The organism is Arthrobacter sp. P1_H7 (genome assembly GCF_056405215.1).
In genome coordinates this window covers 1-57,671 of sequence record NZ_JBFUCO010000016.1, presented here as the reverse complement: position 1 = coordinate 57,671, position 57,671 = coordinate 1, and the positions used below count along the sequence as shown (strand labels likewise).

Below are 57,671 nucleotides of genomic sequence, written 5' to 3'. Positions count from 1 at the left end.
AAAGAGTCCCATGGTGGCTGCGCCGAAGGCCCCTTCCGGCCAGGGCAGGGCGGCGCCCGGGAGGGCCGCGAAGAACCGGGCGACGGCCGCCACTGCGCCTGTGAAGACAGCAGCTGCGGCCATGAGGAGGCCCGCTGCGGCGGGGACAGCGGGCAGGAGCGCCGCGCCGGCCGTGCCGAGGAGTGTAACTGGCGCGACGAGCGCTGCAGCGGCCACATTCGCCGGCAGGGTGTAGGCGCCGAACTGCGGCTGCAACAGGACGATCGCCGGGGCGCAGAAGAGCTGGGCGGACAGGGGGACGGCGACGCCGGCCGCCGCCCAGCGCGGCACCGCGGGTGGCAGCCAGTCCATGATGCGGCGTCCGGTGACCACGATTCCCAGCGTGGCCAGGACCGAGAGCAGGAACCCGAAGCTGGTCGCCAGGACCGGCTGCGCCAGCAGCAGGCCGATGACGGCCAAGCAGAGCAGGCTGAGTCCGCGCCCCGCCCGGCCAAAGGCTACGGACGCGAGGCCGATGCTGCCCATGAGCGAGGCCCTCAGCACGCTGGGATCCGGTCCCACCATGAGGACGAACAGCGCGAGCCCCGCGAGACTGGCCGCAGCGGCTGCCGTGCGCGGAAGCCGGAACGTGCGGGCGGTGAGCAGCAGCGTCCCCAGGATCAGGCTGCAGTTTGCCCCGCTGACGGCTGTCAGGTGCGTCATCCCGACGGTCTTCATGGCGGCTTCCAACTCGGCGTCCAGGGCGCGGGTGTCACCAGTGACCATGCCGGGCAGCAGCCCGCCGGCGTCGCCCCCGAACCGTGCCGCCGCGGCGGTGAAGGCGCGGCGCAGCTCCCCGGGACCCTGCTGCCAGGGCCCGGGTCCCCGCAACAGCGTTGGCACGGACGTCGCTGCCAGGAGTCCCGCCTCCGGCTCCCCTGGCGCGGACGGCCGGAGCTTGCCTGTGGCGCGCAGGTGCTGGCCCGGAACGGCGTCTCCCCACGCGGCCCCGCCCATGACGACGAGCCGCGCGTCCCCTGCGACCCTGCGGCCGCCGAAGGTCATCGCGGTCAGCATCACGGGAACTGCCCAGCGGTCGGCCAGGCCACCGGCCCCGGGAATCCTGAGCCGCCGCGGGGCGCCTGCAATTTCCAGTTCCGCGACGACGGCCGCCCGGGCGGCCACGGCTTCGGCGATTGCGCCGTCATGCCGCCGCGAGGCCTCAACGGCGGCGTGCGCGCCCGCCGCGAGGGACAGCAACAGCGCCACGGCCACCGTGGCACGAATGCTGCGCGGGGCCGCCCGCCCGGCATTGGGACCACGCCCGGCGCCGCCGCGCCCAATCCTGGCGCGCCGCCCCCTCTCCGGACGGATCCCCGAACGGCCGAGGTTGACACGGCCTGGCAAGCAGAGCATGATTCCGGCCGCCGCCGCCAGGGCAGTGCAGAGGCTGGCCAGTCCTGCAGGGGGCAACCAGTTCCCGGCAACGGCGGTACCCCAGACGAGGAGTGCCGGGAACACCAGCCGCAGGTCCGTCCGCCGTCTCAGTGCGATCTGGCGCTGACCAGAGGCGGTGTCGCGCGCGGGTTTGAGGGCTCCGCGGATCCGTCCGGCGGCCACCGGATCATCGTGCTCCGTGCGCGCCGGGGAACCGACAGCCGCCTCGACGTAACGCTGCCAGCGGTTCGGCGGGACCCTCACAGAACCCGGCGGGCTGGTCCGATCCACGCCGGGCTGTGCAGTGTCACGCGGTGCGATGTCAGGCTGTGCAGTGCCGGGCTGTGCCACGTCAGATACCCACCAACGGGAGCAAGGCCTCGAGCAACTTCGGACCGATACCGTCAACGGCGTCGAGCTCCTGCACGGTCTTGAACCGCCCGTGCTGCTGGCGCCAGTCCACGATCCGCTGCGCCAGCACCGGCCCGACGCGCGGGAGGGTCCCGAGTTCCTCGAAGCTGGCGGTGTTGAGGTTGACCTTCCCGCCACCGCTGACTGGCCCCGTGCCGCCCGTACCGGAACCGGACCCAGGTGAGCCGCCCGTGGGCGCTTCGGCCTGATCGGGTTCGCCGCGGATCGGCACCAGGACCTTCTGCCCATCCTCCAGGACGGCTGCCAGGTTGAGCCGGTCCGGGTCCCCGAGGCCCGTGGGTCCGCCGGCGGCCGCAATCGCCTCGTGCAGACGGCTTCCCGCCGGCAGTTGAACCACCCCCGGCCTGGCCACGGCACCGGCGACATGGACCTCGATGCTTTCCGGCTCCCCGGAGCCACCGTCTCCCGGAGGCGCCGTTGTCTCGCCAGTTGCCGGACCGGGTGCTTCCTCGGCGGCGGGGGCGGAGTCGCTGAGAGCCACCACTTGAGCGCCGCCGGTGCCGGCCTTCCACCAGAAGCAGCCGCCCAGCAGCACGGCGAGGACGCCCAGCAGAGCCGCCGCCTGCACCCCAGTCCTGGCCCGCAATCGCAAAGTCAGCGGCTGCCTCCCTGCACGGCGGTACCCGCGGGTTGCATCCGCATCGCGTGAAGGGTCGCCCCCGACGCGCCGTCCAGCAGCGCGGACGGCATCAGCCGCCCGGGCCGGGACGGGGCTGTCTGGTGCCGGCACCTGCACCTCCAGCAGCCCCATGGAGTTGCCCGATGCCCGGCCGGGATCCGGGAATTTGCCCGGATACGCGGCGTCCCCCGCATCCCGGGCAGCCCCGTGCGTCGCCGCCAGGCGTTCACGGGCAGCCCTAACTCCCGTGTCGGATCCAGCTCCCGGGTTGCGGCGTGACATGGAAACGACTCTAGGGAGCCCTCACCCCCGCTGATACCGGGGACCGGGCGTATGTGGAAATACCTGAGTAACACACGTAGATCCGCGGCACCAGGCAAGTATTCCCTACGCTGGTGCCCGCCCGGACCCGGTGGTAACGTCTGCATCCAATCGAGAAGACTTTGCCGGCTGGGGGCAACCCTGATCGCCTGGATGTGAACATCAGGCGTCGAAAGCTGGTGTGCAATGAAGTGGTTGTTTGGGCCCGCGGCGGTGCTGGCGCTTGGCGGCACCATGCTGCCGGCCCCGCCCGTTGTGGCAGATACAACGCAAGCCACCTCAACCCAGGTCGTGAAGTTTTCTCTGGAAAGCAGCTTCTGCCCCCAGCACGGTCTTTACGGCATAGCGCATGTTTCGGTCGACGGCACGGCGGGAATGACTGCCGACCAGAATTTCATCTGGACCACCCAAACAGCCGCCACATCCATCCATGCGGTTCCGCCGCAGGGCGCCGTCGCCAATGTCACGATTGTCTACCACTGCAACGTCCAGGTGCTCTGGTGGCTGGAGCCCGGCAGTGCCCACAGGGCGAAAGCGGCCCTTTGGGTCAACGGCTCAGGCGAGCAGCCGAGCTATACTATCGGGCCGAATCAGCCAGACCCCGGGCCAACGCCCCCAACAACGCCCCCGCCAACGACTCCGCCTCCGACGACCGCGCCGGCAACCCTGCCGGCAACCGCCCCGCCAACGTCAGCGTCAACACCCGCGCCCACGACCGCGGCGACGACCCCGGCTCCCCTGGCGCCGACACCCGCGCCGCAGACGACGCCGCCAACGTCTGAGCCAGTCACAGTGCCGACGACCCCGGCAACGCCCGCCCCGCCAACGTCCGGGCCAACCATCCCGCCACCGTCAGAGACAACGTCGGAGCCAACCATCCCGCCAACGTCCGAGCCAACCATCCCGCCGACGCCCGAGCCGACGGCCCCGCCAACGTCCGAGCCGACGACCCCGCCAACGTCGGAGCCAACGACCGTGCCAGCGACACCGCCAACGGCATCGTCCACACCTGCGTCGACGGAATCGTCAACGCCCGGAGGGACAACCCCCGCGCCTACCCCTGAAACGCAACTACAGCCCGGGGTTCACTTCTGATAGGTGATATAGGCCTCGTACTGCACCCGCCACTTGTCCGCGGCCTTGGGATCCGGCACCGTCGTGGTGAGGAATTGAACGCTGGTCACTTGGCCCTTGAGGTATTTCAGCCATTTGGTCACCTCTTCGGCAACGTCGCGGTCGAATTGGGCTACGTGGTGCACCTGCATTGCCATGGCGGCCTCCGGATTCGCTGGTTCGCTGGGTTCGGTGGAGTGACTTTACCGCCGCCGCCTGTTCACGGCCAGAGGCCAGCGTCCGCGCAGATGGAGCAGCCGCGCTAGTCGCCGGCTTCCGTCGCTTCGGCCGCCGCCCCGCCAGGGCGCGCTTCCCCGCCAGCCGGGGCAGCGGCGTCCCCGGTGAAGGTATCGGGTTTCGCTGCGGTTGGGGTGCTGCCCTCCCCCACGATCACCGCCAGCACACCGAGCCCCGCATGGGCCGCCAGGACGGCCGGGAGTGCGCTGATCTGGGCCGGCGGGCATTCGGGCAATGCCACGGCCAGGCGCCGGGCAAGGTCTTCGGCCTCGGCCTGGTTGCCGAAGTGGTGCACCGCCAGCCGTGCCTGCCCGGCAGGGCGGGTGGAGGCGTCGGCGGCCACGATTTCTTCGAGCCGTGCGATGGCCTTCCCCGCTGACCGGACCTTTTCCAACGGGATAATCCGGCCATCGTCAACCGCCAGGATGGGTTTGATCGAGAACATGGTCCCCCAGAGCGAGGCCGCCGCCCCGATCCGGCCGCCCCGGCGTAACTGTTCCAGGCTCGGCACATAGAAGTACACTTTGGTGCGGTCCAGCCTGTCCTGCGCGAAGGCCAGCACCTCGGCCGCGCTCCTGCCGTCGGCAGCCGCGACCACCGCGCCCTGCACGCCCATCCCCTGCGCCATTCCAACCGTCCGGGAGTCGAGGACCTCTACCGGGATGCCGACCCGTTGGGCTGCCAGGCGGGCGGCGTCGGCAGTCCCGGAAAGCCCTGCGGAGATGTGAATGGAGACCACGGACTGGAAGCCACGCTCGCTGGCCTCCCGGTAGGCGTGTTCAAACTGTCCCGGTGACGGACGCGAGGTCTTGACGGGCTTGCCGCTGGCCAGGGCCACGGCGATGGTCTCCGCAATGTCGTCCTCACCTTCGCCGTAGATTTCGGCGCCGACCATGACGGGCATGGGGACTACGGTGAGCCGACCGTCAGCAGCGAGAGCCCGGATCCAGTCGGCGGGCAGCGCGGCAGCAGAGTCCGTGACCACCGCAACCTGCGCGACGGCGGCGGGAGCCGCTTCGGGGATGCTTCCCCGGGAACCCTGCCGCAGGCGAACAAGCCGCTCGCGCAACCATGGCCAGCCTGACGGCTCGCGGTCTGGCACGAAGGACCTCCTGCTGTGGGGACGCATGGACTATTTTCTCCGGCGAGGGCAATCGTGCCCGTCCCCTTGCCTGCACTGGTTGCCTGCTCTGGTTGCCTGCACTGGCCGCCGGGATCAACCGGCGGCCAGTGCAGGGTAATACGTCTGGCTATGCCGGGACGATGTTGACCAGTTTAGGCGCCCGCACGATCACCGTGCGAAGGGCACGGCCGTCGAGGGCGCGCTGGACATTTTCCGATGCCAGCGCCAGTTCGCGCAGGTCTTCCTCGGAGATGTCCGGGGAAACCTCCAGCCGGTCCCGCACCTTGCCCTGCACCTGGACGACGGCGGTGACCGTGTCCTCCACGAGCAGCGCTTCGTCGTGGGTGGGCCAGCCGGCGTTGGCGACCGATGCCGGGTGCCCCAGGACGTTCCACAGGTCCTCGGCGGTATAGGGCGCAAACAGGCTCAGGATGACGGCTACGGCTTCCACGGCTTCGCGGACTGCGGGGTCCGCGCCGCCTGCACCGCCAACTGCGTCAATAGTCTTGCGGGTGGCGTTGACCAGTTCCATCAGCTTTGCCACAACCACGTTGAACTTGTTGTGCTCCAACAGGGCCTGCGCATCAGCGATCGTGCGGTGGGTGACGGTGCGCAGGGCACGGTCACCGGTGGCGACGTCGACGCCGGGTGCGCTTGTTACGTCCTGGCCGAGGCGCCAGGCCCGTGCCAGGAACTTCGCGGAGCCGGACGGCGATACGTCCGCCCAATCGACGTCGTCCTCCGGCGGGGAGGCGAAGATCATGGTCAGGCGGACAGCGTCCACGCCGAACTTGTCCAGCTGTTCGCCGAGGTCCACGCCGTTGCCCAGGGACTTGCTCATGGCCTTGCCGCCGTTGAGAACCTGCCCTTGGTTCAGCAGCGCGCTGAACGGCTCGTCCGCCTCGATCATGCCGAGGTCGTGGATGACCTTGGTGAAGAACCGCGCATAGAGCAGGTGCAGGATGGCGTGCTCCACGCCTCCCACGTACTGGCCCACGGGCATCCAGTCGTTGATCTTCTCCGGATCGAACGGGCCGCCGGTGTACTGCGGGGAGACGAAGCGCAGGAAGTACCAGGAGGAATCCACGAAGGTGTCCATCGTGTCCGTGTCCCGCTTGGCCGGGCCGTGGCAGTTGGGGCACTCGACGTTGACCCAGCTTTCGACCGCGGCGAGCGGCGACGTGCCCTTCGGGGACAGGTCCTCGCCGCGCAGGTCCGCCGGCAGTGTCACGGGCAGCTGATCGTCCGGGACCGGGACCTCGCCGCAGGCCGGGCAGTGGATGATGGGGATCGGGGTGCCCCAGAACCGCTGCCGGCTCAGCAGCCAGTCACGCAGCCGGAAGTTCACGAACTTCTCGCCGGTGCCCAACTCGCGCAGGATTTCGATGGCCGCCGGGATGGCCTCGGCCTTCGGCAGCCCGTCGAGGCCGCCGGAGTTAATCAGGGTCCCCTCGCCGGTGGTGGCGATGCCCGTGGCAGCGGGGTCTTCCTCGCCGGTGTCCAGGACTGCCCTGACGGGCAGGTCAAAGGTCTTGGCGAAGTCGAGGTCGCGCTGGTCATGGGCCGGGACGGCCATGATGGCGCCTGTGCCATAGTCGGCCAGGACATAGTCGGCGGCCCAGACGGGCAGCTTTTCGCCGTTGAGCGGGTTGGTCGCGTAGCGCCCGGTGAAGACGCCGGTCTTTTCGCGCTCGGTGGACTGGCGCTCGATCTCGGAGAGCGCCTTGACCTGTTCGCGGTAGGCGTCCAGGGCGGCGGCGTGCTCGTCGGTGACCAGTTCGACGGCGAGCGGCGCGTCGGCGGCGACGACGAAGAACGTGGCGCCGTAGAGAGTGTCCGGACGCGTCGTGAAAACGGTGACATCCTGGGCGGCCTTGCCGCCGTCGGCCTCGATCACGAAGTTGACGTGGGCGCCCTCGGAACGGCCGATCCAGTTTTTCTGCATCGCGAGGACGCGTTCGGGCCAGTGCCCGCGCAGTTCGTCCATGTCATCGAGCAGGCGGTCGGCGTAGTCGGTGATCTTGAAGTACCACTGGTTCAGGGACTTCTTGGTCACAGGAGTGCCACACCGCTCGCAGGACCCGTTGACCACCTGTTCGTTTGCCAGCACGGTCTGGTCCTTGGGGCACCAGTTGACCGGCGAATTCTTGCGGTAGGCCAGTCCGCGCTCGTAGAACCGTGTGAACAGCCACTGGGTCCAGCGGTAGTACTCCGGGTCGGAAGTGTGCAGCCGGCGGGACCAGTCCGCGGAGATTGCGTAGCGCTTGAACGACGCCGCTTGGGTGTCAATGTTGGCGTACGTCCACTCGCTGGGGTGCGCGTTGCGTTTGATCGCTGCATTTTCCGCGGGCAGGCCGAAGGAGTCCCAGCCGATCGGGTGCAGCACGTCGTAGCCCTGCTGGCGCAGGTAGCGCGCCACGACGTCGCCCATCGCGAACGCCTCGGCGTGGCCCATGTGAAGGTCACCGGACGGATACGGGAACATGTCCAGCACGTAGCGGCGTTCCTTAGAGCCGTCATCGAGCGGCGTGAAGACCTTCAGGTCTTCCCAGACCTGCGGCCATTTGGCTTCCATTGCCGCGAAGCTGTAGGCACCTTCCTCGGGCCCCTCCGCCGCGGCTGCTGGCGATCCGGTCTGTGTTTCCGGCTGAACGCTCACTGCTGGCCTCTTCTGTTCTATGCGGCCTGTTATCCCAGGCCTGTCTACCTTCAGGCCTGCCTGCCGCCAGGCCTGTTCACCATCAAGTCTGCACTGTCACGGCCGGCTGCCCGGCCCTGACTCCATACTGTCCGTACGTGGTACTCCTGCTGTTACTTCGTGCGTTGCGGCCCGGAATGTACCCCGGACACACAAAAGCCCCTCGACATGGAGGGGCCGCCGCTCGGCAATCCGGGGACTCTTCGGAATCGAGGTCTCGTCGGGATGCCGGGCGGCTAGCTAAGCAGGAGCACGGCGCGCATAGGACCACTTTAGCCCCTCGGGCTGGTTTGCGCTGAACCGACGGGCCCCGTTGCGGCCCGGTAGTCGCAGTCGACTCGCGCTCCGGCGCCCGGCGCGGGCCGCTATGTCCACAATTGTTACAAATGACATACCTATGGAATAGCGGTACTTACTGCAAATTGCTGGACGCATTGGGCAAGTAGTCACGACGAAAATTCGAGTAGCTCGGCGTATAAAAACAGGTAGAAAAACAGCGAATACTCGGGTGGAAGTCCGCGGGTGGCCGGTCCGTTCCACGCAATTCGATCCGAATGCGGATTATGACCCTCCAAGCTGGGAGAAAATTGTGCAAATCCGAGGACGGAGCCTTAAATTTTGACCTTGCCAAACGATTCAAATGGGAACACTATTCGATAAAGATCAGCAAATGGGATCTCTTGGGGGGATTCGCAAATGGTCTCGGGTTGAGGAGCCTGTCATGTATCAATTGCGCAATTCTTCCGTGCAACTGCCGAATATCCCCGCCGGCCGCACTCGCGACGCCGGCTCCCTGGAACAGGGCTAGCCATGTTCGGCTGGATCACCCGTTTCAGTATGCAGTTCCGCATCCTGGTTCTTGCGATCGCCGGCGGACTCATTGCCTTCGGGGTAGTGAACGTCCCAAACGTCGCCATCGACAGCATGCCGGAGTTCGCCCCGGCCCACGTCGAGATCCAGACCGAGGCCCTGGGCCTCTCAGCTGCCGAAGTTGAACAGCTCATCACCGCTCCGATGGAAGCCGACCTCCTTAACGGGGTGGCGTGGCTCGATGAAATCCGGTCCAAATCAGTTCCCGGCCTATCCTCGATCGAGCTCGTGTTTGAGCCGGGCACCGACCTTCTGCGCGCCCGCCAGCTCGTGGCCGAACGCATGACCCAGGCCCACGCGCTGCCGAACGTCTCGGCACCGCCGCTGATCATGCAGCCGCTGTCGTCAACCAGCCGCGTCCTCATGGTCCGGATGAGCTCCAAGGAGCTCTCCGGGATCGAAATGTCGGTCCTGGCCCGGTGGAAGATCAAGCCGCGGCTGATCGGCATTCCCGGTGTCGCCAACGTTTCCATTTGGGGCCAGCGAGAGCAGCAGCTCCAGGTCGAGGTGACCCCCACGCAGCTGCGTGAGAAGGGCATCACGCTCGAACAGGTCATCAAGACCACGGGCAACGCAGTCTGGGTGTCGCCGCTGAGCTTCCTTGAGGCGTCAACCCCCGGCACGGGCGGGTTCGTGGAGTCGCCGAGCCAGCGCCTGGGCATCCAGCACGTCCTGCCCATCCGAACGCCGGCCGACCTGGCCAAGGTCAGTGTCGAAGAGGCCGGATCTCCCATGCTCCTGGGTGACATTGCCCAGGTAAAGGAGGACCACCAGCCGCTGATCGGCGATGCCGTCGTCGGCCAGGATGCGGGCCTCCTGCTGGTCGTGGAGAAGTTCCCCGGAGCCAGCACGCTGCAGGTCACCAAGGACCTCGAAGCTGCGCTGAACGACATGCAGCCCGGGCTTTCCGGAATCCAGATGGACACGTCCGTCTTCCGGCCCGCCTCCTTCCTGCAGGATGCCGTGGACGGACTCGGCCTGGCGCTGCTCGTGAGCCTCCTGATCGCCGTCCTGCTCTTCTGGGCCCTGTTCCGTTCCTGGCGTGTCGCAGTGATCGCCCTCGTGGCGATCAGCACCACGGTCATGGCGGCGGGAGTGGTGCTCTACTTGCTCGATTCCACACTGAATATCTCGATCCTCGCCGGCATCTTGCTGGGTGTGTCCGTGATTGTGGGAGACATCGTGGAGGATGTGCAGGCGCAGCGGCGCCGGCCGTTGCGGACCACTGAGACCGAGACCGATGCCACCATCAGGTTCCGCATGGTCCAGCTTGTCCGCAGCGTCCGCACACCGCTGTTCCACGGATCCCTCATCATGGCCCTCTCCCTCGTTCCCACGCTGTTCGTTGCGGGAGTCGGGGGCGCGTTCTTCCAGCCCCTCTTCTGGTCCCTGGCGTTGGCGCTGGCCGTGTCAATGGTGGTGGGTTTGTCCGTGACACCGGTCCTGGCGTACCTCCTGCTTCCCGCTGAAAACTCCCGGCGGGCGGACTCGCGCAGCGTTGTCCGGGCCAGGTCCACTTACGACCGGGCTCTCGAGGGGGCACGTTCCCGCCGCACCCTCAGCCTCGTCGCTGTGGCTGTCGTTGGCCTACTCGGACTCGCCGCCGCATCGCAGCTGGTCGGAAACCGGGCGGTCGTGCCGACGATTCCGGACCGAACGCTCCTGGTGCAGTGGGACTCGATGGCAGGCACGTCCAACGACGAGGTCCGCCGGGTGGCGTCCAAGGCTTCCGACGAACTGCGGACCCTGCCGGGTGTTTCGGGAGTCGGCGGGCACATCGGCCGCGCCATTTCCTCCGACCAGGTTGTCGGGAACAGTTCCGCGGAACTCTGGGTATCCATCACACCGGATGCCAACTTCAGCGAAACGGAGCAGGCGGTCCGTGACGTCGTCCAGGGTTACCCGGGCATCGCCCACAACGTGGTGAACTACTCCCAGCAGCAGATCGGTCAAGAGCGCAGCAGCATGGATCCCGGATTCGCCGTCCGCGTCTACGGAACCGACCTGACCGTCCTGCGCGAGAAGGCCGAAGAGGTCCGCAAGGCCATCGAGAAGGTCGACGGCGTGAAGAACCCGACGATCAACGCCAGCACCATGACGCCCGTCGTCGAGGTCGAGGTCAACCTTGAGGCGGCGCAAAAGGTCGGCATCAAACCCGGCGACGCACGGCGCGCCGCTGCCGCCCTGATGCAAGGCATCGTCGTCGGCAACCTTTTCGAACAGCAGAAGGTCTTTGAAGTGGTGGTGCGCGGCGCGGTGGACGTCAGGGATGACCTGACCAGCATCCGTGAACTCCTGCTCGACACGCCCAGCGGCGACCAGGTCCAGCTGGGCCAGATCGCCGACGTCCGGCTCGTTCCCAGTGAAGTCGTTATCCTGCATGATGACACCTCACGCCGGATCGATGTCGTGGCCGAGGTCAGCGGACGTCCGCTCGCGGATATCCAGCGCGACATCAGCGCGGCGATCGAACAGGTTCAGTTCCCGCTGGAATACCACGCCGAAATCCCCACGAAGTACAGTGAACAGCTCGCCGGGGATTCCATGGTTCTGTGGATCGGCGCGGCTGCCCTCCTGGGCATCCTGCTCCTCCTCCAGACAGCCGTGCGGAGCTGGAAGCTGGCGCTTGCCGTCTTCCTGTCCCTGCCGGCCGCGCTGGCCGGGGCCGCCGTGGCAGCGTGGATCGCGGGAGGCGCCATCACTGTGCTGGCACTCACGGCCTTTGCCGCTGTGCTGGCGGTCGCTGCCCGCAACGCGGCGCTGCTCTCCGCCCGGACTGACGAGCTGTGGCGGGCCGCCCCGCACGAATCCCCTGACAAGGTCATCATGATGGCGGCCCGGGACCGGGTATCGCCCATCCTGAAGGCCGCCCTGATCACGGTGGCGATCCTGATCCCGCCGGGACTCTTCGGCGGCGCCGTTGGCGGGTCCTTCCTGGGCCCGATGGCCCTGATCATCGTCTGCGGACTCATCACCACAACTCTCATCGGGATCTTCGTACTCCCCCTGCTCGCACTCTGGTTCGGGCCCAGTTCCGCCCCGGAAGAGTGGGCCGAAGTGTACGAGGCCGAAGTTCCCGTCCAGCCCGTTACGCAGGAAAAGGTGGAAGCAAAATGACCAGCCAACAGCCCTCGCGGCGCCTGCCCCTGGCGGCCGCTGTATGCGCAGCACTTCTGTTCGCGTTGCCCGCATGTGCCCAGACGACCGCGGCGGCCCCCGCCGCCGTATCGGCCAACGAACCCGCCAAGGTGGAGAAGAATGCCGCAACCGGCATCGCGAAACTGACGTTGACGGAGAAGGGAATAGAACGCCTGGACCTGAAGACCGATACCGTCAAGGCCGGAAAGGGAACGGACGTCGTCGTGCCCTACTCAGCCCTGCTCTACGACGCCAGCGGAAAAACCTGGGTGTACACCAACCCGGCCCCGCGGGTCTACCAGCGGCAGCCGGTCACGGTGGCCAAGGTGGAGGACGGAGTAGTCACGGCCTCAGCCGGCCCCGCGGTCGGCACCGCAATCGTGACGGTCGGCGCGGCTGAACTCTTCGGCGCTGAATTCGATACGGCGCACTGACATGCGCCGGATTGTCGCTGCAAGTCTGAGGTTCCGGTCCATCATCATTGCGATGGCGGCCGCCCTCATGATCGTGGGCGGCGCGCAACTGAGCAGTGCTTCGGTGGATGTTTTCCCGGAGTTCGCACCGCCCCGTGTCGAGGTCCAGACGGCATGTCTGGGTCTCACTGCCTCCGAAGTCGAGGAACTCGTCACGGTTCCGATGGAGCAGGCCTTCAACGGCATAGACGGCCTGGACCAGATGCGGTCGAAGTCTGTGTCGCAGCTGTCCGCCATCGTGATGGAGTTCAAGCCCGGGACCGATCTGCTCACCGCCAGGCAGCTGGTGTCTGAGCGGATGGCAACGGTCATACCAACCCTGCCTACCTGGGCCGCGCCGCCGGTGATGCTCCAGCCGCTGTCTTCCACCAGCCGTGTCATGAAGATCGGGCTGTCCTCCGAGACCCGCTCCCTGATCGAAATGTCCATGGTTTCCTACTGGAACATCCGGGCACACCTGTTGCGGGTGCCGGGCGTGGCGAACGTGGCGATCTGGGGCGAACGCCTTCAGATGCTCCAGGTCCAGGTTGATCCGGCCAAGCTGGCAGCCAACAACGTGACGCTGGAAAACGTCATGAACTCCACGTCCGACGCCTTGGACGCCGGGTTGCTCAAGTACTCACCCGGCGCCTTGATCGGCACCGGCGGGGCGCTGGAAACACCCAGCCAGAGCCTGACCATCAGGCACGTACAACCCATCACGTCTCCGGCGGACCTTGCCGAGGTGCCGCTGGAGGAACGTGAGGGATTGCCTCCCCTGAAGCTCGCCGACGTGGCAACTGTCGTGGAGGACCACCAGCAACTGATCGGTGACGCGGTCATCAATGGCGGCCCCGGACTGATGCTGATCGTCGAAAAGCTGCCGTGGGGCAACACCCTCGAAGTCACCCGCGGGGTCGAGGAAGCGCTGAAGGAACTGCAGCCCGGCCTGACCGGGATCGCAGTCGACACCACCCTGTTCCGGCCCGCCTCGTTCATCGAGGAATCGCTCGGCAACCTGAGCCTCGCGCTGCTGCTGGGCTGTTTCCTGGTGGTCCTGGTGCTGAGTGTCTTCCTGTTCCAATGGCGGACAGCACTGGTGAGCGTGACGGCGATCCCGTTGTCGCTGATGGCAGCGGCGCTGGTGCTGTATTGGACCGGAGGCACAATTAATACGATGGTGCTTGCGGGGCTGGTGATTGCCGTCGGGGTCGTGGTGGACGATGCCATCATCGACGTCGAGAACATCGTCAGACGGCTCCGGCACCACCGGGCCAGCGGCGGGACCGAAAGCACCGCCCGCGTGGTCGTCAATGCCTCCCTGGAAGTCCGCGGCCCCATCGTCTACGCCACTTTGATCATCGTCGCCGCCACGGTGCCGATCTTCTTCCTGGACGGACTGACGGGTGCCTTCTTCCGCCCCCTGGCCACTGCCTACACCCTGGCCGTGATGGCGTCCATGCTGGTGGCCCTCACGGTCACGCCGGCCATGGCGTACATCTTCCTGCGCAACGCCAAGCTGGAAGACCGGGATCCGCCGGTGGTCCGTGTTCTCAAGCGCTGGTACGGCGCCGCCCTGCGGCCCATTGTGAAGCGCCCGCTCCCGGGCTACCTCGCGGTGGCGGCACTCGGCGTCGTCGGAATCATAGCGGCCCCGCTCCTGGGTCAGTCGCTGTTGCCCTCGTTCAAGGAACGTGACTTCCTCATGCACTGGGTCACGCAACCCGGCACCTCCAACGCCGAGGAAGTGCGCGTAAGCCAGCTGGCCTGCCGGGAGCTGATGACCATTCCAGGTGTCAACAACTGCGGGTCCCACATCGGTCAGGCTTTCGCCGCTGATGAGGTGGTGGGCGTCAACTTCGGCGAGAACTGGATCAGCGTTGACCCCTCGGTCGACTACGACAAGACCCTGGCCTCCATCCAGCAGGTCGTGGACGGGTATCCCGGCATCCACCGGGACGTCCAGACTTACCTCAAGGAACGTGTCCGCGAGGTGCTCACCGGAACGGGCTACTCGATCGTGGTCCGCGTGTACGGCGATGACCTCGACACGCTGAAGAAGCAGGCGGACAAGGTCAAGACTGCCCTGGCCGGCATCGAGGGGGCCATCGGAGCCAAAGTCGCCCTCCAGGTCAACGTTCCGCAGGTGGACGTCGAGGTGAACCTGGACGCCGCCAACCGCTATGGCCTGAAGCCCGGTGACGTCCGCCGTGCCGCAGCCACGCTGGTCTCCGGCGAGGAGGTCGGCGACGTCTACCGGGACGGCAAGGCCTACGATGTCCAGGTCTGGAGTCCTCCCGCCATCCGGACCAGTGTGACAAGCATCGAGAACCTCCCGCTGGACACTCCCAGCGGGCAGAAGATCCGGCTGGCAGATGTCGCCAAGATCACGGTAAAGCCCACTCCCAACGTCATTGAGCGTTCTGAAGGGTCCCGCCGTCTCGATGTCAGCGCCAACGTCAAGGAAGGCGATCTCGCTAAAGTCGTCGAGAAACTCGAATCCGATCTCCAGTCGGTGGAGTTCCCCACCGGGTACAGCGCCGAGATCCTGGGCGAATACGCGGAGCGGCAGGCCGCCTCGCAGCGGCTTCTCCTCTTCGCGATGGGCGCCCTGGTTGTGGTGTTCCTCCTGCTCCAGGCGGCATTCCGGAGCTGGCGGCTTGCCGTGCTGGGCATCCTGACGCTGCCGGTGGCACTGGTGGGCGGGGTGATCGCCGCGCACATGAGCGGCGGAATCCTGTCACTCGGTTCGCTGGTCGGGTTCCTGACAGTGATGGGCATCGCCGCCCGCAACGGCATCCTGCTCATCAACCACTGCCAGCACCTGGAGCAGTTCGAAGGCGTGCCGTTCGGCCGGGACCTGGTCCTGCGGGGCGCAGCCGAACGCTTGTCACCAATCCTGATGACCACGCTCGCCACCGCCCTCGCCCTGGTCCCGCTGGTGGTGATGGGCAACCGGCCCGGCCATGAGATTGAGCACCCCATGGCCGTGGTGATTCTGGGCGGGCTGGTGACGTCGACACTGGTCAACCTGTTCATCGTTCCATCGCTCTACCTGCGGTTCGCCAAGAAGGGTCCGGCACGTGACCGCCAGCCCCGCGAGCCGGAGCCTGTACCAGCCGCCTAGCAACAACCACCAAACAAGGAGAGGCCAGTCAGATGACACCACTATCTAAAAGATTTACCGCTTACTGCTCCGCGGTCTTGCTGGTGGTGGCGTCACTGACGGCGGCGACGGCGGCCGCGGCGACGGCCGCCGCCGCGCCGGCGGCGGCCACGAGTACCAAGGAACTGTGCGGCCCCGGCTCGGTGCTGAGGTTCAACCGTTCCGCGTTCCCGGCAAAACCGAATATCGACAACCAGTGGCTCAGGCTCAGGCCCGGGATGCAATACACCACAACCGGCAAAGTAATCTCCCCGGACGGGACGACCACCCGCACGGTTGTCAGCACCGTCACAGGGCTAACCAAGGTCATTGACGGGGTCAAGACGATCGTGGTCTGGGACCGGGACTACTCCGACGGTGAACTCGTGGAGTCCGAACTCGCTTTCTTCGCCCAAACGGAGAAAGGGACCGTCTGGCTCTTCGGCGAATATCCGGAGGAGTACGAGAACGGGGAGCTGGTCGGCGCGCCCAGCACGTTCATCAGCGGCATCGACAGGGCCCGGGCCGGCATCGCCATGCAGGCCAAGCCGCACCGGAACACCCCTGCATACGTCCAGGCCTATGCCCCCACCGTGGACTTCCTGGACTGCGGGGACGTGTTCGCGAAGGACCAACGAGTCTGCGTCCCCACGGGATGCTACAACGACGTGCTGGTGATTGATGAGTTCAACCCGCTCGACCCACCAAGTGCCGGCCACCAGCGCAAGTTCTACTCAGCCGGGACCGGGCTCATCAAGGTGACAGCAGTCGGCGGCGAAGACCAAGAGTTCATGGACCTGGTCAAGATCACCAGGCTCACCAGCGCGGTGCTGGACAGGATCAACACCCGTGCCCTTGAGATCGACCGCCAGAGGGTGATGCGGGCCGCCAAGGTTTCCCTGGCCGGWGCTCTTCTTTGTCCGCCGAAGCCGTACCCGCCGGGGCGGCACCCGGCGGGTCAGTGTGCGCGCCTACTTCACGTCGTCGTCAACCCAGTCCATTGACTTGGTGACGGCCTTCTTCCAGAGACGCATCTGGCGTTCCCGCTCGGCCTGGTCCATTTGCGGCTCCCACCGCTTGTCCTCGGCCCAGTTGGCCGAGCACTCGCCCAGGTCCTTCCAGAATCCGACCGCCAGGCCGGCCGCGTAGGCTGCGCCCAGCGCCGTCGTCTCGACCACCTTCGGACGGATGACCGGCACGCCGAGGATGTCCGCCTGGAACTGCATCAGGGCGTCGTTGGCGACCATGCCGCCGTCGACCTTCAGCTCCGTCAGCGGGACGCCGGAGTCGGCGTTGACGGCGTCGAGCACCTCGCGGGTCTGGAAGGCGGTGGCCTCCAGCGCCGCGCGGGCAATATGGGCCTTGGTAACAAAGCGGGTCAGGCCCACAATGGCGCCACGGGCGTCCGAGCGCCAGTACGGCGCGAAGAGGCCGGAGAACGCCGGAACAATGTACACCCCGCCGTTGTCCTCAACCGAGGCCGCGAGGGTCTCGACCTCCGGGGCGCTGCTGATCATGCCGAGGTTGTCCCGCAGCCACTGGATCAAGGAACCGGTGACGGCAATGGAGCCCTCCAGCGCGTAGTGCGGCGCCGCGTCGCCGAGCTTGTAGCCGACGGTGGTCAGCAGCCCGTTCTTGGAATGGATAATCTCCTCGGCCGTGTTGAAGATCAGGAAGCAGCCCGTGCCGTAGGTGTTCTTGGCTTCCCCGGCATCGAACGCCGCCTGCCCGAACGTGGCCGCCTGCTGGTCGCCCAGGATGCCGGCCACAGGAACCTCGCGCAGCAACTGGGACGTGTGCACCGTGCCGTAGACCTCGGAGGAGGACTTGATGGTCGGCATCATGGAGGCCGGGACACCGAACGCGTCCAGAATCTCCTGGTCCCATGACAGCGTCTCAAGGTCCATGAACATGGTCCGTGAGGCGTTGGTCACGTCCGTGACGTGCACTCCGCCGTCGGTCCCGCCGGTCAGGTTCCAGAGCACCCAGCAGTCGGTGTTGCCGAAGACGAGGTCACCGGCCTCCGCCTTGGCCCGGGCGCCTTCGACGTTATCCAGGATCCACTTGATCTTGGTGCCCGAGAAGTAGGTCGCCAGCGGCAGGCCCACCTTCTGCTTGAAACGTTCTACCCCGCCGTCCTTCGCGAGTTCGTCCACGATCGGCTGGGTGCGGGTGTCCTGCCACACGATGGCGTTGTAGATCGCCTCGCCGGTGGTCTTGTCCCACACCACCGCTGTTTCGCGCTGGTTGGTGATGCCGACGGCGGCGATGTCGTGCCGGGTCAGGTTCGCCTTGGACAGAGCCGAGCCGATCACTTCGCGGGTGTTGTTCCAGATTTCAGCGGGGTTGTGCTCCACCCAGCCGGGCTGGGGGAAGATCTGCTCGTGCTCCATCTGGCCGGAGGAGACGATGCTGCCGCTGTGGTCGAACACGATGGCGCGGGTACTCGTGGTGCCCTGGTCGATGGCAACTACGTACTGGTTCATATTGACGTCCTTGTCTGTTTAGCGTGGCAGTTGATCTGGCAATCAGAGGGGCAGTACAGGGGGGATGATCGGCACAACCGCGGCCACGAGGCCGCCGAGGCCGCCACCGATCAGGGGTCCGACGACGGGGATCCAGGAGTAGCTCCAATCGGAGGATCCCTTGCCCTTGATGGGGAGGAGGGCGTGTGCGATGCGGGGGCCCAGGTCACGGGCCGGGTTGATGGCGTAGCCGGTGGGGCCGCCGAGGGAAACACCGATGCCGACAACCAGCAGGGCGACCGCCAGCGGGCCGAGTCCGGACGGTGTCCCGCCGAAGGTCAGGATGACGAAGACGAGGACAAAGGTGCCGATGATCTCGGTGATCAGGTTCCACGGGTTCGAGCGGATGGCCGGGCCGGTGGAGAAGACGGCCAGCTGACTGGCGGGCTCCTGCTCGACATCGAAGTGCTGCCGGTAGGCCAGCCACATGATGACGGCGCCCAGGAAGGCACCGGTCAGTTCACCGCCGAAGTAGGTCAGGGTTGAGGCGAAGTCGACCGGAACGCCGGGGGCGTACAACTTCTTGCCGTTGACCAACAGGCCGAAAGTCACGGCAGGGTTCAGGTGCGCACCTGAGATGGCGGCAACATAGACACCGGAGAAGACGGCAATGCCCCATCCCCAGGTCACCATCAGGAACCCGCCGTTGTTGCCCTTGGTGCTCTTGAGCGCAACGTTGGCCACCACGCCGCAACCCAGCAGGGTCAGCATGGCGGTACCGAATAATTCGGATAGGAAAACTATTCCAAGAGACATCTTTGACTCCTCTATTTTCTGTTGTCGGCCTCCGCGAGTTTGGAAGCCGTGGGGCCGGCAGCATGTTCGTGCTGCCGGCCAGCCACTGCGCCGGCCGCCGGGGCGGACCGCGCAGTGCTTGCACCCGGGCTTCCCTGCCCGGGCACGCAAGTCATATCAGGCGACCAGGCTGTGGACCCGGACACCGTGGAACCGCTGAAGCACCTCCTGTGCGTGGCTGATCTCCATGGCCCGGCGAGCCGCATCCCAGCCGAGCGGGCCCGAAAGCGTGTCGGCAACTTCGTTCAGCAGCTCCCCCGTCACCAGTCCGCGGAAGGCCAACGAGGTGCGGCGGATGAGAACGTCCACGAGGTGCCCGATCTGCTCGTGGGTGGCCATGAACTCCAGTTCGCGGGTGCTCAGCTCACGCGTCGAATGCAGCAGCCGGTCCGGCCCGCCGGCCGGCCCGTCCAGGAACCGGATGACTTCTTCGGCGCGAGTCCCGTAGCGGGTCAGCAGCCCGGTGACGCGGGCGGCGTCGCGGCCGGCCGACATGTGGGCCTTGATCCAGCGCTGGACGCCGTCCTCGCTGTCCGGGAACCCTGCTCCGCCGCCGATGGCGAGCTTCGCCGTCGAAACCTTCCGTTCCAGGCCGAGTTCGGCCAGGACGTCGTTGCTCAGGTGCTCGGCCAGGGCCCGGAACGTGGTCCACTTGCCGCCGACGAGGCTGAGGACGGCTCCGCCCGCCGCCTGCCGGCGTTCGATCCGGTAGTCCCGGCTGACGAACCCGGGCTGGGTGGCGTCATGCTTCGGCAGCGGGCGCACACCGGAGAACGAGTAGACAATCTGGTCCCGGCCCACCGGGATGTCCGGGAAGACGTGGCCGATCAGGTCAAAGAAGTAGTCGATTTCCGCCTCGGTGCACACGGCGTCCTGGGCCATGTCGGCGTCGACGTCGGTGGTGCCGACCAGGACGCGGTCCCCCATCGGATAGATCAGCACGATCCGGCCGTCGGTGTGCTCGAAGAAGATCTCGCGGCCGTTGCACGCCGCGAGCAGCTCCGGATGGTCCAGCACGATGTGCGAACCTTTGGTGCCGCCCATGAACGACGACGCCGCCCCCATGGCCTCGTTGGTCAGGTCGACCCAGGCGCCGGTGGTGTTCACGACGACGTCGGCAGTGAAGTCGAACATCTCGCCGGTCAGTTCGTCGCGCAACTGGACCGTGGTTCCGGGGGTGCCGGTGGTGCCGCTGGTCCCGGAGCCACCCAGCGAGACAAGCGAGACGTAGTTGCTGGCGCGGGCGTGGCCGTCCGCACCGCCGGCCTTCTCGCCGTCCTGGAGCACGTCGAGGGTGAGGCGCTCGGGGTTGTGGACCGAGGCGTCGAAGTAGGTGGCCGCGTATTTGATCCCGGGGTGCAGCGCGGGCAGCTCGGCCAGGGCGCGCTTGCGTCCGCGGAACTGGTGGCGCGGGACCGTGCCGCCGTCGCGGGAGAAGAAGTCGTACATGCTCAGGCCGAGCTTGATCAGGAACGCCCCGCGTTCGGTGTGCTTGCCCTGCTTGTGGGTCAGGAAGCGCATGGGGGCGGCCAGGACTCCGGAGAAGGTGCTGAAGATCGGGATCGTGGTCTGCAGCGGCTTGACGTAGTGCGGTGCGATCCGCAGAAGCCTGTTGCGCTCGGTCACGGACTCCTGGACGAGGCGGAACTCGCCGTTTTCGAGGTACCGGATGCCGCCGTGGATCATGTGGGAGGAGGCGCCGCTGGCGCCCTGGCAATAATCGCCGCGCTCAACGAGCGCCACGTCCACGCCCTGCAGCGCCAGGTCACGGAACGTGCCGACCCCGTTGATTCCGCCTCCGATGATCAGAACCTGCGCGTGCCGCCGCGTTCGCAGCTTCTGCACCGAGGCGCGATCGTTCGCCGGTGTGCCGACTGAGTCCTTCTGTCCCAAAACTGCTCCCTTGGGTTTGATTCTGTGCGGCACGCCCGTGGCGCGGCGCCGTTCAACACTATTCTTTGGACTAATGGAAAATGGAGTCAAGCACTATGCACAAACGTGCAGATGGGAAATTTCACGATGCAATCACGCCAGTCCGACGCCCTCCGCGCGGCCCAGCTGTATTACCTGCAGGACCTGACCATGGATGCCATCGCCCGCGAGCTCCGGACGTCCCGGTCCACGGTTTCGCGGCTGTTGTCGGCGGCGCGCGATTCGGGTCTGGTGCAGATCCAGATCCGCAGCCCGCTGGACACCGGGCCCGAACTCGAGGGCATGATCCGCGCCGAATACAAGGTGGATGTCCATGTCGTTCCGGTGGTGGACACCCTCAATGAGGCGGAAACACTGGACCGGGTGGCCATGCAGGCCGCCCGGACGATCGGACCGCTGGTGGACTCCAACGCCATCATCGGCGTCGCCTGGGGCTCCACTCTGAGTGCCGTGAGCCGGCACCTGACGCGCAAGATCACCCACGACAGCGTGATCGTCCAGCTCAACGGCGCCGGGAACATGCAGACCACCGGCATCACCTATGCCTCCGACATCATGCGGCGGTTCGGCAGCGCCTACGGAGCACGGGTGGAACAGTTTCCCGTGCCGGCCTTCTTCGACCACGCCGCGACCAAAAAGGCCATGTGGAATGAGCGCAGTGTTCAGCGGATCCTGGAGCTGCAGGCCCGGATGAGCATCGCGATCTTTGGTGTCGGATCGGTCGACGCCGACTACCCCAGCCACGTCTACGCCGGCGGCTACCTCGATGAAGACGACCTGAACGTGCTGGCGAACTCCGATGTGGTGGGCGATGTGGCCACGGTATTCTTCCGCGCCGACGGGTCCTCGGACGGCATCACGCTCAACGCGCGGTCCACCGGCCCGGCCCTGGCCCAGCTCCGCCAGGTCCGGCGCCGCATCTGCGTGGTGTCAGGTGCCTCCAAAATCAACGGGCTCAGGGGCGCGCTGGCGGCAGGACTGGCCACCGACCTGATCCTGGACGAGGCCAGCGCCCGCAGACTGGTCCGCTTCGACGGACTGAGCTGAGTGGCCGCGGGGCACCGCAACCGGCATGGACCGCAGCAACTGCGGTCCGGCACCCGCCAGCGCCAGTGGGTAAAGTCTTTGTCATGAGACTCTCCCCCCGGCTGACCCTGAACAACGGCGTATTGATCGACCGGCTGGGATTCGGGCTGTACAAGGTCCCCCCGGCCGACGCCGCCAGCCTGGTGACCATGGCGGTCGAGACCGGCTACCGGCACTTCGACACCGCCGCCATGTATGGCAACGAGACCGGCGTCGGCAAGGGAATCGGTGCCCTGTCCGGATTTGAAGGCACCGGCGGCGGCCCCGGGGAAACCGCACCCTATGTTTCCCGCCAGGACCTCTTCATCACCACCAAGGTCTGGAACGACGACCACGGCTACGACGCCACCATGCGCGCGTTCGACACCTCGATCTCCAACCTCGGCCTGGAGTACATCGACCTCTACCTGATCCATTGGCCGTGCGCACGCCGTGGCCTGTTCCCGGAAACGTACCGGGCCCTGGAGACGCTGTACCGCGAGGGCAAGGTGCGCGCAATCGGCGTCTCCAACTTCCAGCCGCAACACCTGGACCGGCTCCTGGAAACGGCGGAGGTGGTGCCCGCCGTGAACCAGATCGAGCTTCATCCCTGGCTGCAGCAGGATGAACTGCGGGAAAAGCACGAGGTCCTGGGCATCCGCACGGAGGCGTGGAGTCCTTTGGGCCGCGGCCAGGTCCTGAAGGACCCGGTGATCCTGGCCCTCGCGGCCGAACACGACCGCACGCCGGCGCAAATCATCCTGCGCTGGCACCTGCAGCTGGGCAATATCGCCATCCCCAAGGCCAGCTCGTCCGGGCGGATCCGTGAAAACTTCGAGGTCTTCGACTTTGAGCTCTCCCCGCTGGATATGACGGAGGTCGGCGGCCTCGAACGCGGCTTCCGGACCGGTTCCCACCCCGACAACGTCGCATAGGATTCGAACTAATGGAACAAGTGGATACCGGGCCCTCACGCGCGCCCCTGTTCAGCGGCGGACTCGACGCCCGCACCCGGGCCGCGGCCGTTGAGGTTGACGGCGCCCGGATCGCGTACTGGGTCTACGAACCCGCCGAGGTCACCGCCGAGACGCGCACCATCCTGGTGGTGCACGGGTTCCGCGGCGACCACCACGGCCTGCTCCGGGTAGCCGACCAGCTGACGGACATGCGCCTGATCATGCCGGACCTGCCGGGCTTCGGCAGCTCGGCTGCCTTCGCAGGAACAGGGCACAGCGTTGCCGCCTACTGCCAATTCGTTGAAGGCTTCATGGCCGCGCTGGGACTGGGCGCGGACACAGTCCTGTTGGGGCATTCGTTCGGTTCGATCATTGCCAGCCATTTCGTGGCGGCCAAGCCCGGCGCCGTGGCCGAACTGATCCTGGTCAATCCCATCGCGGCGCCTGCCCTCGAAGGGCCCAAAGGCCTGATGACGAAGCTTGCGGTGCTCTACTATGAGGCCGCCGCGCGCCTTCCCCAGCGGTTCGGGCTGGCCCTGCTGCGCAGCCAGGCGATCGTGCGGGTGATGAGCGTGACCATGGCCAAGACCGGGGACAAAGACATCCGCCGGTTCGTGCACGCCCAGCACAGCGCCTATTTTTCGTCGTTCGCGGACCGGGACAGCCTGCTTCAGGCCTTCAAGGCCTCGGTGGGCAGCAACGTCACCGAGGTGGCCGGCGAACTGTCGCTTCCGGTGCTGCTGATCGCGGGAGAGAAGGACGAGATCGCCATGCTGGCGGACCAGCACAAACTCGCGGCGCGGCTCCCTGACGGGCGGCTGGAAGTCATTCCCGGCGTCGGGCACCTGATCCACTACGAAACCCCCGAACCCGCCGCCCGCTACATCCGACGCTTCCTGAAGGACCACGCCGCGTGAAGATTCTCATTGATGCCCGCTTCACCCGGCTGGACCAGCACGACGGGATCAGCCGCTACGGCGCCAGCCTGATCGCGGCGGCGGCCAAGATCGCCGACGTCTCGATGCTGATCAGCGACCCCCGCCAGCTCGCGCTCCTGCCCGATGTTCCGTACACCATGATCAACAGCCCGCTGTCCCCGGCCGAACTCTTCGTGGCGGCCAAGGTCAACAAGCTGGGCGCGGACGTGGTGGTGTGCCCCATGCAGACCATGGGCAGCTGGGGCCGGAAGTACGCCCTGGTGCTGACCCTGCACGACCTCATCTACTATGAGCACCCCACCCCTCCCGGATTCCTGCCGGCCCCGGTCAGGGTCCTGTGGCGGCTGTACCACAAGGCCTTCTGGCCCCAGCGGCTGCTGCTGAACCGGGCGGACATCGTGGCAACGATCAGCTCCACCACGGCGGCCCTGATGGCGAAGTACCGGCTCACCCGGCGTCCCGTCAGGATTGTCGGCAACGCCCCCCAGCACGGCCACACCCCCCGCGACCCCGGGGCGGGGGCCGACAAGACGCTGCTCTACATGGGTTCCTTCATGCCCTACAAGAACGTGGAGACCATGGTCCGCGGCATGGCGGAGCTGCCGGACATGACCCTCCATCTGCTCAGCCGCATCGCCCCGGAGCGGCGGGCCGAGCTCGAGGCCCTGGCCCCGGAGGGCGCAAACATCGTCTTCCACAACGGCGTGACCGACGCCGAGTACGAGGCCCTGCTGGCACGCACCACCGCCCTGATCAGCCTGTCCCGGGCCGAGGGCTACGGACTGCCGCTCGTCGAGGCCATGTCGCACGGCACGCCGGTCATTGCCAGCGATATCCCGATCTTCCGGGAAGTCGGCGACGACGCCGTCAGCTACGTGCATCCGGACTCTCCGGCGGAGTTTGCCGAGGCGGTGCGCACGCTTGAGGACCCTGCCCTGTGGAAAGCCCGTTCCCGCCGTTCCGTGGAGCGGGCCGCAGACTTCAGCTGGGACGAGTCGGCGCGGCGGCTCGTGGCCGTCGCCGAAGAGGCCGTCGCGCTCCGGAACCGGCCTCGCGGCCGGAAGTAACCGGAACGGCCGTACGTGGCCGGCTCGGAGATCCACTCCGCCGCACCCGCAGCGAGGCCGGGATGACGCCGGGGCCACGGGTCCCCCGATCACCCATTTGTCGCAGAGGGCCGCAATAGGAGCCTCATTCCGGCCATCTGTGGCGAATGGCCGCCAGCAGGCAGGCCCGTTGCACGGCAGGCCCGTTGTACGGGGGGCCGCCGTGCAGGGTGGGGCCAGGTGAACCGGGCGGGGACAGGTGGGCCGCGGGGACGCCATGGAAGGTTCTAGAGGACGTCGACGCCGTCCAGGCGCAGCTGCACCGGGTCATCGCTGCGCTTGGCTGCGGCCGCCGCCTTGACGGCCCGCATGACGGCCGTGGCAGCCGCGGCCTGGGCGTAGGGGATGAACAGGAGGGTCCGGACTTCCTCGCCGGAATCCCGGGGCGCAGAATCCCGCGGCGGCGTGCGGCCGGCCCCCGCGGCTGCGGGCAGGATGACCGGCGCGGGCCCGGCCGTCCGGAGGACGGTTCCCTGCGCCGCCAGCTGGTGCTGAATGGCATCCGTGAAATGGCCGACGGCGGTCCTGCCGCCGGTGACGGAGGCGACCCGCACGGCGGGCGGCAGCTGCAGCTCCTGCCGCAGTGCCAGTTCACGGCTGGCGTACCCGGCGGGATCCCAGCGCAGCAGGGCGCCAACCCCGGCCGCGTCGTCGGCCGTAATGACCACCAGGCCGCCCTCGGAAGCCGGCCGCACCAGGGCCGCGGCGTTGAACCAGCGGCGGACTGCGTCCTCCCCCGCCCTCAGGTTTTCCCGGCGCAGCAGCGAGTCGCCGTCGAGCAGCAGGGCTGCGGCGTAGCCGCCGGCGGCCACCGGTTCGGCACCGACGGTGGCCACCACGAGGGCCGTGGTCTCCGCAACGGTGGCCTTGATCTGGTCCCCGGAGGAGGTGATGACCGGTTTCCCCGGAAAGGCCCGGCCGAGCTCCTCCGCGGTGCGGAGGGCTCCCGTGGCGCCGCGCCGGAGCCTGGCGCCGTTGCACGTGCCGCAACGCCATGCCGGGGCCGGTGCCGAGCACCAGCGGCATTGCGGCACGGCGCTGCTCCCGGCCGGGCCGGCGATCGCCAGGGGCCCGCTGCAGGCGGTGCAACGGGCAGGTTCCCGGCAGGTGTCGCACACCAGCGAGGGGGCGTAGCCGGCGCGGGCCACCTGGACCAGGACCGGACCGCGTTCCAGGCCCTCCTTGGCAGCCCGCCAGGCCGCGCCGGGGAGGCGGGCGATGCGGGCGAGCGGGTCATGCTCGAGTTCGTAGCTGTCGGCCGTGTTCAGGACGCGCGGGACTGTCCGCCGCAGGACAGTCCGGTCCGCTTCCACGGCCTGGGCCCAGCCGGAGCCGACCAGCCGCTCCGTTTCGGTGCTGCGCGAATGGGCCGCGAGCAGGCACGCGGCTCCTTCCTGGCCCGCCCGCAGCAGGAGGACTTCGCGGGTGTGCGCGTACGGTGACCGCTGCTCAATGTGGAGGTCGTCGCCGTCGTCCCAGCAGACCACGAGCCCGAGGTTCGGCACCGGCGCGTAGGCGGCGGACCGGGTACCCACCGCGACTCCGGCGGCGCCGCTGAGCACGCGCAGGAAACTGCGGTAGCGCGGCGTCTGGCCGTCGTCGGCGGTGAGCCGGGCGACGTCGCCGGCGGGAAGCAGTTCCAGCAGGGCAGATTCCACGCGGTCGAGGTCCCGGTAGTCGGGCACCACCACGACGGCGCCGCGGCCCGAGATCCGGACCGCGGCCACGGCTTCGGCGATCATTCGCGGCCAGCTGGCGGGCCCGTACCCCTGCAGGGCGGTCAGCACGGCCCGGGGCGACTCCCCCGCGGCGAGGTGGGCGAGGAACGCCGCACCGTTGCGGTACCGGGTCCAGATGCTGCGGGCGGCCGGCGACGGAAGCGACACGTCGGTCGCCAGACCGAACATCTCAGTGCCGAAGAGCCCGGGGTCGAGCCGGCCGTCCGGGGCGAATTCCTTTTCGAGTTTGGCCATGCGCGGCGGCACGGCAACGCGCAGGACATCGCTGACCGTTCCGGCGTAGCGCGCGGCGATCCGGCCGGCGAGCTCGGCCACGGCGGGGGTCAGGACCGGCACGGCAGAGAGCACCTTGTGCAGCGGCACCAGGGGGTGGCCGGCGTCGGATCCGGCCGTGCGCTCCAGCAGGTATCCGGCCAGTTCCTGTCCGTTGAACTTGACCTTGACCCGGACTCCGGGCAGGGCTTCGGCGTCGAGGGCGGCCGGGACGCTGTAATCGAAAGGCCGGTCCAGGTGTGGGAGCGAGGATTCGATCAGCACCCGCGCCACCGGCAGGTGCGCGGCAAGGGCGGGCCCGGACGCTTCCGCGGCGGAGGCGGGAAAGCCCTGGAGCAGGGAGAGCTGCTGGGGTTCGCCGGGCGCGCCGCCGGCAGGATTGGGACTCACGGCTCACACCTCCCCTCGGGCTATATGGCGGTTTCTCAAATGCACTGTGATCCTGGAAAACTGTGATCCTAGAAAACTGTAGCCAGGCCACCGGGGGGCGGCCTGGCTACAGCACATCACACAGGACTGACAAACTCACCATCAAAACAAACGGCCTGGGCGGCTTTGGACGGTGTGGCCCGGCCTTAGGCGTTGAAGAACGCCTTCAGCTCGTCCACCCGGTCCAGGCGTTCCCACGTGAAGTCCGGGTCTTCGCGGCCGAAGTGACCGTGGGCGGCGGTCTTGGCGTAGATCGGGCGCTTGAGGTCGAGGGCGTCGATGATGGCCCGCGGGCGCAGGTCGAAGATCTCGGCGATCGCGGCGCTGATCCGGGCCGGGTCCACGGTTTCGGTTCCGAATGTCTCAACGTAGGTTCCCACCGGGCGGGCCTGGCCGATCGCGTAGGCGATCTGGATTTCGGCGCGCTTGGCGAGGCCGGCGGCCACCACGTTTTTGGCGACCCAGCGCATGGCGTAGGCGGCCGAGCGGTCCACCTTCGACGGGTCCTTGCCGGAGAACGCGCCGCCGCCGTGGCGGGCCATGCCGCCATAGGTGTCGACGATGATCTTGCGGCCGGTGAGGCCGGCGTCGCCCACCGGGCCGCCAATCACAAAGGCGCCTGCGGGGTTGAGGATGTTGCGGGTCCGTGAGGTGTCCAGGTTGGACAGCGCCATGACCGGTCCCACCACGTGCTCGGCGAGGTCGGCCCGGAGCCGGTCGAGGCTGGTGCCCTCGGCGTGCTGGCTGGAGATGACGACAGTCTCGACCGAGACCGGACGGTCGCCGTCGTAGCCCACGGTGACCTGCGTCTTGCCGTCCGGGCGCAGGTAGGCGAGTTCGCCGTTCTTGCGGACCTCGGTCAGCCGCTCGGAGAGCCGGTGCGCGAGCCAGATGGGCACGGGCATGTAGGACGGGGTCTCGTCGCTGGCGTAGCCGAACATGAGTCCCTGGTCGCCGGCGCCCTGGAGGTCGTAGTCGTCCTCCTGGCGGCCCTCACGGGCTTCGAGGGAGTTGAACACACCGCCGGCGATGTCGTTGGACTGCTGGCCGATGGACACCGAGACGCCGCACCGGGCGCCGTCGAAGCCGTTGGCCGAAGAATCGTACCCGATGCCCAGGATGGTCTCCCGGACTATCTGGGGGATCTCGACGTAGGCGTCGGTGGTGACCTCGCCCGCGACGTGGACCAGCCCGGTGGTGGCCAGCGTCTCCACGGCTACCCGGGACTCGGGGTCTTTGTCGAGCAGGGCGTCGAGGATCGCATCGCTGATCTGGTCACAGATCTTGTCGGGGTGGCCCTCCGTCACCGACTCGGACGTGAAGAGCCGGAGCGCGGCGGGCGTGGACCCGTGGAAGGCGGGGATGTGCAGCGGTAAAGTCACTCAACTACCTTACTGGTTGGATAACGGACGTCCGGCGGCGTGTGTCCCCGTGCTAAGGAGATGTTGGTTACGCCGGGCTACGCCGGCGGTACAGCCCGGCTCAGCTCGGCGCTGATCCGGTCGATCACGGCAGCCGCGACGTCGGATTTGGAACCCGACGCCTCTTGGGGTTCGGAGCCGTCGCGGGAAAGGATGACTACTGAGTTCGTGTCCTCACCAAAGACCAAGTCCCGGCCCACCTGGTTGACGACCAGCAGGTCACAGGCTTTCCGGCGCAGCTTGGCCCGGGCATAGTCCAGGACGTCGCCGCCGGCGTCGCCCGTCTCGGCGGCGAAGCCGACAATCAGCTGATTCCGGGACGCGGCGTCGCGGACCTCGACGAGCTCGCGCAGGATGTCGGGGTTGCGCACCAGGTTGATCACGGGGTCGGCGACGTCGTCGCGCTTCTTGATCTTGGTCCCGGCGACGTCCGCCGGGCGGAAGTCCGCGACGGCGGCAGCCATGATGACGACGTCGGAGTCGGCGGCCGCGTGCAGCGCCGCCTCCCGCAGTTCCAGGGCAGTTTCGACCTGGACGAGTTCGACGCCGGCGGGCGCCGGGACCTCCATGTGGGCGGCCAGGAGGCGGACGCGGGCGCCGGCCGCGCTGGCGGCCGCGGCCAGGGCCACCCCCTGCTTGCCGGAGGAGCGGTTGCCGAGGAACCGCACAGGGTCCAGCGGTTCCCGGGTGCCGCCGGCACTGATGGTCACCGTCAGCCCGGCCAACGGCAGGACCGCCGGCTGCGCCGCTGCCGGCCCGGCGGCCGGGGCGGTGTCCATGTCAGCCTTAACGGCCGGCATGGCCGCGGAAGCGGCGGACGCGGCGGCGCCGGCGAGGGCCATGGCGGCGGTGAAGATCGCCTCGGGCTCGGGCAGGCGGCCGGGACCGGAGTCGGCGCCGGTGAGCCGGCCGCTCGCGGGTTCCAGCACCGTGACACCGCGGCTGCGCAGGGTCTCGACGTTGGCTTCGGTGGCGGGGTGTTGCCACATTTCGGTGTGCATGGCCGGGGCCATGAGCACCGGGCAGTCGCCAGCCATCAGCAGGGTGTTGGTGAGGAGGTCATCGGCCTGGCCGGTGGCCGCACGGGCCAGGAGATCGGCCGTAGCCGGGGCCACGACGATCAGTTCGGCCTCGTGGCCGAGCCGGACATGGTTGACCGTGTGGACGGCGTCGAACACGCTGTTGCTCACCGGGTGCCCGGACAGGGCCTCCCACGTGGCGACGCCGACGAAGCGGGTGGCCGCCTCGGTGGGGATGACCGTGACGTCATGCCCGGCTTCAGTAAAAAGCCGGAGGAGCGATGCCACCTTGTAGGCGGCAATCCCTCCCCCGACTCCGAGGACTATGCGCACGTGATCTCCGTCAGCAGGCAGTCTGTTTACTTGGCTCTTCCCGCGGAGGGAATTACTCTGCGGTTTCGATCGGCGTGGAGACGAGCTTGCCTTCGTTGATCTCGCGCAGCGCGATCGACAGGGACTTCTCGTTCAGCTTGGTGTCGACCAGCGGGCCAACGTACTCGAACAGGCCCTCATGCAGCTGGGCGTAGTACGCGTTGATCTGGCGTGCGCGCTTGGCACCAAAAATCACCAGTCCGTACTTCGAGTCGGCGGCCTTCAGCAGCTCGTCGATCGGCGGGTTGATGATGCCTTCAAGGTTCGTGGACACGAATTCTCCAAATTCTAACGGGCCGGTACGTCCCGGCGCCTAGCGCGGGTTCGGGGTCAGCCCCATGAGTGAAACAAGCTCGTCCGCTGCCCGACGAACGTCATCATTGATGACGGTGTGGTCGAACTCCGGTTCAGCGGCAAGTTCTAGTTTAGCGGTTTCCAGCCTCTGCTGCTGTTCTTCGGCGCTTTCCGTGCCGCGGCCGACCAGCCGGCGGACCATTTCGTCCCAGCTCGGGGGCGCCAGGAACACAAACTGGGCATCCGGGACAGCCTGCTTGACCTGCCGGGCGCCCTGCAGGTCGATCTCCAGCAACACCGAGCGGCCCTCGGCAATGGCGGCATCAACCGTGCTGCGCAGCGTGCCGTAGCGGTTCCGGCCGTGGACGACGGCCCATTCGAGCAATTCGCCGTTTTCGACCAAAGAATCGAATTCCTCGGCCGATTTGAAGAAGTAGTGGATCCCGTCCTGCTCTCCCGGCCGCGGCGGACGCGTGGTGGCAGACACGGAGAGCCAGACGCCGGGATAGTTATCCCGGATGTAGGTGGACACGGTGCCTTTGCCAACAGCCGTCGGGCCGGCGAGGACTGTCAGTCCCGGTTTCTTGCTCACATATTCCTTTGGGCGGTGGTGGGCAACTCGGCGGACCGAGCTACTTGTCGTCAATAAAATCTACCAGCGCCCGGCGCTGGTGGATTCCCAGGCCGCGGACCCGTCGGGACTGTGCGATGCCGAGCTGGTCCATGATGGCCGCCGCCCGGACCCGGCCGATCCCGGGCAGGGCCTCGAGCAGCTCCACGATTCTCATGCGGGCAATGGCGTCGTCGGATTCGGCGGCGCTGATGACTTTGGCGATGGTCAGCTCGCCCGTCTTGAGGCGCTCCTTGGCCTCGGCCCTGGTGGCCCTTGCGGCAGCAGCCTTGCGAAGGGCGTCGGAACGCTCCTGAGGAGTGAGTGGTCTCAAACTCACGGAAGGCCTCCCTGCATGGCGGGACGGGGCACTCATGCCCTTGCCCCGAACCTACCGTCAGGCGGCGGCAGAAATCAATGGAAATCTGCGCGCCGGCCAGTTCGGGAACGGAAAAGCGCAGTCCCCCGACGGGACAGCCCGCGGCCCGGGTCCGTTAGCTCGGTCCCGGGCCGGTGCGGCGGCTGCCGCTAGGCGGCGAGGAGTTCGTCGAGGGTGCGCCGCGCGGCATCCCGGAGGGCCTGCTGCTGCGGTCCGGCGCCGAGGATGTCCCGGCTTGAGGTGCCCAGGACCTGGGGATAGGCCGCACCGAAAGTGCGGCGCAGGTCCGCGGCGGTGGCTCCCTGCGCACCCAGCCCGGGGGCAAGGATGGGCCCGCGGACCGCCGCCAGATCGAGATCCAGTGCGGTGAGGGCGGAGCCCACCGTGGCGCCGACCACCAGGCCCACCGAACCGAGGGAACCGTCATAGCGGCGGTTCTCCACCGCGGCCGCTTCCGTGATCCGCCGCGCCACGGAGTCCATCCCGCCGACGTGCTGGACCGAGGCGCCCTCCGGGTTCGAGGTCAGCGCCAGGACGAACACCCCGCGCCCGGTCTCGGCCGCCAGGTCCAGGGCGGGCCGGAGTGACTCGAAGCCCAGGTACGGGCTCAACGTCACCGAATCCGCGGCCAGGGCCGAGCCGTCCCGCAGCCAGGCGTCCGCGTAAGCGGCCATGGTGGAGCCGATGTCACCGCGTTTGGCGTCCGCGATGGTCAGCACGGACGCTTCAGCCGCCGCGGCCAGGGTGCGTTCGAGCACGGCGATTCCGGCCGAGCCGTGGCGCTCATACAGGGCCACCTGAGGTTTCACCGCGGCGGCGAGGGAACCCACGGCCTCCAGCACGGTCAGCGAGAAGCGTTCCAGCCCGGCGGCGTCGTCACTCAGCCCCCAGCGCTGCAGCAGCGCCGGGTGCGGGTCGATGCCGACGCACAGCGGGCCGCGGGCCGCCATGGCCCGCCCCAGCCGGGAGCCGAAGGACTCCCGGCCGGCCGTTTCGGCGGCGGACGCCTCAGGCATCCTGGAGCGCCTTCAGGTTCGCGGCGTGCTCCTGCAGGCTCGTGACCGACCATTCATAGGTGCGCAGCGCCTCGATGGCCTGGACGGCGGCGTTGAACTCGGCCACGGTGGTGATGCACGGGATCCCGATCGACGTCGCGGCGGCACGGAGTTCGTAGCCGTCGCTGCGGGCCTCGCCACCGGAGGGGGTGTTGAAGACCATGTCGATCTCGCCGGCGATGATGAGGTCGGCGATGGTGCCTTCACCCTCGGCGCTGGAGCCTTCGGCGACCTTCCGGACCGGGGTGGCCTGGATGCCGTTGCGGCGGAGCACGTCGGCCGTGCCGCCGGTGGAGACGATCTCGAAGCCGAGGTCCGAGAGCCGCTTGACGCCCATGATGACCGAGCGCTTGTCCCGGTTGGCCACCGAGACGAAGATCTTGCCCTCGGTCGGCAGCGCGTTGTTGGCGGCCGCCTGGCTCTTGGCGAAGGCCGTGTCGAAGTGCTTGTCGATGCCCATGACCTCGCCCGTGGAGCGCATTTCCGGGCCGAGCAGGGAGTCGACCACCTTGCCCTCGGGGGTGCGGAAGCGGCTGAACGGCAGCACGGCTTCCTTGACCGAAACCGGCGCGTCCAGCGGCAGGGTGGAGCCGTCGCCGCTCTCCGGCAGCATCTTGTAGGCGCTGCGGAGCTGGTTGATGGTGACGCCGGTGCCGATCAGGGCCGCGGCTTTCGCCATCTGGACACCGGTGGCCTTGGAGACGAACGGCACGGTGCGGGAGGCGCGCGGGTTGGCTTCGAGGACGTAGAGCACGTCGGAGGCCAGGGCGAACTGGATGTTGATCAGGCCGCGGACGCCCACGCCCTCGGCGATGGCCAGGGTGGCGGTGCGGACCCGTTCCAGCACGTTGCCGCCCAGGGTGATGGGCGGCAGCACGCAGGCCGAGTCGCCGGAATGGATGCCGGCCTCCTCGATGTGTTCCATGATGCCGCCGAGGTACATCTCCGTGCCGTCGTAGAGGGCATCGACGTCGATCTCGACGGCGTCCTCGAGGAAGCGGTCGATCAGCACCGGGTGGTCCGGGGTGATTTCGGTCGCGTTGGCGATGTAGCGGGAGAGGTTGGGCTCGTCGTAGACGATCTCCATGCCGCGTCCGCCGAGGACGTAGGAGGGGCGGACCAGGACCGGGTAACCGATTTCGTCGGCGATCTTCTTGGCGTCCTCGAAGGACACGGCGGTGCCGTTCTTCGGCGAGACGAGCCCGGCCTTGTCGAGGACGCGGGAGAAGGCGCCGCGGTGCTCGGCGAGGTCGATTGCCTCCGGCGAGGTGCCAAGGATCGGCACGCCGGCGTCGGCGAGCTGCTGGGCGAGCTTGAGCGGGGTCTGGCCGCCGAGCTGGACGAAGACGCCCATGACCCCGCCGGTGCGTTCCTCGGCCGCGATGACCTCGAGGACGTCCTCCAGGGTGAGCGGCTCGAAGTAGAGCCGGGTGGAAACGTCGTAGTCCGTGGAGACGGTTTCCGGGTTGCAGTTGACCATGACGGTCTCGTAGCCGGCCTTGCGCAGTGCCATCGAGGCGTGCACGCAGGAGTAGTCGAACTCGATGCCCTGGCCGATCCGGTTGGGTCCGGACCCGAGGATGATGATGGACGGCTTGGCGTGCAGCGCCACCTCGTCCTCCTCGTCATAGGAGGAGTAGTGGTACGGGGTGTAGGCGGCGAACTCGGCCGCGCAGGTGTCCACGGTCTTGTAGACCGGACGGATGCCCAGGGCCTGCCGGACCCCGCGGACGACGTCCTCGGAGTTGTGGGTCAGCGCACCGATCTGTTCGTCGGAGAAGCCGTGGCGCTTGGCGCGGGTCAGCATCTCCGGGGTCAGCGCCGCGGCCTGGCGGATTTCGAGGGAGATCTCGTTCAGCAGCTGGAGCTGGTCCAGGTACCAGGGGTCGATCTTGGTCGCCTCGAAGAGCTGTTCGACGGTGGCGCCGCCGAGCATGGCGCGCTGCACCTGGTGCAGGCGCTCGGTGGTGGGACGCTTGGCCTTTTCGATCAGCTCCGCGACTTCCCATTCCGGGACGTGGCTGAAGTCCAGCTGGGAGCCCTTCTGCTCCAGGGAGCGCAGCGCCTTCTGCAGCGCCTCGGTGAAGTTCCGGCCCATGGCCATGGCCTCGCCCACCGACTTCATGGTGGTGGTCAGGGTGGGGTCCGCCGCCGGGAACTTCTCGAAGGCGAAGCGCGGGACCTTCACCACCACGTAGTCCAGGGTCGGTTCGAAGGACGCCGGGGTCTTCTGGGTGATGTCGTTGGGGATCTCGTCCAGGGTGTAGCCGAGGGACAGCTTCGTGGCGATCTTGGCGATCGCGAAGCCGGTGGCCTTGGACGCGAGGGCGGAGGAACGGGAGACGCGGGGGTTCATTTCAATCACGACGACGCGGCCGGTGTCCGGCTCGACGGCGAACTGGATGTTGCAGCCGCCGGTGTCGACGCCGACCTCGCGGATGACGGCGATGGAGATGTCGCGCAGCCGCTGGTATTCGCGGTCCGTCAGGGTCAGGGCCGGGGCGACGGTGATCGAGTCGCCGGTGTGCACGCCGACCGGGTCGAAGTTCTCGATGGAGCAGACCACCACGACGTTGTCGTTCTTGTCCCGCATCATCTCGAGCTCGTACTCCTTCCAGCCGAGGATGCTCTCTTCGAGCAGTACCTCGGACGTGGGGCTGTACTGCAGGCCCTGGCCGACAATCCGGCGCAGGTCCCCCTCGTCGTAGGCCAGCCCGGAGCCCAGGCCGCCCATGGTGAAGGAGGGCCGGACGACCATCGGGTAACCGAGGTCCCCGGCCGCCTCGAGTGCCTCGTCCATGGTGTGGATGATGTGGCTGCGGGCCGACTCGGCCCCGCAGCGTTCCACGACGCCCTTGAACTTCTCGCGGTCCTCGCCAAGTTCAATCGCGGCAATATTGGCGCCGATCAGCTCGACGTTGTACTTCTCCAGGACGCCGTTCTTGTCCAGCGCGATGGCCGTGTTCAGGGCCGTCTGGCCGCCGAGGGTCGGCAGAAGCGCGTCGGGGCGCTCCTTGGCGATGATCTTCTCCACCACTTCGGGAGTGATCGGCTCGATGTAGGTCGCGTCAGCGAACTCGGGGTCCGTCATGATCGTGGCCGGGTTGGAGTTGACGAGGATGACCCGCAGGCCTTCCTCCTTGAGGACGCGCAGTGCCTGGGTGCCGGAGTAATCGAATTCGGCCGCCTGGCCGATCACGATCGGGCCGGACCCGATGACCATGACGCTCTTGAGGTCAGTTCTCTTGGGCATTACTTCGTGTCCTCAGTCTTGGAATCGGTGGCAGTCTTTGTGCCGGTCTCTGTCTTTGAAGAAGCGTCCGCCATCAGCTCGATGAAGCGGTCGAAGAGGTAGGCGGCGTCGTGCGGGCCGGCGGCCGCCTCGGGGTGGTACTGCACGGAGAAGGCCGGAATGTCGAGGCAGGACAGGCCCTCGACGACGTCGTCGTTGAGGCTCACATGGCTGACCTCGACGCGGCCGAAGCGTTCCTCGGGGGCCTGGGTGGCGCCGTTGAGCGGGGCGTCGACGGCAAAGCCGTGGTTTTGCGAGGTGATTTCGACCTTGCCGGTGCGGCGGTCCATCACGGGCTGGTTCAGGCCGCGGTGGCCGTAGCGCAGCTTGTACGTGCCGAACCCGAGGGCCCGGCCCAGGATCTGGTTGCCGAAGCAGATGCCGAAGTACGGGATCTTTTCATCGAGCACGGAGCGCAGCAGCGCCACCTGGTTGTCCGCGGTGGCGGGGTCGCCGGGGCCGTTGGACATGAAGAAGCCGTCGGGGTTGACGGCCTGGACGTCGGCGAGGGTTGCCGTGGCGGGCAGCACGTGCACCCGGACCCCGCGCTCGGCGAACCGGACGGGGGTCATGCGCTTGATGCCTAAGTCAATAGCGGCAATGCTGAACCGCGGCTCGCCGTCCCAGCCGAAGTCCTTGGGCTCCACCGTATAGGCGGCGTCCACGCTGACTTCCTCGGCGAGCCGGGAGCCTTCCATCGGCGAGCTGGCCAGGACGGCGTCGACGAGGTCCTTGTCCGTGGCGCGGGCGGCTTCGCCGGAGAAGATGCCGGCGCGCATGGTCTTGTGTTCGCGCAGGTGGCGGGTGATGGCGCGGGTGTCGACGCCCTGGATGCCGACGATCCCCTGCTCGACGAGCTCGTCGTCGAGGGAGCGTTCGGAACGCCAGTTGGAGGGCCGGCGGGCGGCGTCGCGGACGATATAGCCGGCCACCCAGATGCGGCGGGACTCGGCGTCGTCGCTGTTGACGCCGGTGTTGCCAATGTGCGGCGCGGTCTGGACCACGAGCTGGCGTGCGTAGGAGGGGTCGGTGATCGTCTCCTGGTAGCCGGTCATGCCGGTCGCGAAGACTGCCTCGCCGAGGGCCGTTCCGGTGGCGCCGTAGCTGGTGCCGCGGAAAATCCGGCCGTCCTCGAGTACGAGGACTGCCGGGGTGGATGCTGCTGCGGCGGGTGTTGCTGTCACTGAATTTTCTGACACTGAATTTTCTGGCACTTCGTTGGCTTCCGTCACGTCGTTACTTTCCACTATCGGCTTCTGCCTGAGGGGCTGCGGAGATCAAATTTTGGAGGGTGGTGAGGAGCACGGCTTTGTCCTCGGCGCGGCGCGTCCGGTAGCCGGTGTCGAGTTCGTGGGAACCGAGCATCCAGCTGAGCACCAGCAGGCCGTCCTTTTCCACGAACTTTCCGGCCATGCCGCTTTCCTGCCGCACACCGGTGAGGCGTCCGGCCGGGATGAACACCGGGCCGGCGCCCGCGCGCTCGAACAGCACGCCTTCGGGGTGCACGGAGAGCCTGGCGTTGGTGCGGATGCCCAGATGGTGCACGGCGATCCGGTCCAGCCAGTCGCCGGCGGTGGTGGAGGCGACGTACTGGCCGTCGGCGGCGGCCAGCGGGGCGCCGAGTCCGGCCGGAACCTCGGGGAGGGGCTCGACGTCGGACTGGCGGCGCAGGCGGTTCCGCCAGCCCACGGCGATGAGGGCAAGCGCGACGCCAATCAGGACGAGCGTGAAGAGCAGGGAAAGGTCCTTGACACTCACGGGCGGCGGCCCGCCGGTCCGGCGTCGGGCGCATCGACCGGCCACCGGTACGGGGTGTTGAGTTTTCCGTCGAGAACGGTCGGGTGGCCCTTGAAAAACGTCGCCACTACCTTCCCCGGCAATTCCCGGCCGGCAAACGGAGAGTTTCGGCCCATGGTTGCCATCTTAGAAGGGTCCACGGTCCAGCGCGCAGCCGGGTCCACGAGTATGACGTTGGCCGGCTCCCCGGCCTCGAGCGGCCGGCCCTGGTCCTGGACCCGGCCGATGGCGGCCGGCGCCGCAGAGGTCACGCGGGCGAAGTCCTCCCAGCCCATCAGGCCGGTTTCGATCATGGTGTGCTGCACCACGGAGAGCGCGGTTTCCAGCCCGGTCATGCCCATGGCTGCCTGCGCCCATTCGCATTCCTTGTGTTCGCTCGGGTGCGGGGCGTGGTCGGTGCCGACGACGTCGATCGTGCCGTCGGCCAGGGCGGCCCGGAGGGCCTGGACATCGGCGTCCGTGCGCAGCGGCGGGTTGACCTTGTAGACGGGGTCGTAGCTGCGGGCGAGCTCATCGGTGAGCCAGAGGTGGTGCGGGGTGACCTCGGCTGTGACGTTGACGCCGCGGGACTTGGCCCAGCGGATGATCTCCACGGACCCGGCCGTGGAGACGTGGCAGACGTGCAGGCGGGAACCGACGTGCTGGGCCAGCAGCACGTCACGGGCGATGATGCTCTCTTCGGCGACGGCGGGCCAGCCGGCCAGGCCGAGGACGGCGGAGACCTCGCCCTCGTTCATCTGGGCGCCGGCGGTGAGGCGGGGTTCCTGCGCGTGCTGGGCCACGACGCCGTCGAACGCCTTGACGTATTCGAGCGCGCGGCGCATCAGCACCGGATCGTGCACGCAGATGCCGTCGTCGGAGAACACCCGAACGTGGGCGCGGGAGTCTGCCATGGCGCCGAGCTCGGCGAGCTGCTCCCCCGCGAGGCCCACGGTGACCGCGCCTACCGGGCGGACGTCCACCCAGCCGGCGGTCCGGCCAAGGGTGAGGACTTGCTCCACGACGCCGGCGGTGTCCGCCACCGGGGTGCTGTTGGCCATGGCGTGCACGGCCGTGTAGCCGCCCAGGGCGGCGGCGCGGGTGCCGGTTTCGACGGTTTCGGCGTCTTCACGGCCGGGTTCGCGCAGGTGGGTGTGGATGTCCACCATGCCCGGGAGCGCGACGAGGCCCGCGGCGTCGATGACTGTCGCGTCCCGCACCCCGGCAACGTCGGCGTCCAGCTGCCGGCCGCGGGCGGCGATCACGCCGTCCCGGATCAGGAGGTCTTCGGCTGCTCCGCCCAGGATCGAGGCCCCCCGGATGAGGTAGGCGCCGCTGTTGTCTGCGTTCTGGTGCTGATCGGCCATCAGTGGCTCTCCTGGTGGGAATAAGTGAGGTTCGGATTGGCGGCGTGGGCCGCGGACGCGGCCGCAGACGCGGCCGCAGACGCGGCCGCAGAGGCAGAAACTGCTGCGGCGGCGGGCTCGCGGTTCTCCCCGGACAGCAGCAGGTACAGTGCCGCCATCCGGACCGAAACGCCGTTGCGCACCTGCGCCAGCACGGTGGAGCGGGGCGAGTCGGCCGCGGCCGCGGAGATTTCCAGGCCGCGGTTCATGGGACCCGGGTGCATGATGATGGTGTCCTTGAGCCCCAGGCTGTCGAGGGCACGGAGCCGGTTGTCGTCGAAGCCCCAGCGGCGCGAGTACTCGCGGGTGGTGGGGAAGAAGGAGGCGTTCATCCGTTCGCCCTGGACGCGGAGCATCATCATGGCATCCACGCCGTGCGCGAGGGTCTCGTCGAGGTCGAAGCTGACCGCGCAGGGCCATTTTTCGACGCCGATGGGCAGCAGGGTGGGCGGCGCGACGAGGGTGACCTCGGCGCCGAGGGTGCGCAGCAGCCAGACGTTGGAGCGGGCCACGCGCGAATGCAGGACGTCACCGGCGATGGCGACGCGCATGCCTTTGAGGTCGGCGCCGGCCGACGGTGTTCCGGCCAGCTTCGACCAGTGCCGGCGCATCGTGAACGCGTCCAGCAATGCCTGGGTGGGGTGTTCGTGGGTGCCGTCGCCGGCGTTGATGACGGCGGCGTCGATCCAGTCGGTCGCGGCGAGCCGGTGCGGGGCGCCGGAGGCCCAGTGCCGGATGACCACGGCGTCGGCGCCCATCGCGGCGAGGGTCTGGGCGGTGTCCTTCAGCGACTCGCCCTTGGAAACGGACGAACCCTTCGCGGCGAAGTTGATGACGTCGGCGGAGAGCCGCTTGGCGGCGGCTTCGAAGGAGATCCGGGTGCGGGTGGAGTCCTCGAAGAAGAGGTTGACCACGGTGCGCCCGCGCAGGGCGGGGAGCTTTTTGACCTCGCGCTCCCCCACCGCCGCCATTTCCTCGGCGGTGTCCAGGATGCGGATGGCGTTGTGCAGGCTCAGGTCTTCGGTGGAGAGCAGGTGCCTCATGCGGTGGCCTCGATGACCACTTCATTGACAGGGGCGCCGTCTGTTGCCCCGCCTCCGGCAGAATCGGTTTCCTCGAGCCGGACCCGGACCTTCTCCGATGAGGACGTGGGCAGGTTCTTGCCGACATGGTCCGCGCGGATGGGCAGTTCCCGGTGGCCACGGTCGATCAGCACGGCGAGGCGGACAATCCGCGGCCGGCCGAGGTCGATGATGGCGTCCAGGGCCGCCCGGATGGTGCGTCCGGAATAGAGGACGTCGTCGATCAGCACCACAACTTTGTTGTCGATGCCGGTGCGCGGCAGCTGGGTGGGGTACGGCGGCCTGGTGGGCTGGTGGGAGAGGTCGTCGCGGAACATCGTGACGTCGAGTTGGCCGACAATCGCGGCGGCGTCCACGGTGGGATCCGCGGCGGCGATCTTGGCGGCGAGGCGGACGGCGAGGGGATAGCCCCGGCGCGGGATGCCCAGCAGGACGAGGTCCTGGGAGCCCTTGTTGGCCTCGAGAATTTCATGGGCGATACGAGTGAGGGCGCGGTCTATGTCAGCCTGGTTGAGGACAACCCGGGTGAGCACCACCTGCGCCGGACCCGGTGCTGAAGGCACGGAAGTCATGGCTCGTCTCCCCTTTCCCCGCCTCACGGGACGGAATTAAAAAAGGATTATTTGCTCTTTCAAATTACCACAACGGCACTGCCGCCCCGTCGCCGCCGGAATGCGTTTAACCTCACACGGACATAGGCTCGGTTCCATGACGATGAACGAGCCGCCGCCGGGGCATGGGCACACCGGCGGCTCCCGCCAGCGGCCGCTGCCCGAACAAGCGAACCCGACGTGGCTGGGGCGGGTCCAGCCGGCGTACTACCAGCGGCCCCCTGCCAACGACCGCAGCCAGTTCCAGCCGGCGCTGCCTCCCGCCCGGCCGGCGGCAGGCGGCCCGGGCTGGAAGAACGGCCGCAGTTCCGGCGTTTTTGGCCTCGTGCTGGCCGGCGGATTCCTGGCGTTCCTCTGCCTCTTCCTGGTCCTGCCCTTCCTGCTGGAGAGGACCGGAATCGCCGGCTTTGCTGTCGGCTTCGTCGCCTCACTGATTCCCCTGGGGACCGTGTTGCTGACGGTGCGCTTCATTGACCGCTGGGAACCCGAGCCGAGGGCCCTGCTGCTTTTCGCGTTTGCCTGGGGAGCCGTCGTCTCGATCGCGGTGACGATGCTGATCCAGCCCTATTTCTCACTGGTGGCGGGGCCCGCCTCGGGACTGGACTATACGACGTTTGCCGTGACGGTCCAGGCGCCGGTGGTGGAGGAATTCGCGAAGTCGCTGGGGCTGCTGTTGCTCGTGCTCTTTGCCCCGAAACACTTCAACGGACCGGTCGACGGTGTGGTGTTCGCCTTCACGATCGCGGCGGGCTTCGCGTTTACCGAAAACATCCTCTACTTCGGCCGCGCCATCGCCGAATCCAGCGACCCCGGCACGGACTTCGCGGTGGTCTTCTTTCTCCGCGGGGTCCTCTCACCCTTCGCCCACGCCATTTTCACGGGTACCACGGGCCTGGTGATGGGCTTCGCCGCCAGCCGCGGGAACACCGGACTGTCCGTGCTGGCGTTCTTCGCCGGCCTCGTTCCCGCGATGCTGCTGCACAGCGCCTGGAACAGCATGGGCCGGGACTTCCTGGACCGGTACGTGATGGTGCAGGTGCCGATCTTCCTGCTGGCCGTGCTGGTGATCGCGCTGCTGCGGGTGGCTGAGCGCAGGCTCACCCGCCAGCGGCTCAAGGAATACGCGGCCGCGGGCTGGTTCACCGCGGCCGAGGTCGAAATGCTGGCCACCGCGGCCGGCCGCCGTTCTGCGCTGCGCTGGGCCAAGTCCACCGGGCGGGGCGCACAGATGAAGGCCCTGCTCGATGCCGCCACCCAACTCGCCCTCACCCGGCAACGGATCCTCAGCGGCCGGGACGTGCCGGCCCACCAGCGCGATGAGCAGCACCAGCTCGCCCGGATCGCCGCACTCCGGGCCGCCGTCGTCGGGTAGGAAGCGGCGGACGCCAGTCGAACCGATGCATGACGGTTACCCGGGGGAACAGAAAGAACCCCGGCCAGGATGTCCTGGCCGGGGTTCTTCGGGGCGCCGAGAGCTTACGCCAGCAGCGAGGGCTTCAGCTGCTGCAGCCGGCCCAGCAGGCCGTTGATGAACGACGGCGACTCGTCCGTGGAGAGGGTCTTGGCCAGGGCCACAGCCTCGCTGACCGCCACGCCGTCCGGGACGTCGTCGTTGTAGAGCAGTTCCCAGGTGCCGATCCGCAGGATGATGCGGTCCACGGAGGGCATGCGCTCCAGGGTCCAGCCCTGCGAATAGGTCTCCAGGAATTCGTCGATGGCCACCTGGTGCGAGACCACGCCTTCGACGATTTCGAGGGTGTACGGGTTGACGATCTGGTCGGTCTGCTCGCGGCGGGACCTCAGCACGTCGAACGCCGAGGCTGAGCGCTGCTCGGCCTCAAAGAGCACATCGAGGGCCCGGTTCCGGGCCTTACCGCGCGCACTCACTAGTCGTTGACCCGGCCGAGGTAGCTGCCGTCGCGGGTGTCGACCTTGACCTTGGTGTTGTTCTCGACGAACAGCGGCACCTGGATCTCGTACCCGGTTTCGAGGGTGGCGGGCTTGGTGCCGGCCGAGGAGCGGTCGCCCTGCAGGCCCGGCTCGGTGTAGGTGATCTCGAGGACGACGCTCGGGGGCAGTTCGATGTAGAGCGGGTTGCCCTCGTGGATGGCGATGTTGACCATCTGGTTCTCGAGCATGAAGTTGGTGGCGTCGCCGACGGTGGCGGCCGAGACGGTGAGCTGGTCGAAGTCCGAGGTGTCCATGAAGACGAAGTCGGCGCCGTCCTGGTACAGGTACTGGTAGTCGCGGCGGTCCACCGTGGCGGTCTCAATCTTCAATCCGGCGTTGAAGGTCTTGTCGACGACCTTGCCGGACATCACGTTGCGCATCTTGGTGCGCACGAACGCGCCACCCTTGCCGGGCTTGACGTGCTGGAACTCGATGATGTTCCAAAGCTGGCCCTCGAGCTTAAGGACGGTTCCGTTCTTGATGTCGTTAGTGGTTGCCACTGTATCCTCTTAGTTTCTCTCTGGTTCCATCAGGCCGGTGCTATCGGCCGGACGATCTATGCCGGGCCGGCATGCCAAGCGGCCCGCCAGCGCGTATTTGTCAAAAATCCAAGATCTATTCTACCGGTTCCGGCGGACAGCTGCCTGACGCAGGCTCAGGACTGTTGTTCCAGCACGTCCCTGGCGCGCTGCAACGCAACGGTGGAGGCGTAGATGAGGGCCGCGTCGGCGGACCCGGCGACGCGCAGATCCAGCGCCTTGGCGAAGGATTCGACGGCGGCGCCGATGTTCCCGCCGGCGAAGTAGGACCGGCCGAGGTGCTGGCGGACGGCGGCCTCCTCCAGGGTGCCCTGGGTCTCGGCGAGGAGCTGGCGGAACACCTCCACGGCCCGGTCGAACCGGTTCGAGACCCGGAGCACGTCCGCCTCGAAGATCCGCAGCCGGAGCGAGCCCGGGTCCTTGTAGCGGGCCTCGGCGAGGAACTCCGCGGCTTCGGCCGCGTGCCCCTCGACGAGCCGGACGAGGATCAGGTCCCCGGGGTCCGTCGAGGCTGCCAGCGCCCCGGCCAGGACCTCGTCATTGACGATCTGGGGCATCAGGGACTGCGGGTTGATCCGGATCCCGGGAAATCCCGCGTCCGGCCACTCGCTCGTGCCGCCCTTGACCATGTGCATCAGGAGGCAATCTCCTGGTAGGCGGCAAACAGCAGGGACGTGTCCGGGACATCGAGGATCCCGGGCCGCCCGACGCCGTCGAGCACCACGAACCGCAGCAGGTCACCGCGGGATTTCTTGTCCCGCCGCATGCCGTCCAGGAGGGCCTGCCAGCGGTCGCGGCGGTACGTGATGGGAAGCCCGAGGCTTTCCAGGATGCTGCGGTGCCTGTCGGCGTCGGCGTCGCTGAGCCGGCCGACGCTTCGGGCGAGCTCGGCGGCGAACATCATGCCCACGGAGACGGCGGCGCCGTGCCGCCAGGAGTAGCGCTCGGCGAGTTCGATCGCGTGGCCCAGGGTGTGGCCGTAGTTCAGGATCTCGCGCTGGCCGGTTTCCTTCAGGTCCTCGGACACGACCCGGGCCTTGACGGTGATGGCGCGTTCGATCAGTTCCCGCAGGATGTCCGAGCGCGGATCGGAGACCGCGGACGGGTCCTTTTCGATCAGGTCCAGGATGGCCGGGTCGGCGATGAAGCCGCATTTGATGACCTCGGCCATGCCGGAGATGATCTCGTTCTTCGGCAGCGTCTCCAGCGTGTCGAGGTCCGCGAGGACGCCGGCGGGCGGGTGGAACGCGCCCACCAGGTTCTTGCCCTCGGCGGTGTTGATCCCGGTCTTGCCGCCGACCGAGGCGTCCACCATGCCCAGCAGGCTCGTGGGCATGTGGATGACCTTCACGCCGCGCAGCCAGGTCGCGGCGACAAAGCCGGCCAGGTCCGTGACGGCGCCGCCGCCGACGGCGACGATGGCGTCGGAGCGGGTGAAGTCATTCTGCCCCAGCACCTGCCAGCAGAAGGAGGCGACCTCGATGTGTTTGCCCTCTTCGGCGTCGGGGATTTCCGCGGTCAGCGCGGTGAAGCCGGCGGCGGCCAGCTCTTCCCGGACGGTGTCCCCGGTCAGCCGCAGCGCGCGGGGGTGGATGACCAGGACGCGCTTGACGCGCTCGCCCAGCAGGCCCGGCAGGCTTGCCAGGAGGCCGCGGCCCACTACGACGTCGTAGTTCTCACCCGGCGCTTGTCCGGTGACTTTGATGACGGTTGATTCGGTACTCACTATTCAACTTCCTTTGTCGACGCCGGAGTGGGCGCCGCCGCGGCCTTAGCCGCGGCGTGCTCCCCCAGCGCATCTTCCAGCCGGTGAGCCAGCTCCGGAACGCTGCCGCGCCGGACATCGAGGACGAGGTCGGCGAGCCGTTCGTAGACCGGTTGCCGGGTGGCGAACAAGGTCCGCCACCGGCCCATGGCGTCGCCGGCCAGGAGCGGCCGGCCCGAATTTCTGGCGATGCGTTCCGCCACAGTCTCGGCGTCGCATTCGAGGTAAACAACGGTACAGCGGCCCAGGAGCTGCTGCGTACCGGAATCAAGGACGGCCCCGCCGCCGAGCGAAATGACGGCGGTGCCGCCCTGTGCCTCTTCGATGGCCTGGGCCACGGCCCGGGCCTCCATCTCACGGAAGGCGTGCTCGCCCCGGCTGGCGAAGATCTCGGCGATCGTCCCATGCTGGGCCACCACGAGGGCGTCGGTGTCCATGAAGACACACCCCAGGTGCTGGGCGAGCTGTTGCCCGATCGCCGATTTGCCCACGGCCATCGGTCCGATCAGGACCACCGGGCCGACGTCTTTTGCGGCGGGCGCCGCCGCAACGGAGGGCCTGTCGGTTTTCCCGGCCGGCACTAGTGGCCGATCGAGTCCAGGGACGCCGGAATGCTGTCCAGGTAACCCTTGATGTTGCGGGCGGTCTCCTGCACGGAGTCACCGCCGAATTTTTCCGCGACCGCTTCGGCGATCACGAGGGCCACCATGGCCTCGGCCACCACACCGGCGGCCGGCACGGCACAGACGTCGGAGCGCTGGTGGTGGGCCTTGGCGGCCTCCCCCGTGCTGACGTCGACCGTCCTGAGGGCGCGGGGCACGGTGGCGATCGGTTTCATGGCGGCACGGACGCGCAGGACATCGCCGATGCTCATGCCGCCCTCGATCCCGCCTGCGCGGTTGGAGGTGCGGATGATCTTTCCGTCGGCGTCCTTGACGATCTCGTCGTGGGCGGCGGAGCCGCGGCGCGCCGCGGTCAGGAACCCGTCGCCAACCTCAACGCCCTTGATGGCCTGGATGCCCATCAGGGCCGCCGCCAGGCGCGAGTCGAGGCGCCGGTCCCAGTGAACGTAGCTGCCGAGTCCCGGCGGGAGCCCGTAGGCAAGCACTTCCACGACGCCGCCGAGGGTTTCGCCTTCCTTGTGCGCGACGTCGACCTCGGCCACCATGGCGTCCGAGGTCTCGCGGTCGAAGCAGCGCAACGGGTCGGCGTCCAGGGCGATCACGTTGCCCGGGACCGGCAGCGGCCGGCCTTCCGGCACGGCTACGCTGGCGATGGATACGGTGTGGGAGACGAGTTCAATGCCGAGCTGCTTGAGGAACGCCGCGGCGACCGTGCCGAGCGCCACCCTCGTGGCCGTTTCGCGGGCGCTGGCTCGCTCCAGGACCGGGCGGGCCTCGTCGAAGCCGTATTTCTGCATGCCGGTGAAGTCGGCGTGGCCGGGCCGCGGGCGCGTCAGCGGGGCGTTCCGGGCCTGGTCGGCCAGGATTTCGGGCTCCACGGGATCGGAAGACATGATCTGTTCCCACTTGGGCCATTCGGTGTTGCCGACCTGGATGGCGACGGGGCCGCCCTGGGTCAGGCCGTGACGGACTCCGCCGAGGATCGTCACCACGTCCTGCTCGAATTTCATCCGGGCGCCGCGGCCATAGCCGAGCCGGCGGCGGGCCAGCGCCTCGCTGATGTGGGCGCTGGTGAGTTCCACACCGGCGGGCACGCCTTCAATTATTCCGACCAGTGCCGGGCCATGGGATTCTCCGGCAGTCAACCAACGCAACATACATTCCATCCTGCCACGTCGGGCGGTTAGAACACCCGTCGGGGCGCTCCGACTGCGTCACACATCACATCTGTGACTCCGGCCGGGAGGGCCTCGCCCAGCCCGGTGAAGTGCCGCACCTGCTCCACCGCCTGGTAGATCAGCATTTCCAGTCCGGGGACCACGGTGCCGCCGGCTTCCTGCCAGACCGCGGCGATCCGGCTGGGCCAGGGATCGTAGGCGACGTCCAGGAGGACGCCCGGGCTGCCGTGCGCTGGCGGTGCACTCGACGGATTCGCCGCCAGCTCTTCGGCCAGTTCACCGGCCAGTGCGTCCGCCGCGCGGGGCGGCAGCGTGGAGATGACGACGTCGGCGGCGGCGACGGCGGCTGCCGCGCCGGCGAGCGGAAGGATCCGGACGGGGACGCCTACGGCGTCGGCAGCCGCGCGGGCTTCCGCCGCGCGGCTGATGTCGCGGACGAACACTTCGGCGGACACCGCCCCCAGCTCCTTGAGCGCCGCGACGGCTGCTGCCGCGGTCCCGCCCCCGCCGAGGATCGCGGCGGTGGGCGCCGAGGCCGCCCCCGCGTGCCGGAGCGCGTTGACGATCCCGGCGACGTCGGTGTTGTAGCCGACCAACCGGGTGTGGCCAGCACTGCCGCCGTCGGATTCGAACGCCACCGTGTTGACGACCCCGAGTGCGCGGCCAACGCCCCGGACCTCGTCCACTTCCGCCACCATGGCCGACTTGAGCGGCATGGTGACCGACAGCCCGCGCCAAGAACCGTCAGCGCGCACCTCGTCCCTGACTTGCCGCATGAAATCCGGCAGGGCGGCCTCGGTCACATCAATGGCTGAGTAGGCAATGTCCACGCCCAGATGGGCGTACGCGGCCCGGTGCAGTGCCGGCGACTTCGAATGGCTGATGGGATGCCCAAGGACGGCCGCCCGCAGCGTCATACGCAGCGTCCCGGGTTGGCCTCGCACCAGGCGTTGTACTGCTCCACGTAGCCGTTGTGTTCCGCCAGGGTCTTGGAGAACTTGGTCTCCTTGGTGTCCAGGTTGATGGTGACCCAGTAGAGGAAGTTGTTGGACTTGGGCTTGGCGGCGGCGTCAATGGCCGTCTTGCCGGGCGAACCGATGGGTCCGGCCGGCAGTCCCTGGTTGGCGTAGGTGTTATACGGGTTCGACTTGTCAGCCTTCTGGGCCTCGTCGATGTGGAAGCTGCGAATGCCCAGCCCATAGGTGACGGTGGCATCGGACTGGATGAGCCCGTTGGTCTCGGTGTTGTTGGGCTTGAGGCGGTTGTAGATAGCCCCGGCGACGTCACCGTATTCGGCCTGGCCGCCTTCGGCCTGAACGATGCTTGCCACCGTCAAGACGTCGTACTGTTTCGCGGGATCGGTGACGCCCTGGGCCTTGAGTTCACCCTGGGTGTTGCCGACGAGCTTCTGCATAATGTCCTTGGCGGAGGAGCCCAACGGGAAGCGGTACTCTCCCGGCGAAAGGTAGCCTTCGAGGTTCTTGGCTTTGGCCGGGACGCCGAACTGCCCGGGCGCATCGCTGAGCGCTTTCAGCTCCTGAACAGAAATCCCGGTGCCCTCGGAAATCGCCTGCAGGGATTCGCCGATCCTCAAGCCGGCGCTGAGCGCAAAGTACATGACCTTGCCCTGGCCCTTGTTGAGCAGGACATCCACGGCATCGGAGTTCTTCATTTCCTGGCGCATCGAGAACGTGCCGGGGTTCAGGGCACCGCCCGAAGCGGTGAACTCCTTGAGGAAAGTGTCAGCGTTCGCCACGACCTTCTTCGACTGCAGTTCGGTGGCCACGGACCGCGGTCCGGCGCCGGGTTCAACCGTGATGGTGACCGCACCGGTTCCGGGGCCGGGGTAGTCGGCCATGGTGTCCCCGCCCAGGAGCGGCTTGAGGAACTGGGCGCCGACGGCGATTGCGACGACGAAGACCGTCAGGGTCAGCACCAGGGCCAGGAAGCGGCGCCGGCGGCGGACCTTCTTGGACGGACCCTTGTTGTGGCGGACCGCTCCGGCCATCAGCTCCTCGCCCGGGTCGCCATGGTACTCGGCGTCCGGGTGCGGCTGTGCCTGGGGGTCACCGGAGTTGTCGTAGGCATGGTGCGCTTCGTCGAGGGGGTGCGGAGCGTAGCCATCGTGGACGCCGGCGTCATGGGCAGCCGCATCGTGGCGGGCCTCGTAGCCGAGCCGTCCCGCTGACGCATAGACGACGTCCTCGTGGCCAACGTCTTCGCGGACGGGCTCGTCGGGGACAGGTACTTCGTGGACAGGTACTTCGCGCACGGGGATCAGCTGCGTGAAGTCTTCGTGCACGGGCTCTTCACGCACGGCTTCCTCGTGCACAGTTTCTTCAGGAACTGCTTCTTCTTGCACAGGTTCTTCACGCACAGGCTCTTCCTGCGCGGCTTCTTCGTGCACGGGCTCTTCACGAACGGCTTCTTCGTGCACGGTCGGAGCCGCGTCGGGGAGTTCCGGTGCGGACTGCGGCAGTTCGCGGTCCTGCGCGGGTGCCGGGGCCGGTGCCGGCGTAGGAACGTCCGCTCCCGTCTCAAAAGCCTGCGGCGGGATCACGTTGTGGCCCTGGGTGGCCAAAAGCTTTTCCCGGGCCCGGATTTCTTTGCGCGTCAGCGGTCGGCCGGCGCCACCAAGGGCGTCACCGGAGGAGTCATCACTGTTGACCGGGCTCACTGTAGCCTTCCATGTTCTGAAGAGTGCGTCTGTACTGCCGGGCCGGTCTGTGCGCCGCCTCCGGTCGGCCCCGGCGCAGACTCCGCGTACACGCGGGTTCCGACCTCCGTTCCCCTGGCCTTTTGCATATCAATCGCATGTTGCAGAATACCTGCCGCCGCAACCTGATCAACAACTGTACGGTGATTCCTGCTGCTCATGCCAGCCTCGTGCAGGTTGCGGTGCGCGGTCACAGTGCTGAGCCGCTCGTCAATCAGGCGCACGGGCAGCTCGGATCCGGCGTCGCGCAGGGCCAGTGCCAGCAGCCGTGCGTAGTCTGTGGCCATCCTGGCGGAGGCGTGTTCTTCGCCCTTCATGGTGCGCGGCAGTCCCACGAAAATCTCCACGGCGTCCAACTCCACGGCCAAGGCGGCCAGGAGTCGCACGTCGGTGTTCTTTTTCACGTTCCGCTGCAGCGTGCGCAGCGGGGTCGCCAGGATTCCGTCGCGGTCGCAGACGGCCACGCCCACGCGGACGGTGCCGACGTCCACCCCGAGCTTCACGCCCCGGGGATAGACGCCGGCCACAACAGCTTCAGACACGTGGGATCCGCTATCGCCGGGTAATGGCGTCCACGACGGCGCCGAGGGCAGCGCCGACCTTTGCGGCGTCGGTGCCGCCGCCCTGGGCGACGTCGTCCTTGCCGCCGCCGCCGCCGCCGAGGATGCCTGCGGCGAGGCGCACCAGGGCGCCGGCCTTGACTCCGGCTGCTCGGGCGGCTTCGTTGGTGGCGATCAGGATCACGGGACGGTCATTGCTGACACCGGCCACCGCGACGGCGGCGGGCTCGGAACCGAGACGCGTCCGCAGGTCCAGGGCCAGGCCGCGGAGGTCGTCCGTGCCGCTGACCTGGCCGGCGTCGTGCGCAATGACCTTGACGCCGGCGGCGTCCTGGGCGGTGCCGACCAGCTGGGCAGCGGCGGCCGTGAGCTGCTCCTTGCGCAGCCGCTCGAGTTCCTTTTCGGCCGTCTTGAGCTTGGTCAGGGTGCTGGAAATCCGGTCCGCGAGCAGCCCGGAGGGAACCTTCAGCATTTCCGTGAGTTCGGTGACAAGTGCCCGCTCCGCGGCCAGGTGCCGGAAGGCGTCCATGCCCACGAAGGCTTCGACACGGCGGTTTCCTGAGCCGACCGACTGTTCGCCGAGCAGGGACAGGCTGCCGATCAGCGAGGTGTTCTCGACGTGCGTGCCGCCGCAGAGCTCGCGGGACCAGGCACCGTCGATTTCCACGACGCGGACCTCGTTGCCGTAGTTCTCGCCGAACAGCGCCATGGCGCCGAGCGCCTTGGCTTCAGCGAGCCCCATGATCTTGGTTTCCACCCGGAAGTTGTTGCGGATGGCGATGTTGGAGACTTCCTCGATCTCGGACCGGGTGGCGGCGCTCAGGCCCTCGCCCCAGGCGAAGTCGAAGCGCAGGTAGCCGGCCTTGTTGAAGGAGCCGCGCTGCAGGGCCTCCGGGCCGAGGATCTGGTGCAGGGCCGCGTGCACAATGTGCGTGCCCGTGTGGGCCTGCTCTGCGGCGTGCCGGCGTTCCCGGTCCACGGCGGCCTGAACCAGCGAGTCGGCACCGATTTCGCCTTCGCGGACGATTGCCTTGTGGACGCTGAGGCCCTTGACGGGGCGCTGGACATCCAGGACCTCGACGACGAAGCCGTCGCCGGTGATCAGCCCGGTGTCGGCAGCCTGGCCGCCAGCCTCGGCGTAGAACGGCGTCTCGGCCAGGACCAGTTCGATTTCATCGCCGGTGGAGGCCTGGGCGACCTTCCGGCCGCCGGACAGGATGCCGCGGACCTTGGACTCGCCCTGGAGCTCGGTGTAGCCGGTGAAGACGGTCTCGCCGGCGGACAGCAGCTCCTGGAACGCGCTGAGGTCCGCGTGCGAACCCTTCTTACCCTTGGCGTCGGCCTGGGCGCGCTGGCGCTGTTCGAGCATGAGCTTGCGGAACTCGGGCTCGTCGACTTTCAGCCCGGCCTCTTCGGCCATTTCCAGGGTGAGGTCGATCGGGAAGCCGTAGGTGTCATGCAGGGCAAAGGCGTCGGCCCCGGAGAGCGGCTGGTTGGCGGCCTTGGACTCCTTGACGGCGTCCTCGAGGCGCGCGGTGCCGGAAGCGATGGTGCGCAGGAACGCCTTCTCTTCGGCGTAGGAAATCCGGCTGATGCGCTCGAAGTCGGTCTCGACGATCGGGTAGACACCCTTCATGGCGTCCCGCGAGGCCGGCAGCAGCTCCGGCAGGCAGGCCTTTTCGACACCGAGCAGGCGCATGGAGCGGACGGCCCGGCGGATCAGGCGGCGCAGCACGTAGCCGCGGCCCTCGTTGGAGGGGGTCACGCCGTCGGCGATCAGCATGAGCGCCGAGCGGATGTGGTCGGCCACGACGCGCATGCGGACATCGTCCGTGTGGTGCGGGTCCTCGGCGGACTCAGCGGAGGTGTACTCCCGGCCGGACAGGGCCGCGGCCCGGTCGATGACGGGACGGACCTGGTCCGTCTCGTACATGTTCTCGACGTCCTGGAGGATCATCGCGAGGCGCTCCATGCCGAGGCCCGTGTCGATGTTCTTCTTGGGCAGCTCTCCGGTGATGTCGAAATCCACCTTGGAGCGGACGTTGTCGATCTGGTACTGCATGAACACGAGGTTCCAGATCTCGACGTAGCGGTTTTCATCGGCGATGGGGCCGCCCTCGACGCCGTAGGACGGGCCGCGGTCGTAGTAGATCTCCGAGCAGGGACCGGCCGGACCGGGCTGGCCGGTGGACCAGTAGTTATCGGCCTTGCCCATCCGCTGGATCCGTTCGCCCGGCATGCCGGTGTTCTTCAGCCACAGCTGCTCGGCCTCGTCGTCCTCTTCATAGACGGTGACCCAGAGCCGCTCCGGCGGCAGTCCGTACCCGCCGTCGTCCACGCTGGTGGTCAGGAGCTCCCACGCGAACTTGATGGCGTCTTCCTTGAAGTAGTCGCCAAAGGAGAAGTTGCCGCACATCTGGAAGAAGGTGCCGTGGCGGGCAGTTTTCCCGACTTCCTCGATGTCACCGGTCCGGATGCACTTCTGCACGCTGGTGGCCCGCTGGTAGGGCGCCTCCTCCCGCGCCGTCAGGTACGGGATGAACGGGACCATACCGGCCACCGTGAACAGCAGGGACGGGTCGCTGGAGACCAGGGAGGCGGAGGGCACGGCGGTGTGCCCCTTGCTGACAAAAAAGTCGATCCAGCGCTTGGTGATCTCCTGCGACTTCATGAGCTGATTTCTTACCCTTCAATATTCACTGCGATATGTGGCCCGCGTCTGTGTTGCGCGGGACAAGCTGGGGACCGGCACTGATCCGGGCCCGTCATTCTGGTGCCCGCCACCGGGGGCGTTGGCGCGCCGTCACCCCCGGTGACGGGCACCTTACTTACTAATTCTCTCCCGGCTAGCGCCGGACCGCATCCCGGCGGGCGACGGTGCCGCCGGAAGCCAGGTCCGTTGCGGTCTCGATCCCGAGGGCCGCGCGGAGTTCGGACTCCCGCTCACCCATGCCGTCGCGGATGGCATCGGCGAAGTCGAGCAGGCCGTCCGCCAGCCGTCCGACGGCCCGGTTCAGGCCCTCGGGGCCGAGGGCGGACTGGGCTTCGGTGACCTTGCGGAAAGCGATGACGCCGATTGCGACGCCGATGCCCATCCAGATGATTCTGTTCATGTCAGGTGCTCCCGGAGGGTTAGCGGCTGCGGCGGCCGGTGGCGGGCTTTTTGCGGGTGCTGAAGGCGGAGCGCACGCCGTAGCTGAAGGCTGCCACCTTGATCAGCGGCGAGCCTACGGTGGCGGCCATGAGCGAGGACAGCGCCGAGATGTTGGCGGAGGCGTCCGAGACGTTCGAGGAGATGCCGTCAACCTTCTTCAGCTGCTCGTTGGTGGTGGTCACCGTGGCGGTGACCTCGTCCATGAGCGGGGTGGCGCCGTCGCTGATGGAGCGGATGGTGGTCCGCATTTCGTCGAACACTCCCCCGAGCTTCAGGATCGGCACGGCGAGCAGCAAGACCAGCAGTGCAAACACTCCAGCCGCGATCAGGCCGGCAATATCGCCACCAGACATAGACACTCATCTCCTTGAACTGCAGTGGATACCTGCTTGTTGCGTCGGGTTCCGACGGTTTCAGCCGGCAGTTTAAACCGGCAGTTTAAACCGGCAGGCGGAACCGGCTCCCGGGGAACTCCCCCAAGTACCTTACATACAAAGAAGCCCGCGGCGCTTGCCACGGGCTTCTTTGTAGGTGATGCCTTTTGAATTAGCGTGCGTAGAATTCCACGACGAGCTGCTCTTCGCAGGTCACGGGGATCTCGGAACGCTTGGGGCGGCGCACCAGGCGGGCCTGCAGGGCGTCAAGCTTGACGTCCAGGTAAGCCGGAACGATCGGCAGGACGTCGCGGTGAGCGCCGGCTGCTGCAACCTGGAACGGAGGCATGGTCTCGCTGCGGCTGTGAACGTGGACCAGCTGGCCCTCGCCGACGCGGAAAGACGGGCGGTCAACGCGGATGCCGTCAACGAGGATGTGGCGGTGCACAACCAGCTGGCGGGCCTGGGCGATGGTGCGGGCGAAGCCGGCACGCAGCACGAGGGCGTCGAGACGCATTTCGAGCAGTTCGATCAGGTTTTCACCGGTCAGGCCCTTGGTGCGGCGTGCTTCTTCGAAGGCACGGGTCATCTGGGCTTCGCGGATGCCGTACTGGGCGCGCAGACGCTGCTTTTCGCGCAGACGTACGGCGTAGTCGGAGTCCTGCTTCTTGCGGGCACGGCCATGCTCACCGGGGCCGTACGGGCGGCGCTCCATGTACTTGGCGGCCTTGGGGGTCAGAGCGATGCCGAGTGCGCGCGAAAGGCGTGCGGTACGGCGAGCACGAGTGTTGTTAGCCACTTGTGTCCTTCCAATATCTGCGGTGTGTCAGTGTTACTGGCCTCCACGATGGAGAGCATCGGCCAACCGCCGCCTTTTGCTACTGGGCACAGGGCAACCCTCATCAAATGCGGAGATTCAATGGATTGTGCGTCCGTACCTTGCCAGACAACGAACAAGCCTACCAGATCCGGTCGACGGACCGGCTCAGATCCGGGCGTGCACTCCCCGCGCTCCGCTGCGCCCAAAGGACGCCGCCCCCAGGAATTCCACGGCCACGAACGGTTTCGGGCCCACCACCCATTCGTCGTGACCGGGCGGAATCGCGTAGGTGTCGTTGGCGTGGATCGTGGAGCGCAGCCCTTCGGCCGTTTCAACTTCCATCTCACCGGAAATGCAGAAACCGAGATGGTGGTGCAGGCAGACGTCGGTCTGCTCGTAAGGTCGGGTGTTTATCGACCACCGCCAGCCCGGGCCCAGGATCAACCGGGCCACCGAGTAGTCGTTCACCGTACAGAGGTCGAATTCGGCCTTGTCCGGGCACCGTTTTTTGTCCGGCACATCGAAGGACTTCACTGCCATGGCTGTAACGAAGTTGATACTCATGGGGCACCTGCTGGGGAGGGGGCGGGAACGCTCGCGGTGGATGACCTGGGATGGAGCGAAGCCGGCTGCCGTTCCAGGCTCCGGGTAGCGGGAGCCGGCATGTGCCCGCGCTGTCCCCTGCGCCGCACGGACGGTCAGCAGATCCGTGCTGACATAATTCCACGTTAGACCTCTTGGCCCCTATGTCAACGGCGGATTCCGGCGCCGCGGGCTGCTGCCGACCAGCCGCTGGTCACGGGCGGTTCGCGGGCGGTTCAGGTGCCGCGGATGATCTTCCGAAGCCGCTCGAGCCGGGTGGAGATGTCGCGTTCGGCCCCGTTGCCGGTGGGTTCGTAGTAGTTGCGCCCGACGAGGTCATCCGGCGGGTACTGCTGGGTGGCGACGGCGTGCGGGGCGTCATGGGCGTATTTGTAGCCTTTGCCATGGCCCAGCTGTTTTGATCCCGGGTAGTGCGCATCGCGCAGGTGGGCGGGGATGCCGTTCCCGAGCCCGGCGCGGACGTCGGCGATCGCCTGGTTAATGCCCATGTACGCGGCGTTGGACTTCGGTGCGGTGGCCAGATGCACCACGGCCTCGGCGAGGATGATGCGGCCTTCCGGCATGCCGATCAGCTGCACGGCCTGGGCCGCCGCGACGGCGGTCTGCAGCGCCGTCGGGTCAGCCATGCCGACGTCCTCGGCCGCCGAGATCACGATCCGGCGGGCCACGAACCGGGGGTCCTCACCCGCCTCCAGCATCCGGGCGAGATAGTGCAGTGCCGCGTCGACGTCGGAGCCCCGGATCGACTTGATGAACGCGCTGGCGACGTCGTAGTGCTGGTCCCCGGCCCGGTCGTAGCGGACGGAGGCGACATCCAGGGCGCGCTCCGTGTGCTTGAGGTCGATCTTCACCGGAGCCGCATCGGCGTCGTCCGCGTCCCCGAAGGCGACGCCGGCCGCGGCCTCGAGCGCGGTCAGCGCACGGCGGGCGTCGCCGCCGGAGAGCCGGACGAGGTGCGCCAGGGCGTCGTCGCTGAGTTCTACTTTGCCGCCGAGCCCGCGGGCATCCGTCGCGGCCCGTAGGAGCAGGCCCTCGACGTCGGCGTCGGTGAGCGGTTTGAGGGTTAGCAGGAGGGACCGCGAGAGCAGCGGGGAGACGACGGAGAAGGACGGGTTTTCGGTGGTGGCCGCCACCAGCACCACCCAGCGGTTCTCGACGCCGGGGAGCAGCGCGTCCTGTTGCGCCTTGTTGAAGCGGTGGATCTCATCGAGGAAGAGGACGGTGGTGGTCTTGAAAAGGTCGCGCGCGGTCAGGGCTTCGTCCATCACGCGGCGGACGTCCTTGACACCGGCGGTGATGGCCGAGAGCTCGACGAACTTCCGCCCCGGGCCCTTGGCGATGACGTGCGCGAGCGTGGTTTTGCCGGTTCCTGGAGGCCCCCAGAGAATCAGTGAACTGGGGCCCGCGGGGCCGGTCGCGTCGGAGCCGGCCGCCAGTTGGCGCAGCGGGGAGCCTTGGCCGAGGAGGTGCTGCTGGCCCACCACGTCATCGAGCGTCCGCGGCCGCATCCGGACGGCGAGGGGGCTCCGAGGCGACGCTGCCCCGGCGGCAGACCTGGCGTGGCCGGAATCGTCGGTGGCACCCTCGGCTGCGTCGAAGTCGTCGCTACCGTCGGCGTTGTCCCGCCCTGCACCAAAGAGATCATCCACATAGATAGGCTACTTCTAGTTCCTGCCGCCCCTCACCCTTATCCCCGCAACGGAGTACCTGCCATGTCCAGCCCCGAGACCCGTGTGGCCTTTGTCTCCGGCGACCGGCTGCCTGGCTGGGTGGAGCGCTTCGCCGCGAGCCACGGCGCACTGGCGGAGGAGGAACTCGACGCCGGACTGCAGCTGCGCGCCGCCGACGGCGCCGTGGCCGTCCTCCGGGCGCCCTGGCCCGTGGACGGCCGGCCCGGCAGCGGCCACGACGCCCTCTCCCGGCTGGCCTCCCTGGCCGGGCAGCCCCGGAGCATCGGCACCGTCCTGGTCCGCCGCGGCGGATACTCGGTGGCTGTGGTCAGCGCCGGCGCCGTGTTGGCGTCCAAGACCGGCACGCGCCACGTTCAGTCGCGGACGGCTGCAGGTGGCTGGTCCCAGCAACGTTTTGCCCGGCGGCGCGCCAACCAGGCCGATGCCCTCGTGGAGGCTGTCGCCGAGCACGCCGGACGGATCTTCGCAGAGCACCGGGTCGAATACCTCGCGCCCGGCGGCGACCGGACCCTGGCGGACCAAGTGCTCGCCGAGCCCGTGCTCCGGCGCTACGCGGGCCTGACGCGGCTCGCGTTCCTGGACGTCCCGGATCCACGCGCGGCGGTACTGAAGAAGGCCGCCGCGGAGCTGTGCTCCGTGCGAATCCTGGTGACCGACCCGCAGGCGTAGCACTTACCCGTTGCCCGCAGCTGCACTTTGGGCGCCAAAGTAACGGTGAACGAGTGTCGATCAGACACAGTGGAACAGGGAACGTTCCGGATAGGGGTCGTTCAGGGGCCCCGGCCAGCCCGGCTCGTCCGTGTCTGTGGTGGGCGATGGGTGCCCGGCGGTGAATTGGTGCCAGTCCGGGAAGGGGTCCGGGGGCCAGTCCGGGAAGGGGTCCGGGGGCAGGTCCGGGTCCGGATCCTCCGGCAGGTCCGGGTCCGGATCCGTGGGCAGGTCTGGGTCCGGGTCCTCGGGCGGGGCTTGATCGGAGCCTGTGCCGGTGTCGGGTTCCGGGCGTGTGTCCGTGGCCGGGATGTGGGGCAGCCAGTCCTCGGGCCAGCGGGGTGGTTCCCA

At 67.7% G+C, this 57,671-nt stretch carries 48 protein-coding genes and 1 pseudogene (1 of these 49 running past the window's edge); 11 read left to right on the top strand and 38 right to left on the bottom strand.

Annotated elements, in window-relative coordinates; genetic code table 11:
• On the bottom strand, positions 1 to 1,707 hold the 5' portion of the coding sequence (locus tag AC1DXI_RS15585; protein ID WP_476939372.1) for a ComEC/Rec2 family competence protein. The gene continues 285 nt to the left of window position 1, outside the view; 1,707 of the gene's 1,992 nt are visible here — the first part of the coding sequence; its start codon is at positions 1,705 to 1,707; its stop codon lies beyond the left edge, outside the window.
• Between the two features lie 61 nt (positions 1,708 to 1,768).
• Positions 1,769 to 2,749, bottom strand: a complete 981-nt coding sequence (locus AC1DXI_RS15580) for a ComEA family DNA-binding protein (protein ID WP_476939371.1) — start codon at positions 2,747 to 2,749, stop codon at positions 1,769 to 1,771.
• A gap of 581 nt (positions 2,750 to 3,330) precedes the next feature.
• Here AC1DXI_RS15580 and AC1DXI_RS15575 point away from each other — a divergent pair.
• On the top strand, positions 3,331 to 3,570 hold the full coding sequence (locus AC1DXI_RS15575; protein ID WP_476939370.1) for a hypothetical protein: 240 nt from the start codon (positions 3,331 to 3,333) through the stop codon (positions 3,568 to 3,570).
• Between the two features lie 303 nt (positions 3,571 to 3,873).
• On the opposite strand, the gene AC1DXI_RS15570 is transcribed toward AC1DXI_RS15575, so the two are convergent.
• From AC1DXI_RS15570 to leuS, 3 genes are all read right to left on the bottom strand, one after another.
• Positions 3,874 to 4,059 (bottom strand): hypothetical protein, encoded by a 186-nt coding sequence (locus AC1DXI_RS15570; protein ID WP_018773116.1) that lies wholly within the window; start codon positions 4,057 to 4,059, stop codon positions 3,874 to 3,876.
• 104 nt (positions 4,060 to 4,163) lie between these two features.
• Positions 4,164 to 5,240, bottom strand: coding sequence for a DegV family protein (locus AC1DXI_RS15565; protein ID WP_476939369.1), 1,077 nt, complete (start codon positions 5,238 to 5,240; stop codon positions 4,164 to 4,166).
• A gap of 148 nt (positions 5,241 to 5,388) precedes the next feature.
• A complete protein-coding gene (gene leuS, locus AC1DXI_RS15560; RefSeq protein WP_476939368.1) occupies positions 5,389 to 7,920 on the bottom strand; it encodes a leucine--tRNA ligase in 2,532 nt (843 codons plus the stop codon).
• Between the two features lie 876 nt (positions 7,921 to 8,796).
• Here leuS and AC1DXI_RS15555 point away from each other — a divergent pair.
• Genes AC1DXI_RS15555 through AC1DXI_RS15545 form a run of 3 tightly spaced genes read left to right on the top strand, consistent with a single transcriptional unit; the run spans position 8,797 to position 15,546 of the window.
• A complete protein-coding gene (locus AC1DXI_RS15555; protein WP_476939367.1) occupies positions 8,797 to 11,946 on the top strand; it encodes an efflux RND transporter permease subunit in 3,150 nt (1,049 codons plus the stop codon).
• Positions 11,943 to 12,401: a hypothetical protein gene (locus tag AC1DXI_RS15550; RefSeq protein ID WP_018773120.1), complete on the top strand. Its 459-nt coding sequence runs from the start codon at positions 11,943 to 11,945 to the stop codon at positions 12,399 to 12,401. Before AC1DXI_RS15555 ends, AC1DXI_RS15550 begins: the two co-directional genes overlap by 4 nt.
• A gap of 1 nt (position 12,402) precedes the next feature.
• Positions 12,403 to 15,546, top strand: coding sequence for an efflux RND transporter permease subunit (locus tag AC1DXI_RS15545; protein ID WP_476939366.1), 3,144 nt, complete (start codon positions 12,403 to 12,405; stop codon positions 15,544 to 15,546).
• A gap of 61 nt (positions 15,547 to 15,607) precedes the next feature.
• On the opposite strand, the gene AC1DXI_RS15540 is transcribed toward AC1DXI_RS15545, so the two are convergent.
• Complete coding sequence (locus AC1DXI_RS15540) at positions 15,608 to 15,817, bottom strand: hypothetical protein (RefSeq protein ID WP_476939365.1); 210 nt, start codon at positions 15,815 to 15,817, stop codon at positions 15,608 to 15,610.
• On the opposite strand from AC1DXI_RS15540, the gene AC1DXI_RS15535 reads away from it, so the two are divergent.
• Positions 15,804 to 16,568 (top strand): hypothetical protein, encoded by a 765-nt coding sequence (locus tag AC1DXI_RS15535; protein ID WP_476939364.1) that lies wholly within the window; start codon positions 15,804 to 15,806, stop codon positions 16,566 to 16,568. The two genes, AC1DXI_RS15540 and AC1DXI_RS15535, sit on opposite strands and share 14 nt — an antisense overlap.
• Here the strand turns inward: AC1DXI_RS15535 and glpK are convergent.
• From glpK to AC1DXI_RS15520, 3 genes are all read right to left on the bottom strand, one after another.
• Positions 16,536 to 18,050: a glycerol kinase GlpK gene (gene glpK, locus AC1DXI_RS15530; RefSeq protein ID WP_018773124.1), complete on the bottom strand. Its 1,515-nt coding sequence runs from the start codon at positions 18,048 to 18,050 to the stop codon at positions 16,536 to 16,538. The two genes, AC1DXI_RS15535 and glpK, sit on opposite strands and share 33 nt — an antisense overlap.
• Before the next feature lie 42 nt (positions 18,051 to 18,092).
• The gene (locus AC1DXI_RS15525) at positions 18,093 to 18,845 is read right to left on the bottom strand and encodes an MIP/aquaporin family protein (protein WP_476939363.1); all 753 of its coding nucleotides are present in this window, start codon (positions 18,843 to 18,845) and stop codon (positions 18,093 to 18,095) included.
• A 156-nt stretch (positions 18,846 to 19,001) separates the two neighbouring features.
• Positions 19,002 to 20,777: a glycerol-3-phosphate dehydrogenase/oxidase gene (locus tag AC1DXI_RS15520; RefSeq protein WP_476939362.1), complete on the bottom strand. Its 1,776-nt coding sequence runs from the start codon at positions 20,775 to 20,777 to the stop codon at positions 19,002 to 19,004.
• 126 nt (positions 20,778 to 20,903) lie between these two features.
• On the opposite strand from AC1DXI_RS15520, the gene AC1DXI_RS15515 reads away from it, so the two are divergent.
• The 4 genes from AC1DXI_RS15515 to AC1DXI_RS15500 all read left to right on the top strand — a co-directional run bounded on the left by AC1DXI_RS15515 (position 20,904) and on the right by AC1DXI_RS15500 (position 24,842).
• Positions 20,904 to 21,863, top strand: a complete 960-nt coding sequence (locus AC1DXI_RS15515; RefSeq protein ID WP_476939361.1) for a sugar-binding transcriptional regulator — start codon at positions 20,904 to 20,906, stop codon at positions 21,861 to 21,863.
• A gap of 83 nt (positions 21,864 to 21,946) precedes the next feature.
• Positions 21,947 to 22,816, top strand: a complete 870-nt coding sequence (locus AC1DXI_RS15510; protein WP_018773128.1) for an aldo/keto reductase — start codon at positions 21,947 to 21,949, stop codon at positions 22,814 to 22,816.
• A gap of 11 nt (positions 22,817 to 22,827) precedes the next feature.
• Positions 22,828 to 23,754 carry an alpha/beta fold hydrolase gene (locus AC1DXI_RS15505; RefSeq protein WP_476939360.1) on the top strand — a complete coding sequence of 309 codons (927 nt, stop codon included), beginning with the start codon at positions 22,828 to 22,830 and terminating at the stop codon, positions 23,752 to 23,754.
• On the top strand, positions 23,751 to 24,842 hold the full coding sequence (locus tag AC1DXI_RS15500; protein WP_476939359.1) for a glycosyltransferase family 4 protein: 1,092 nt from the start codon (positions 23,751 to 23,753) through the stop codon (positions 24,840 to 24,842). Before AC1DXI_RS15505 ends, AC1DXI_RS15500 begins: the two co-directional genes overlap by 4 nt.
• Before the next feature lie 266 nt (positions 24,843 to 25,108).
• Here AC1DXI_RS15500 and AC1DXI_RS15495 read toward each other — a convergent pair whose 3' ends face one another.
• The 13 genes from AC1DXI_RS15495 to pyrR form a co-directional block, all read right to left on the bottom strand.
• Positions 25,109 to 27,283 (bottom strand): primosomal protein N' family DNA-binding protein, encoded by a 2,175-nt coding sequence (locus AC1DXI_RS15495; protein WP_476939358.1) that lies wholly within the window; start codon positions 27,281 to 27,283, stop codon positions 25,109 to 25,111.
• 185 nt (positions 27,284 to 27,468) lie between these two features.
• Positions 27,469 to 28,704, bottom strand: coding sequence for a methionine adenosyltransferase (gene metK, locus AC1DXI_RS15490; protein ID WP_370121922.1), 1,236 nt, complete (start codon positions 28,702 to 28,704; stop codon positions 27,469 to 27,471).
• Between the two features lie 77 nt (positions 28,705 to 28,781).
• On the bottom strand, positions 28,782 to 30,095 hold the full coding sequence (locus AC1DXI_RS15485) for a bifunctional phosphopantothenoylcysteine decarboxylase/phosphopantothenate synthase (RefSeq protein ID WP_476939357.1): 1,314 nt from the start codon (positions 30,093 to 30,095) through the stop codon (positions 28,782 to 28,784).
• A 52-nt stretch (positions 30,096 to 30,147) separates the two neighbouring features.
• A complete protein-coding gene (gene rpoZ / locus AC1DXI_RS15480; protein WP_018773134.1) occupies positions 30,148 to 30,408 on the bottom strand; it encodes a DNA-directed RNA polymerase subunit omega in 261 nt (86 codons plus the stop codon).
• Between the two features lie 39 nt (positions 30,409 to 30,447).
• Positions 30,448 to 31,020, bottom strand: coding sequence for a guanylate kinase (gene gmk / locus AC1DXI_RS15475; protein WP_028276459.1), 573 nt, complete (start codon positions 31,018 to 31,020; stop codon positions 30,448 to 30,450).
• Between the two features lie 40 nt (positions 31,021 to 31,060).
• Positions 31,061 to 31,378: an integration host factor, actinobacterial type gene (gene mihF, locus AC1DXI_RS15470; RefSeq protein ID WP_018773136.1), complete on the bottom strand. Its 318-nt coding sequence runs from the start codon at positions 31,376 to 31,378 to the stop codon at positions 31,061 to 31,063.
• 188 nt (positions 31,379 to 31,566) lie between these two features.
• The gene (pyrF, locus tag AC1DXI_RS15465; protein ID WP_476939356.1) at positions 31,567 to 32,433 is read right to left on the bottom strand and encodes an orotidine-5'-phosphate decarboxylase; all 867 of its coding nucleotides are present in this window, start codon (positions 32,431 to 32,433) and stop codon (positions 31,567 to 31,569) included.
• Entirely contained in the window at positions 32,426 to 35,725 is a 3,300-nt protein-coding gene (gene carB / locus AC1DXI_RS15460) for a carbamoyl-phosphate synthase large subunit (RefSeq protein ID WP_018773138.1), read from the bottom strand. Before carB ends, pyrF begins: the two co-directional genes overlap by 8 nt.
• On the bottom strand, positions 35,725 to 36,963 hold the full coding sequence (gene carA / locus AC1DXI_RS15455) for a glutamine-hydrolyzing carbamoyl-phosphate synthase small subunit (protein ID WP_476939355.1): 1,239 nt from the start codon (positions 36,961 to 36,963) through the stop codon (positions 35,725 to 35,727). The genes carB and carA overlap by 1 nt, the downstream gene beginning before the upstream one ends.
• 37 nt (positions 36,964 to 37,000) lie before the next feature.
• Positions 37,001 to 37,522, bottom strand: coding sequence for a PH-like domain-containing protein (locus AC1DXI_RS15450; protein WP_476939354.1), 522 nt, complete (start codon positions 37,520 to 37,522; stop codon positions 37,001 to 37,003).
• Positions 37,519 to 38,907 (bottom strand): dihydroorotase, encoded by a 1,389-nt coding sequence (locus tag AC1DXI_RS15445; RefSeq protein WP_476939353.1) that lies wholly within the window; start codon positions 38,905 to 38,907, stop codon positions 37,519 to 37,521. The genes AC1DXI_RS15450 and AC1DXI_RS15445 overlap by 4 nt, the downstream gene beginning before the upstream one ends.
• Positions 38,907 to 39,989 carry an aspartate carbamoyltransferase catalytic subunit gene (locus AC1DXI_RS15440; RefSeq protein ID WP_476939352.1) on the bottom strand — a complete coding sequence of 361 codons (1,083 nt, stop codon included), beginning with the start codon at positions 39,987 to 39,989 and terminating at the stop codon, positions 38,907 to 38,909. Before AC1DXI_RS15440 ends, AC1DXI_RS15445 begins: the two co-directional genes overlap by 1 nt.
• Complete coding sequence (gene pyrR / locus AC1DXI_RS15435) at positions 39,986 to 40,600, bottom strand: bifunctional pyr operon transcriptional regulator/uracil phosphoribosyltransferase PyrR (protein WP_018773143.1); 615 nt, start codon at positions 40,598 to 40,600, stop codon at positions 39,986 to 39,988. Before pyrR ends, AC1DXI_RS15440 begins: the two co-directional genes overlap by 4 nt.
• A gap of 136 nt (positions 40,601 to 40,736) precedes the next feature.
• Here pyrR and AC1DXI_RS15430 point away from each other — a divergent pair, with 136 nt between their 5' ends.
• On the top strand, positions 40,737 to 42,011 hold the full coding sequence (locus tag AC1DXI_RS15430; RefSeq protein ID WP_476939351.1) for a PrsW family intramembrane metalloprotease: 1,275 nt from the start codon (positions 40,737 to 40,739) through the stop codon (positions 42,009 to 42,011).
• A 104-nt stretch (positions 42,012 to 42,115) separates the two neighbouring features.
• Here AC1DXI_RS15430 and nusB read toward each other — a convergent pair whose 3' ends face one another.
• The 15 genes from nusB to AC1DXI_RS15355 all read right to left on the bottom strand — a co-directional run bounded on the left by nusB (position 42,116) and on the right by AC1DXI_RS15355 (position 56,570).
• Positions 42,116 to 42,526, bottom strand: coding sequence for a transcription antitermination factor NusB (gene nusB, locus AC1DXI_RS15425; protein ID WP_476939350.1), 411 nt, complete (start codon positions 42,524 to 42,526; stop codon positions 42,116 to 42,118).
• Entirely contained in the window at positions 42,526 to 43,089 is a 564-nt protein-coding gene (efp, locus tag AC1DXI_RS15420; RefSeq protein WP_018773146.1) for an elongation factor P, read from the bottom strand. Before efp ends, nusB begins: the two co-directional genes overlap by 1 nt.
• 155 nt (positions 43,090 to 43,244) lie before the next feature.
• A complete protein-coding gene (locus AC1DXI_RS15415; RefSeq protein ID WP_476939349.1) occupies positions 43,245 to 43,763 on the bottom strand; it encodes a tetratricopeptide repeat protein in 519 nt (172 codons plus the stop codon).
• Positions 43,763 to 44,854: a 3-dehydroquinate synthase gene (gene aroB / locus AC1DXI_RS15410; protein ID WP_476939348.1), complete on the bottom strand. Its 1,092-nt coding sequence runs from the start codon at positions 44,852 to 44,854 to the stop codon at positions 43,763 to 43,765. The genes AC1DXI_RS15415 and aroB overlap by 1 nt, the downstream gene beginning before the upstream one ends.
• Positions 44,854 to 45,408: a shikimate kinase gene (locus AC1DXI_RS15405; RefSeq protein WP_476939508.1), complete on the bottom strand. Its 555-nt coding sequence runs from the start codon at positions 45,406 to 45,408 to the stop codon at positions 44,854 to 44,856. Before AC1DXI_RS15405 ends, aroB begins: the two co-directional genes overlap by 1 nt.
• Positions 45,409 to 45,473: 65 nt before the next feature.
• Positions 45,474 to 46,673 carry a chorismate synthase gene (gene aroC / locus AC1DXI_RS15400; RefSeq protein WP_026266381.1) on the bottom strand — a complete coding sequence of 400 codons (1,200 nt, stop codon included), beginning with the start codon at positions 46,671 to 46,673 and terminating at the stop codon, positions 45,474 to 45,476.
• A gap of 26 nt (positions 46,674 to 46,699) precedes the next feature.
• Entirely contained in the window at positions 46,700 to 47,611 is a 912-nt protein-coding gene (locus tag AC1DXI_RS15395) for a shikimate dehydrogenase (protein WP_476939347.1), read from the bottom strand.
• Positions 47,608 to 49,371 carry an endolytic transglycosylase MltG gene (gene mltG / locus AC1DXI_RS15390; protein WP_476939346.1) on the bottom strand — a complete coding sequence of 588 codons (1,764 nt, stop codon included), beginning with the start codon at positions 49,369 to 49,371 and terminating at the stop codon, positions 47,608 to 47,610. The genes AC1DXI_RS15395 and mltG overlap by 4 nt, the downstream gene beginning before the upstream one ends.
• Positions 49,368 to 49,952 (bottom strand): Holliday junction resolvase RuvX, encoded by a 585-nt coding sequence (ruvX, locus tag AC1DXI_RS15385; protein WP_476939345.1) that lies wholly within the window; start codon positions 49,950 to 49,952, stop codon positions 49,368 to 49,370. The genes mltG and ruvX overlap by 4 nt, the downstream gene beginning before the upstream one ends.
• Positions 49,953 to 49,962: 10 nt before the next feature.
• Complete coding sequence (gene alaS, locus AC1DXI_RS15380) at positions 49,963 to 52,641, bottom strand: alanine--tRNA ligase (RefSeq protein ID WP_476939344.1); 2,679 nt, start codon at positions 52,639 to 52,641, stop codon at positions 49,963 to 49,965.
• Positions 52,642 to 52,816: 175 nt separating this feature from the next.
• Positions 52,817 to 53,083 carry a DUF6167 family protein gene (locus AC1DXI_RS15375; RefSeq protein ID WP_196802329.1) on the bottom strand — a complete coding sequence of 89 codons (267 nt, stop codon included), beginning with the start codon at positions 53,081 to 53,083 and terminating at the stop codon, positions 52,817 to 52,819.
• A 19-nt stretch (positions 53,084 to 53,102) separates the two neighbouring features.
• Positions 53,103 to 53,477: a DUF948 domain-containing protein gene (locus AC1DXI_RS15370; protein WP_018773156.1), complete on the bottom strand. Its 375-nt coding sequence runs from the start codon at positions 53,475 to 53,477 to the stop codon at positions 53,103 to 53,105.
• A 193-nt stretch (positions 53,478 to 53,670) separates the two neighbouring features.
• Positions 53,671 to 54,297 (bottom strand): 30S ribosomal protein S4, encoded by a 627-nt coding sequence (gene rpsD / locus AC1DXI_RS15365; protein WP_018773157.1) that lies wholly within the window; start codon positions 54,295 to 54,297, stop codon positions 53,671 to 53,673.
• A 186-nt stretch (positions 54,298 to 54,483) separates the two neighbouring features.
• Positions 54,484 to 54,882 carry a cupin domain-containing protein gene (locus tag AC1DXI_RS15360; RefSeq protein WP_476939343.1) on the bottom strand — a complete coding sequence of 133 codons (399 nt, stop codon included), beginning with the start codon at positions 54,880 to 54,882 and terminating at the stop codon, positions 54,484 to 54,486.
• A gap of 254 nt (positions 54,883 to 55,136) precedes the next feature.
• Positions 55,137 to 56,570 carry a replication-associated recombination protein A gene (locus AC1DXI_RS15355; protein WP_476939342.1) on the bottom strand — a complete coding sequence of 478 codons (1,434 nt, stop codon included), beginning with the start codon at positions 56,568 to 56,570 and terminating at the stop codon, positions 55,137 to 55,139.
• Between the two features lie 63 nt (positions 56,571 to 56,633).
• On the opposite strand from AC1DXI_RS15355, the gene AC1DXI_RS15350 reads away from it, so the two are divergent.
• On the top strand, positions 56,634 to 57,281 hold the full coding sequence (locus tag AC1DXI_RS15350) for an acVLRF1 family peptidyl-tRNA hydrolase (protein WP_476939341.1): 648 nt from the start codon (positions 56,634 to 56,636) through the stop codon (positions 57,279 to 57,281).
• A gap of 60 nt (positions 57,282 to 57,341) precedes the next feature.
• Here the strand turns inward: AC1DXI_RS15350 and AC1DXI_RS15345 are convergent.
• Positions 57,342 to 57,671, bottom strand: a pseudogene (locus AC1DXI_RS15345) (hypothetical protein); the annotation flags it as partial.

Coding starts and splice junctions, on each gene's coding strand:
- AC1DXI_RS15580 (WP_476939371.1), bottom strand. CDS start 2,749: ATGTCACGCCGCAACCCGGGAGCTGGATCCGACACGGGAGTTAGGGCT.
- AC1DXI_RS15570 (WP_018773116.1), bottom strand. CDS start 4,059: ATGGCAATGCAGGTGCACCACGTAGCCCAATTCGACCGCGACGTTGCC.
- AC1DXI_RS15555 (WP_476939367.1), top strand. CDS start 8,797: ATGCAGTTCCGCATCCTGGTTCTTGCGATCGCCGGCGGACTCATTGCC.
- AC1DXI_RS15550 (WP_018773120.1), top strand. CDS start 11,943: ATGACCAGCCAACAGCCCTCGCGGCGCCTGCCCCTGGCGGCCGCTGTA.
- AC1DXI_RS15545 (WP_476939366.1), top strand. CDS start 12,403: ATGCGCCGGATTGTCGCTGCAAGTCTGAGGTTCCGGTCCATCATCATT.
- glpK (WP_018773124.1), bottom strand. CDS start 18,050: ATGAACCAGTACGTAGTTGCCATCGACCAGGGCACCACGAGTACCCGC.
- AC1DXI_RS15525 (WP_476939363.1), bottom strand. CDS start 18,845: ATGTCTCTTGGAATAGTTTTCCTATCCGAATTATTCGGTACCGCCATG.
- AC1DXI_RS15515 (WP_476939361.1), top strand. CDS start 20,904: ATGCAATCACGCCAGTCCGACGCCCTCCGCGCGGCCCAGCTGTATTAC.
- AC1DXI_RS15510 (WP_018773128.1), top strand. CDS start 21,947: ATGAGACTCTCCCCCCGGCTGACCCTGAACAACGGCGTATTGATCGAC.
- AC1DXI_RS15505 (WP_476939360.1), top strand. CDS start 22,828: ATGGAACAAGTGGATACCGGGCCCTCACGCGCGCCCCTGTTCAGCGGC.
- pyrF (WP_476939356.1), bottom strand. CDS start 32,433: ATGCCTGAGGCGTCCGCCGCCGAAACGGCCGGCCGGGAGTCCTTCGGC.
- carB (WP_018773138.1), bottom strand. CDS start 35,725: ATGCCCAAGAGAACTGACCTCAAGAGCGTCATGGTCATCGGGTCCGGC.
- AC1DXI_RS15445 (WP_476939353.1), bottom strand. CDS start 38,907: ATGGCCGATCAGCACCAGAACGCAGACAACAGCGGCGCCTACCTCATC.
- AC1DXI_RS15440 (WP_476939352.1), bottom strand. CDS start 39,989: ATGAGGCACCTGCTCTCCACCGAAGACCTGAGCCTGCACAACGCCATC.
- pyrR (WP_018773143.1), bottom strand. CDS start 40,600: ATGACTTCCGTGCCTTCAGCACCGGGTCCGGCGCAGGTGGTGCTCACC.
- AC1DXI_RS15430 (WP_476939351.1), top strand. CDS start 40,737: ATGACGATGAACGAGCCGCCGCCGGGGCATGGGCACACCGGCGGCTCC.
- AC1DXI_RS15415 (WP_476939349.1), bottom strand. CDS start 43,763: ATGCACATGGTCAAGGGCGGCACGAGCGAGTGGCCGGACGCGGGATTT.
- aroC (WP_026266381.1), bottom strand. CDS start 46,673: ATGTTGCGTTGGTTGACTGCCGGAGAATCCCATGGCCCGGCACTGGTC.
- AC1DXI_RS15395 (WP_476939347.1), bottom strand. CDS start 47,611: ATGACGCTGCGGGCGGCCGTCCTTGGGCATCCCATCAGCCATTCGAAG.
- alaS (WP_476939344.1), bottom strand. CDS start 52,641: ATGAAGTCGCAGGAGATCACCAAGCGCTGGATCGACTTTTTTGTCAGC.
- AC1DXI_RS15375 (WP_196802329.1), bottom strand. CDS start 53,083: ATGAACAGAATCATCTGGATGGGCATCGGCGTCGCAATCGGCGTCATC.
- AC1DXI_RS15370 (WP_018773156.1), bottom strand. CDS start 53,477: ATGTCTGGTGGCGATATTGCCGGCCTGATCGCGGCTGGAGTGTTTGCA.
- AC1DXI_RS15360 (WP_476939343.1), bottom strand. CDS start 54,882: ATGAGTATCAACTTCGTTACAGCCATGGCAGTGAAGTCCTTCGATGTG.
- AC1DXI_RS15350 (WP_476939341.1), top strand. CDS start 56,634: ATGTCCAGCCCCGAGACCCGTGTGGCCTTTGTCTCCGGCGACCGGCTG.